Origin of the sequence: Paenibacillus sp. FSL R5-0928 (assembly GCF_037970385.1) — a bacterium.
In the GTDB taxonomy this organism is placed as follows: domain Bacteria; phylum Bacillota; class Bacilli; order Paenibacillales; family Paenibacillaceae; genus Paenibacillus_AQ; species Paenibacillus_AQ odorifer.
Genome location: NZ_CP150225.1, coordinates 576,713 through 634,383 on the forward strand (window position 1 = coordinate 576,713; position 57,671 = coordinate 634,383).

The window sequence follows — 57,671 nt, forward strand, 5'->3', positions numbered from 1 at the left end:
CGGTACTGAGGCGGTGAGAACAACATGGCTGAACGCTCGGGAAGGTTGGGCCTTGCAGGAGGGTGGTAAACTGGTGGCGACTGTCAACGGGGGTGTAAGCTGGAGGATAATTGCTACTTCGCAGCTATTCACAAAGGCAGAGAATATTCAGTTTGTTACGCCGAAAAACGGTTGGCTGGCGGGTCCTGAATTTCTACAGACCACTACAGATGGTGGCGTTACATGGAAGCCTTTGGTTGGCAAGCCTTGAGGCTGAATACAGCGGAATGCCGGATGTAATGATTAGCCGTTGAGGCTTAGGGACCCAGGGGGCGTTATTCACACATTTACCGCCTATCCAGCATGTTTTCGGACTCCAGTGCAGCTATTTCATATAAAAGGGCACAAATCTGGTGTTTTTTATGTCCATAGCGACTTTGGGGTCCGTTATTATGCAAAATGGAGGATTATTCTGTGAATAAGATCGGCTGTGTCCGATAACACCTTGCTTCGGCGGCGAAGGGTATCGATCAAACGGCCTAATCGATTAAAAAGAAGGGGGTGTCCCAGCAGCCATTGTCATGGCTTATGAGACATCCCCTTAATTTTTGAGAAATGTAGAAATATGAAAGCTTAAACCTGCCCGCCGGCAGGGGATTCCCCTTCTGCAAGTTCCAGAATCTCACGGCGCAGGCGCAACATTTTTTGATCCAGTTCATCGGCGGCGCGTGCGGCATCCTTCAATTCCTCAGCAACATGCGAAGGGAGCTGTTTATCGAATTTATAATACAGAATATGTTCCATACTTGCCCAGAAGTCCATGGCTAGGGTTCGCAGCTGTATTTCTGCTTTGACCCAGCGTGTTCCTTCCAGCAGGACGAGCGGAATGGCGACGATAAGATGCAGGCTTTGATACCCATTCGGCTTGGGATGGGCTATATAATCTTTGATCTCCAATACGCGAATGTCTTCGCGTGTGCTGAGGTGATCAACCAGACGGTAAATATCTTTAACAAAAGCACATACAATCCGCATACCTGCAATATCGTGAATGTGCTGCTCCATATTTTCCAAGTTGAACTCGAAACCTTTGCGCTCCATCTTTTGCAGGATGCTCTTGGGTTCTTTAATTCGGCATTTAACATGTTCGATGGGACTGAAGCCGTCACGGACCTGCCATTCCGTTTTGATCACATCGATTTTATTCTCAAGATCATTTAGTGCATGGCGATAGAGTGCTGGCAGAGACTTAAACTCATTGATAAGATTTGTGAAATCCTCGTTATCCTGCCAATGTTGCAGATCCTTAACGTGTACCTGCATCTGTTTTAGCGTAAGCTGTGTGCTGTCATGTTCTTCCACTGAAACTCTCCCAATTTCGTTATTTGTGATTAATTCTATTTTAACCGATGTAGAACCCCTGACGCAAAATAACGTCTGAAATCAGTGAAAATAAGAATTTATAGGAACATTCTCCGCTAAATCGCGTATTAAAGCACATTAATGAATCTGTTCGATACATTTGGTATGATAGAATCACGTATCGCTGGAGAGGGAGGAACTGTAATGAGTTTTATGAAACGAATCAAAGATAGTGCGAGCCGGGTTACTGAAAAAGCACAAAGCTCTGTTGAGATTGGCAAGCTGAACGGGCTTATTTCCGATATTGAACGTGAGATGGAAGTGGAATTCACGAAAATGGGCAGGCTTTTTTATGAAGGGTATCGCACTAAGGATATGTCGGTAGCTGAAGGCAAAATGGTAGAGCTGGCACGGACCTGTTCCAAACTTCAGGAAAAAATCGAAGTCCAACGCGCAAGGATTGCTGAACTGAAAAATGAACGGTTATGTTCTTGCGGCAATGTTGTGGCGCTCGATGCAAACTTTTGTCCAAAGTGTGGAAGTAAGCTGGAGGAGCTAACCACTTCAAGAAAGATTCCTTCACCGCCCGTATTCGTCAAAACTGTGGATGAGGACGAAGAGGATGAGGATCAATACTATGGTGCAGATGAGCTAACGGATGAAGAGAAGGAGATTGCAATGAAGCTCCATCCGCAAAGTATGGTGTATTCTGAGATCCTGCCTTCAGAGGATGATGAGCTGCCATTGGAGGAATATGCGGCGAACGAACATGACATTGAACGGGATCGCAGACATGCTGATCAGCTGGAACGGGAAAGACAAAGACAGCTTGAGCTGGATCGTCGCATCCGCGATTGGAATGCGAATGAACATCAGGAGGAGTCCGCAGTCACCCAGGACAGTGGTGTACGTGATATGATTAAGTGTCAAATCTGTCGGAATGAATTGCCAAAGGGCTCCTTATGGTGCCCGCGTTGTGGATCGGAGCAAATATAGTACAGATATCAGTCAGCTTAGGGCTTAGGGGGACAACAAGATGGAACAGCTGCTGCTGCATCTGCGCAATCTGGGCTTCACGGAGATGGAGTCCAAAATCATGGTCGAGCTTGCGACTAAAGGTCAGGCTTCTGGCTATGAGGTTGCCAAACAGCTCGGAGTTTCAAGATCAAATGTGTATGCGGCGCTTCAGCGCCTAACACAGCAGGGATATGTACGATGTGGTGAAGGAGAGCCTGCGCGGTATAGTGTTCTCAATCCAGAGGAGCTGGCGACGATGATCTCGGGAAGAGTTCAAGCTTCGCTGGCTTATATGGAAAGTGAGATGCCTCGCGGGGGGCCTGTTAGTCCTTCTTTTTATAATGTAGAGGGCGACCGCAATGTAATGGGGGCGCTGATTCGCCAGCTTAACATGGCAGAGCAGGAGATTGTAGTGGATATGTGGCGCGAGGAAGCGTCGCTTCTGCGGAGCGAACTTGAACAGGCCGAACTGCGTGGCGTTAGGCTTTTATGGGCTTTTGACGGTGGCAATGCTGCTGCTGCCTCTTACCCGGTATGGCCGTCATTCGGAAAAGATTCGCAGCGGGCGGATGGACGGAAGTTCTCATTTGTGATCGACCGGAGCTGGTGTATGCTGGGGATGCGTTATGATGATGGATCCGCACAAGCAGTGGTAACAGAGCACCCGGTGTTAGTGGAGCTGCTGTTGAATCATTTTACACAGGAAATGGTCTTATTCGAGCTGGAGCAGGATATGGGCGCAGAATTAGTAGAGCGTTATGGAGAACGTTACAGCAAAATTCATAGCAAATATGTTATGTATGATCAAGGCGATGATGGGGAAGAACAGGCGCAGTAGTTATTATCATAGGGAGGTGAGAAGCATGGAATGTATCGTTCATTTTGAAGTGGTGCACAATGATGGTCCTAAGAAATTGCGTGGACTATTGTTTCTGGATAAGGGAGCATCTCCTGGAGAAGCAGAACTGGTCGAAATGTTTAAGGATATGAATTTTAACGTGAGACTGGAAGACCGCGAGAAATTGATTTTTAAACCGGTAAATCCGGGAGATTTCTTGGAGATTCGAATTACGGGTTATGATAACGGTCAGGAAAAGAGCAAGGATGATCATAATTTAAAATCGATCGTTGGAAATTTATTGCCTCAGAAGCCGACAGGCCTGTAATGTGGGGAGAATGGATTTAATGATGGGAGAAGGAGGAGCACTATGGAGCTGTTGAGACAAAAGGTATTGAAAGAAGGTATTGTACTCGGGCAAGGAGTGCTCAAGGTGGATTCTTTTCTGAATCATCAGATGGACCCCTTCCTGATGCGCGAGGTTGGCCGTGAGTTTATCCGCCGGTTCGCTGGCGAAGAAATTACGAAGGTGCTGACTATAGAATCCTCGGGAATCGCTCCGGGGATTATGACAGCATTAGAGCTGGAGGTTCCATTGATTTTTGCCCGTAAGCAGAAATCGCTGACGCTGACAGAAGACATTTACGTGGAGAAGGTATACTCCTTCACGAAGAAAGAAACGAATGAAATTACCGTTTCGAAGAAATTCATTGCTCCCGGAGAACGGGTGCTGATTGTTGATGATTTCTTGGCGAATGGTGAAGCCGCCTTCGGACTTGCCCGTATTGTTGAGCAGGCGGGCGGAAGTGTGGTTGGAATTGGCATTGTGATCGAAAAAGCGTTCCAGCCAGGGAATCGGCTGCTGCAGGAAGCGGGATATCGCGTAGAATCACTCGTGCGTATCGCTTCGCTGGAGGACGGAAGAGTCACTTTCGTGGAAGACGAGGAAGAGCATCTTGTTTGAGTCTTTTGGAATGAATTCTCAGTCAAAAGCTATAGGATATACAAAACAGCAAGCGAACTGGTTACGAACCAGTCGCTTGCTGTTTTTTGTGTGTATGGTATGCACGGGTCAGGTTACCCGTTGCTGCCGCATGCCGCTGCAGTGTCGACGGGCAGCTGTACGCTGTCCGCCGCCAGCGGCGATAGCACCCGCAGCGCCCCCGGCTCGCAGCGAACGGCCAGCGGCCCTTTGCCCAGGCTCTCGCCGTCGCCGATCGCAGGCCGGGCCTCGGCAAAGCCTACGGCTACGCTACGTCCGCGCAGCATAGACACGAAGGGCAACGCCACATGCTTGCCCTTCAGTACCGTAGGGAACAGCCGCAGCAGCTGCCCGCGGCTGCACCCGTGCACGACGCAGACGTCGAGCTGGCCGTCATCGGCCTTTGCCTGCGGGCAGATCAAAAGCCCGCCGCCGTAGCTGGGCAGGTTGCAGATCGAGACCAGCCATGCCTTCTCGAAGGCATGCTCCGTGCCGTCGCAGACTACGCTTACCCGGCAGGGCTTGAACGTCATCAGCGTATGCAATATGCCGATGATATACGCCAGCTGGCCTGCTCCAATGGCATTGCACAGCCGTTTGTAACGGCTGGCATTCACATTCTCGGCCACCTGAGCATCAAAGCCGTTGGCAACGGCTGTTACGGTCAGTCCGTTTGCTCCTGAAAGCAGGTCTGCTTCGATATACCGCTCACTAAGGGCGGCCTCCAGCGCGGCTTCTATCGAAAGCGGGATGCCGAACCCCCGGGCGGTGTCGTTGCCGGAGCCGGCAGGAATTACGCCCATGGGGATATCTTTACCGCAAAGTGCACCCAAAATGCTATGGAGCGTGCCGTCACCACCGATTACAATCACAGCTTTCCAATCCTCGCGATGCTTTAGTGTATTTAAAACAAGGGCTTCTGCACCCTCTACGCTGTGCGTAAACAAGGACATGAAAGGCAGCGAACGCTCCTTCATGAGCGCCTCTACAGTATGCCAGGTCCGGCCGCCTGCTCCCCCGCCGGAACGCGGGTTTATGATAAATAGATACATATAATTTCCTCCAGCCTGTAGAATTCCATTGATGCCCTTTCTACATTGTAAGGAGTGGATGGGCAAAAGGGAATACTTTTCAGCGATCAGAAGGGGCTGCTTTTTGGGGGATTACAGATGGCGAATCTGACTTTCTGCGATATCACCTGCCCAAGGGAGTTTGTACCACCTGCCACTTAAGGCATGGTAGATCATTAATAGCCACAATCCAAAGCTGCAGAGAGAGACGAGGGCACTCATCAAGGGACCGAGGAAAGGGACCAATCCGGTTAGAACGTGGAGGATCATCAGCACTCCGAAGGTGATCAGTGATTGCAGTGAATGGAACAGCACAAAACGGCTGCGTTTCTCCAATGCGAGAAATACGACGCCGCCGAGAAAAGGGAAAAAGTAACACAACGCGCCCGCTATATTATCGGGCAATCCGGTAGATGATTTAAAAGGGGACAATAGGCTCACTCTCCTTCTGCTTGGAGAAGAAGGGGCTTGATTGTTCGAATCCTTCTTCCTTACAAGCCTATGACTTGTCAGGAAAAAGTATGTTTAGCTCATTGAAGGGAGAACATACTTTTCAAGCAGCTTGCGTGGGTTCTTCCAGTTGTTTGTCTTGCTCTCTGCTGTAAAGACCACGACAGTATCCAGATTGGGGAAGAGCAGAATCTGCTGCCCGCCATGCCCGTGGGCGAGTTTGTAGGGCTGCCCGCTCATCGTACCGATCCAAAACTGATATCCGTAATCACCAAACGCTGGATATCCCTTAGTTTGAGCGGTAAGTGCATCCTGCAACCAATGCTCTGGGATGATTTGCTGCTCTGCAAACACTCCATTATTCAGCAGGCAGATTCCGAATTTAGCCATATCCCGAGAGGTTAAGTGCAAGCCGATATGGCCCATGCTATGTCCTTCGGGACTAGGTAACCAAGCGGTATTAGCCATTCGGAGTGGAGTAAATAAATGCTGTGCTGCATAGGAAAATGCATCAAGACCTGTAGATTCACTAATCATCATCGAGATTAGATGTGAGTCGATGCTTCGATATTGGAACTGGCCGATATGTTCTGGAATAATGTTCAAGCTAAGGCCAAAGGAACCCCAGCGGCGGCTGCGATGGAGGTTCCGGACGAGAGGTTCACCGAGCTTCTTCCCTGTGATCCAGCTAAAGCCGGAAGTCATGGTAAGAAGATGACGGAGTGTGATTTTTGAGAGATGTGGGGAGTGAAGGTATGGAATATGCTTGTGAAGTACCTCAGATACAGAAATATGGAGATCAGGCATCTCGCCACGGTCGATAGCGATTCCCGTAAGGACACTGACAAAACTTTTGGTAGCAGAACGGAGATCATTTAATGCTCCAGCATGATGGTCGTTATAATAACGTTCGAAGATAAGGTTGCCATGGCGCACAATAAGTATGCTATGCATCTTGGGATATTCTTTTAGGATAGCTTGATGGGCTTGTTCAAGACCCTCCCGGCGTGTAGCTGTGTCCTCTGGCGTTGCGGTAGTCATTACGGGAATTACAGGCTGGGCCATAACGATCTCCTTCTCATTTGTTGATAAATGCAGTTTCACTTGCTGTATTGGTTATTGTATTTTAACCAGTTTGGAGACATATGACTTACGAAGAGAGTTGTAAAAAAATAATATTTTCCAAATAGTACATTTTACAAGGAAAGGTGGAAGTTAATCCGGAATATGATACAATATAACGATAAGGCCCGAAAGGAGTGATTCAGTAAGTGGCTCTTCGGGTAATAAAAGTGTCAAGGAGCTATCGTTCATCAGGCGTCCTTACTCTCAGCCCAAATCACGACGAACCTGCTTCACCGGCAAGGCGGTGTTTCAAAGGCTAGACATAGCTTTAGATTCCACGTTTTGACGGATAGTGCAAGCCACGTATGTGTAATGGATACTTCACTTGCATTCGAGGTTACGGCGTACTTTTCATCATGCATTCTCTACAACGGAGCATTCATTTTCAATGTTTTGGGAGGGAACTGATCATGGCAAGTAAAGGTCATAACGAAGTCAAGGAAAGTCTACGGGAAATGACACGCATTTTCCGGCCCAAAGATCCCAAGAAATTCGTAAAGGAGTACGTCCGAAAGTATCGGATTACAGGAGGCTATGAAGAGGAACTGACCATGGTCGTGGAACACGAGTTGGTACGGATGAATTCATCCGTCTCCTAGCTAACAGATACGTTTGTCACTTGCTTAACTTTAGACATCATTTTGAGTAATAACATCCACGAGGATTCTTATAAACCGTGCCCGAGCAACTTTTGTTGCTGGAATCGGTTTTTTTTGTATGCCCATTTACGAATAAGGAAAAGTCTTCCTCATAGAATAGTCAAATGAATTAATAGACACATTTTAAAGTGTATGCGCTTTCTTTATTATTTTTATTTGTTTGCGTTTTCATAAAATGCCATCAAATCCAGATGGGACAAGGGTTTATTGTGTCGAAAATTACAATGTGAACTAGTTGTGAACGATTGACAAAACTTTCCCTTAAACTTATATTAATAGTGATTGTTATAATTGACAGAAAAAAACAGGAATCTACGAAATCGGGAAAAGCGGGGTAGATCAATGATGAAAACGTGGCAGGCTGTAAAGCGACTCCTTCCCATGACCGCTATGTTTGGACTCTTTCTTGCCGGGTGCGGTCGTGAGGACTTGTCAGTACTCAGACCACAGGGACCTGCAGCAGACAGATCTTACGGATTAATGGAGCTGTCGATCAGCATTATGATCGTGGTGCTGCTGATTGTCTTTACGATTGCAGCTTATGTACTGATCCGCTTCCGCAGAAGACCGGGTCAGAATGAAATCCCTGAGCAGGTTGAGGGCAGCATTAAACTTGAGATTCTCTGGACAGTTATTCCGCTTATCCTTGTTGTAGTACTGGCCGTGCCAACGGTGAAAGCAGTGTTTGCCGCTGGAGATGATCATTCCAATGACAAGAATGCGATCAAGGTTAAAGTAACCGGCCACCAATACTGGTGGGAGTTTGAGTATACCGATTATAAGGTAACTACAGCACAGGATCTGATTATTCCGGTGGGCAAAGATATCGCCTTTGAACTGGAAACTAAAGATGTGCTGCACTCCTTCTGGGTCCCTTCTCTTTCCGGTAAAATCGATACCAACCCAGCTGGAACGATTAACCGCTTTAGCTTTAGTGCGCCTAATGAAGGCGTTTACCGTGGGAAATGTGCGGAGCTATGTGGGCCTTCTCATGGATTGATGGAATTTAAGGTGAAATCAGTTAGTGAACAGGAATTTCAGAAGTGGATTGATTCGATGAAAACGCCTGTCGCTGTGCTGCCGGAGGATCCTGCTTTAGCTGAGAAGTTCAAAGCGGCATGTCTGACTTGCCACGCTGTAGGCGATCAAGGGATTAATAATGCGCCGAACTTGACCGGAATTGGTTCTCGGGAGTCGATTGCTGGAATTCTGCTCAACGACGACACAAGGGAAGATGGTGCGCCGATTGAAGAGAATCTCAAAACCTGGCTGCACGACCCGCAATCCGTAAAACCAGGCAATCTGATGCCTAACCCCAAAGATCTGGGCCTGAGTGATGCTGAGATTGATGGCATTGCAGAGTATCTGGCCAACTATAAGCTGGACTAATGCCTTAGCCTAAAGGCGGGCGGAACTTTCGAAAAGGGGGGACGAACTTTGGCTCAAGCAGCGCATACCTTGAATTCATCCAAGCCTCTGGGGCACGGCCACAGTGTGAAGCGCCATACAGGACTTATGGATTGGCTAACAACCGTCGATCACAAAAAAATCGCGATTTTGTACCTATGGGCCGGAGGATTATTTTTTGGCATCGGGGGAATTGAAGCGCTTCTGATTCGCTGGCAGCTCATCAAGCCGATGAATAACTTTTTGGATGCACAAACGTTTAATGAACTCATAACCATGCATGGTACGACGATGATCTTCCTCGGCGTCATGCCAGTCATCTTCGCACTCATGAATGCCGTCATTCCGCTACAGATCGGTGCACGTGACGTAGCCTTTCCTTTTCTAAATGCACTTGGTTTCTGGACCTTCCTGTTCGGCGGGATTCTACTGAATCTTAGCTGGGTTATGGGTGGCGCTCCTGACGCCGGGTGGACCGCCTACACCCCACTATCTACGAGTACATACAGCACTACACACGGTGTAGACTTCTATACGATCGGCTTACAAATTGCCGGATTAGGGACCCTCATCGGGGGGATTAACTTTCTAGCCACGATCATTACGATGCGTGCACCGGGAATGACCTATATGCGGATGCCGATGTTCGCCTGGACCACATTTATCACTTCCGCCATTATTTTGTTTGCTTTTCCAGCAATAACAGTAGGTTTAGTACTGTTGACATTCGACCGGATTCTCGGAGCCAATTTCTTCGAAGTTGGAGCCGGAGGAAGTCCAGTGCTATGGCAGCATATCTTCTGGATATTTGGTCATCCGGAAGTTTACATTCTCATTCTGCCTGCCTTCGGGATTATTTCCGAGGTCATCCCAACCTTTTCGCGTAAAAGACTGTTCGGATATAGCTCCATGGTGTTTGCAACCATCTTGATCGCCTTTTTAGGCTTCATGGTCTGGGCTCACCACATGTTCACAACTGGACTTGGACCTGTAGCTAACGCGTTGTTCTCCGTATCAACGATGTTAATTGCGGTTCCTACCGGGATTAAAATTTTTAACTGGTTGTTCACGATGTGGGGCGGGCAAGTACGTTTCACAACCCCTAACCTGTTCGCTGTTGGATTTATTCCTACCTTCACTATGGGGGGAGTAACTGGAGTGATGCTGGCGTCCGCACCTGCTGACTTTCAGTTCCATGATACGTATTTTGTCGTAGCGCATTTCCACTATGTTATTGTTGGTGGCTTGGTGCTTGGCCTGTTCGCAGGTCTGCACTACTGGTGGCCGAAGATGTTCGGACGGATGCTGAGTGAGAAGCTGGGCAAGTGGACTTTCTGGACGTTTATCATCGGATTCCATCTGACCTTCTTTGTACAGCATTTCCTTGGGCTTATGGGGATGCAGCGCCGCGTATTTACTTATTTACCTAATCAGCAATTTGATTTCCTGAATCTAGTCAGTACCATCGGTGCAGGACTTATGGGTGTCGGTATGATTATTTTCTTGGTGAACATCTTCCTGACTTCCAGAAAACCAGCGGATGCAAGCAATGATCCGTGGGAGGATGGACGTACATTGGAATGGACCATTCCTTCACCGCCGCCAGAATATAACTTCAAGCAAACACCTCTTATTCGGGGGATTGATGCCTTCTGGAAAGAAAAAGTAGCAGGGAATAAAGGCATGACACCAGCAGAGCCGGTGGGCTCAATTCATATGCCGTCGGCAACGATTTTACCGTTTACGATGTCTATCGGAATTTTTATCGCTGGGCTTGGCTTTATGTTTAGCCGTGATGAATTCGGCAATGCTTTTATGAGCTTCCTGTTTAATAATTATATCGTTACAGCCATCGGTCTTATTATTACATTTGGATCCATGCTGATGCGTTCGCTGTATGATGATCACGGATGGCATATTGAACCTGAAGAGCTGGAAGGAAGTGAGCGGACATGACAACGGCACATGCAGAAGCTTCTAAGGATACCTTTCCGCACGAGCCGGAAAAAGCTACGCTCGAAGGACGCAACAAGGTTCTTGCCTTTTGGTTGTTTCTAGGCGGCGAAGCGGTATTGTTCGGCACGTTGTTCGCTACTTTCCTCGCACTGCGTAATCAGACGAATGAGGGGCCTTCGGCGAATGAGCTGTTTCACCTGCCGCTAGTAGCCGCTGCAACATTCATCCTGCTGGTTAGCAGTCTGACAAGTGTATTCGCTATTCAAGCGATGCACAGAAATCGGCCGGCTCTGCTACGAAATTGGCTTTTAGTGACTGTAGTCTTAGGTTTAGGTTTCCTGGTTTTGGAGATCTATGAGTTTACTCAATATGTAAGACACGAAGAATTCGGAATGACCACAAGTGCATTCAGCTCGGCATTCTACACACTGGTAGGATTTCATGGTGCGCACGTAGCCTTCGGGATCGCTTGGATCTCCATCTTGATCGGGCAGCTCGCCCGCAAGGGGTTAACGGTAATTACTGCACCAAAAGTGTATGTGTCAGCCATGTACTGGCATTTTATCGATGTGGTATGGGTCTTCATCTTTACGGTTGTATACCTACTCGGAAAGGTGGGCTAGGCACTATGACGACGGATCAGCATATGCCAGATAGCGGCGGGTATAAGCAACGTCATCGGCATGAAGGACCACAGAAACATATTGTTGTCTTTATTTTCTCCATTGTCTTAACATTGATTGCTTTCGCCGCTGTTGCGGCTGGGGGAGTAAATGCAACCTTTGCGATTATTTTGCTGCTGGTAATGGCTGTTCTTCAGGTGATTGTACAGATGGGCTTCTGGATGCACCTAAAAGATAAAGGGCATCTTCTGCCGATTCTCTTCATGCTGGGCGGCTTCTTTATCGCTGGGACCTGTATTGTTATGTCGCTGTATTGGGTTTGGTGGAACTAACGGACAATAATGAAAGAGGTGGGCTGCGATGCCCCCTCTTTTTGATGTTTAGATATAAGAATTCCTGCGCTAGGAGGTTGGGATTATGCTGGGATTAGAATACTTTAGCTTTGCTGAACTATGGAGTCCGCTTTTTCTAGCGGTAATGCTGCTGCTGACAGCAGGTTATTTTGTGTGGATTGGTCCGATTGCTGGGCGTTATGCCGATTCAGTTACGGTGCCATTTTGGCGTAGAGCGTTATTTGTCTGTGGGATGCTTGCCCTTTATCTGGCACAAGGAGGACCCATTAGCCTTTTAGGGCATATGATGTTTTCCTTCCACATGGTCAGTATGGCCTTGTCTTATCTGGTAGCGGTGCCGCTGATTATGCTTGGAATTCCAGATTTTATCTGGCGCAGGATACTAAAGGTGAATCCGCTTCGGCGGTTATCTTTTTTAGCTCATCCAGTGGTCGCTGCCCTATTGTTTAACGGACTTTTTTCCTTGTACCATATTCCTGTTATTCATGATTATGTGATGTTGCATTTTACTGTTCATCGTATTTATTACATTATTTTGTTCCTGACCTCTGCTTTAATGTGGTGGACGCTGATTAATCCGCTGCCGGAACATCGTATGGCTAGTGGGCTTGGGAAGATTGGGTTTATTTTTCTGAACATGGTATTGCTGACGCCAGCTTGCGGGCTGATTATATTTGCCGATCATCCGCTCTACGCCACTTACAGTGATCCAGAGACTTGGGCGCGTGCTATGGGCTATTGTATCTCGGGTGACCCCACTGTTTTACTTCAGAATTTTGGAGGTCCTGCATTCTTTGAAGTGATGTCGCCGAAGGTGGATCAACAGGTGGGAGGCATCGCGATGAAGTTCATTCAGGAATTTATTTTTGCCTCTATGCTTGCTTATGTGTTCTATCATTGGTATAAAAAAGAGAACGGACAAGACGACGATGAATTGTCGACGCCATCCTCAACACTTCAGGAGAGCAACTTGAACCGTGCATAACTGGTAGACTGCCGAGGGGGAGAATCATGGATATTTTCACAGTGTTCCCGACTATTAGTACGTCATTCATCGTGCTCAGCGCGGTGCTGGTGGCTATAGGTTGGTGGCTCATTATCAAGGGCAAACGCGAGGCGCATAAGAAAACGATGATTGCTGCCGCTATCGCTGCGCTGCTGTTTTTTATTGTTTACGTATCGAGAACGTTGTTTGTGGGGAATACCTCATGGGGCGGTCCGGATGAACTGAAGACGATTTATCAAGTGTTTCTGATCTTCCATATCGTCCTGGCAACCGTAGCTGCGGTATTCGGACTTACTACGTTAACTCTTGGTTTCAAGGCGAAGTATTCCAAGCACCGTAAGTGGGGCAGAGTGACATCGATAATTTGGTTTATCACAGCGATTACAGGCGTTATGGTGTACGTGCTGTTGTATGTTTTGTATCCAGGTGGACACACCAAGCCGGTGTGGGAAGTTATTTTGGGTGCGTAAAATAAGTGCTTGAATAGAGCACAGAGTTTAGTGCGTTGAGCGAATGAAGAGTATTAGAGAGTAGAACCGTAAATAGTTATGAAATAAGCCTATATATCTGTCTGTTCCTGAGTAGGGATTGCGGGTAATGGGCTTATTTTCATTTGTGGAGTTTCGGGGATCTGTCCTGAAATTGAACGAAGCTAGCTCGAAAAAGACGCAATCAGGGAAAACCTCCCTGAAAATGAACGAAATTAGCTAAAAAAGGCCATAATTAGGGAAATCCTCCCTAAAATTGAATGGAATTAACCCAATAACAGAGTAATAGCTGAATTTTTAGGGAGGAATTCCCTAAAAGCTCGTAATCTAAGCTCTATTTGGCTGATTTTAGGGAGTTTTTCCCTAATGTTTCTATTCCGTCCGGCAGTCGCCCATATCCCACACCTGAAACTGCACTAGCAGCCGAAACGGTATCCCACACCTGAAACCTGAACCAGTCAGCAGCCGAATCAGCACCCCGCATCTGAAATTGCACCGGCATCCGAACCAGCACCCCACCCTCGAAACCGGACCATCCGCCGCGCCCGCATCATACCCCCGAACTAGCATCCCACATCCGAAACCCCACCCTCACTCGAACCCGAACCTGAACCACTATCCGCCCCGATACTCACCACCCGCCTCCTTCAACACACATCACACCAACACGTTGCATAGAAGCAGAGAGTGAGCTCTTACTAATTCATTCCACTGAATGAATTATCTAATAAACTCAATTATCCCAGTTACATTCGCCCCGTAGAATTCCCCCTCAATTCCCCCTCAATTCTCCCTCATTGTAGTTAATCTCAATAAATAAGCGGTACCTAACGTCTGAGAGTATCTCCATAAACTTGAAGTATGAGGTTGCCCAAACCTCCTATTTCTTTTGAATAATTTCCAGTTACAGGATTGACAATGTAAAATTAAGGTCATATACTGTGTATATAGATATATACAGTAAGCACAGGGATATGAACACCTGCTTCTGCTAGACGCTGAAGACATTGTAAAGCGAGGTTAGCATTGATGAAAACATTAAAAGATTCATGGTTTATGTTGCGCTCTGATTTTCGCGGAGACAAATTAAAAATATTAGGGACCCTCGTAATAACAGTTGTTTTTATGAGTTATCTTGGTGGACTGACTAGCCTGATAGCAAATGATGTACTAGGTGAGCAGGATCGGACGATGCTAGCGGATTTCTTATTTCTCTCCTTTATCCCCTTATTGGGATTAACATTCTCTCGCCGCTCCATGAAATATTGGAGTGAAGACTCTTACACAAAAATGTTGGTTTACTTACGGACTTTACCGATTCCAGCTGCAGTAATATTATCGCGGAGGAAACTTCAGGGTGTGGGCTCCTTTACACTAAATGGTACGTTATTCTTCGGTATTATTTACTTGTTAGGAGAGAATTTCCGGACAGAACTGGCGGTTCCTTCGTATATAGCTTTTGCGATTACTTGGCTCGGCTTCGGATTCATGGTCTCGGGTCTATATATTTTTATTGAATATCTTTTTAGCGGCAAAGCTTATCTATGGCTAACATTGCTTATCGTAGTTTTATCGTGGGCAACATCGTTCCTAGTTACACTGGGCGGAGGCAGTTTGTTCTTATACAGTATCTCCTATTCCAAGGAGTGGGGGTTGTTATCTCCGATCATGTGGGGGTCACTTCTGCTGGGGACAATATCTGTGCAATTATTCTCTAAATGGACTATACATCGGCTGAAAAGTCGCAATCTCGTATAAAAAATCGGAAATGGCAAGGACTGCGCTCTAGCACGCTAGAGTGGAAGGCGAGGTGTAAATAATGTGGATACCGGTACAAATCAACGAAAATAGTGCAGAGCCCCTCTATCATCAAATAGAGACTCAGCTTAGATCATTAATCATTAGCGGAGTCATTACAGAAGGTACGCTGCTGCCCTCAATTCGTGAGTTCGCAGGAGATCTGAAATGCAGTGTAATTACCGTGCGGCGGGTATATCAGGATCTGGAGAACGAAGGTTTGCTGCGAACGCGACAAGGAACAGGTACCTTTGTATCCCATGTAGGTGACGGAGCAATGGAAGAATATAAACGGGAAACGGTTGGCAAAGCACTTGAAAGTGCAGTGGATATCGGCCGATCGGTACATTGCAGCAAGGATGAACTTGAACAGATTTTTATGGAGATTGTAGAACGCAAGTATAGAGAAAAGGATTGAGAGGGGGGCGCTTACTCATATGGTACAGATGGCTATAGAATTGCGGAATGTACTTAAACGGCGGCGAAACAAGACGATAGGGCCGCTGACCCTGAATATGCCTAAAGGATATATTACAGCTTTGGTAGGTCAGAATGGTTCCGGCAAAAGCACACTGCTGAATCTGCTGATGCAGCTGACTAATCCAGAGGAAGGCGAGATATATTGGTTTGAGAACAGGTATGATAGCGGGTTGTCTCTGGAGCTTCGCCAGACCATTGCCTATGTTCCTGAAACGTCAATTACTGAGGAGAACCACTGGAATGCAGAGGAGGCAGCTCGATTTCGGAAGTATTGGTATCCAAATTGGGACGATCAATATTTTCAGGAGCTGATGGATCGCTTGGAGGTTCCGTATCATATGAGACTTTCGAAGATGTCTAAAGGGGAGCGCCGGAAATTCGAAATTGCTGCAGCACTTGCGGCGCGGCCAAGTCTGCTGCTATTGGATGAACCTTCATCAGGTCTTGATCCTTTTGCCTGGAAGATTATGATCGAGACACTTCGTAAATATATGGATGAGAACAACGCAACGATCATCATCTCCACACACATTGTGGATGAGGTGCGGCGGCTGGCGGATTATATCGTCCTTATGCATCGGGGAGAACTGCTGGGCATGGCTGAAAAAGACAGTCTGTTCGGTGCTTGGACCGAGGTTTGGGTGAATGCTGCGGATGAAGAGGAGCTTGCGGAGTTATCGGCTGAGTTGCCAGGAGGCTTGCACTTTACAATGGATACACCGGGTGTAGCTTCTTTTATCATAGAACAATTTTCTGAAAACGAGAAACGCATTCATAACTTGGGCGTAAAGGTTATCAAGAGCCGCAGTTTGGAACTGGACGAAATATTAAGTTTATGGACACAGGGTCATCGTCCTATTCTAATTGACCACAAGAGAGGGGACTAGAGAAATGGAAGCCTTAAAGCTAGAAAGTGTAGTTAAGCAATATGGAGAAAAAACCGCAGTAAACGGAATTAACCTAACTGTAGGTAAAGGGGAAATTTACGGATTACTGGGGGCGAACGGCGCGGGAAAAACAACCACGATGCGTATGGTACTCGGCCTAATCTACCCTGATGAGGGCAAAATTTTGTATAACGGGAAGCCTTTCAACAGTGAACTGCAGCAACTTATGGGTTATCTGCCCGAAGAACGCGGACTATATCCTAAGGTGAAGATCAGCGATCAAATCGTTTACTTAGCCCGCCTGCGTGGAATGTCAGCTAGTGATGCAGATAAGAGCTTGCGCTATTGGCTGGATCGATTTGAGGTTCCGGATTATTACAATAAAAAGATAGAAGAGCTTTCCAAAGGAAATCAGCAAAAAATGGGCTTTATCGCCGCTGTCGTTCATAAACCGCAGATTCTGATTCTAGATGAAGCTTTCAGCGGGCTGGACCCAGTAAACGTGGAGCTGCTGAAAGATACGGTCAAAGAATTGCGTGATTCGGGAACAAGTATCCTTTTCTCTACGCACCGGATGGAGCATGTAGAAGAGCTATGCCGTAACATTACGATTCTCGATCGTTCCAATACGGTCGTTCAAGGGGATATCCGCACGATCAAGAATGGCTACCCGCGGGAAGAAGTATTGCTGCGTACAGCTAATGAGGTAAAAGGTCTGGAGTCCATCGCAGGCGTTACAGCAGTGAAACGGCTGGAGCGTGGGTATCTGTTATCGATCAGTGAGATCGGTGCAGCACAGCGTATTTTACAGCAGGCGATAGCACAGGGTGAAGTGGAGCATTTTGAAATCAAGGAACCTACGTTAAACCAAATCTTTATCAGAGCGGTGGGTGAATCTAATGAATAAGATGGGGACAATTATCGGCTTTACCTTTAAAAATAAAGTTAGAACGAAATCATTTATGATTACTACTTTGATTCTAGTATTATTGCTCAGCATAGGGATGAATCTTCCCTATATCATCGATCAGTTTAAGGGTGATTCGGCCAAAAGTGAAGTTACTCAAATTGCTGTGATTGCTGAAGAGGGAAATCAGGTTGCAGAATTGTTGAAGGCTTATACTGCCCCAGAGGGCATGCCACAGGCTAAGATAGTACAATATGCTTCTGCGGATGATGCCGAGTTAAAGAAAGCATTAGATGAAGAGACAGTAGAAGGTTATGTTACTTTTGCAGAACCTACTGGTGAAGGGCTTCCACCCGTTACTTATCACAGTAATGATGGAGAACTAAACGGAGATGTTCAAGTTTATCTTCAAAATGCACTTCAGCAAGCAAACACACAATTCATCGTTGGCGACAAGCTGACCTCTGAACAGATTGCTGCAATGTCAACACCAGTGCAGATTACTACACAACAGCTTAACGCAGGCGGTGGCAGTGAAAGCTCTCAGGAGGACACTCCGGCCATTAACTACATTATCGTATATGCCATGCTTATGTTGTTCTTTATGTCCATTATGATGACAGGCAACATGATTGCCGCTGAGATAACCTCTGAGAAAAGCTCGCGGATTATGGAGATTCTCATTACAAGTGCCTCACCTTTAGCGCAAATGTTCGGTAAAGTTATCGGTGTTTTCCTAGTAGGAATATTGCAAATTGGGATCTTTGTCGCAGCGATCGTCGTCAATTTGACGCTCCCGCATAACGCAACCGTATTGGCTGACTTTGATCTCGATTTAGGCCAGCTCAATATTAACTTGCTGCTCTATGGATTTGTCTTGTATGTATTAGGTTACTTCCTCTATGCCTTGATGTATGCGGCTGTAGGTTCGATTGTCAGCCGTACGGAGGATCTCGGCCAGGCGGTAATGCCAATCATGATGTTAGGCTTCGTGGCGTTCTATGTTCCACTGTTCAGTATCTCCAATGCGGATACTCTAGTGGTTAAGATAGCGAGTTATGTACCTTTCACTTCACCATTGACGATGCTGCTCCGAATTGGTGTCGGTGAGGTGGCGATCTGGCAAGTCATTGTATCGCTGCTGATCCTGCTTGTGACTACCTTCATCTTCGGATGGCTGGCAGCCAAGATCTATCGTACCGGCGTACTGATGTACGGCAAACGCCCAAGTATTAAAGAAATCAGAAAAGCAATGAAAGCATACAAGATCTAAGAAGGCCTCATATAACTTTTAAGGAGTGCTAATGATGTCTACAAGCGAACAATATACCATTATGCTTTTAATGAGTTCGGTATCACTGGCTTCGGTTAGTAGAATGCTTCCGGATGGCTCCACTTTTATGAATTTCGTTCAAGGCGTATTGACCGGTGTTGCTATAGTGGGGATGTTGGCAGGATTGTGGATGTACAGTAAGGCGCGTAAGAGTAAGGCGCGTAAGAGTAAGGCACAATAGTAGGTACTGAATTTTCGGGGGGATCCTAACAGCCATTTATGGTTGCTGGGATATCCCCGTTTTTGCGTTGGCAATCTCTTTGTATACGAGCTGATATAGCTAACGGACCCAGCAACACTTAAATGCAACAATCATCGAGATTTGGCAAGATATCGGACACAATAGTCGCTATTGGCATGAAAAACAGTGAATTAGTAGCTCTTTTAACCAAATAGTTGCACTGGAGTCCGATACTATGCTCAAAAGGCGATAAACGTGCAAATAACGATATCTGGGTCCGTAAGCCTTGCCTTGGTGGAAGATGATTAGGGCCTGCTTTAAGACGATCCGAGACGCTCATCGCTCGGGATTTCTACTGGAGTCCGAACGCCGGCCAAATTTGAGGAAAAGCTTCAATTAAAGGCTCCTGAGTCCGTTAGATGCTTCATGCGCTTAAAGATCGTCTGAATTCTAGTCAGTGACTAAATTATAGAAAGATTTGCGCTCGTTCGTATATCCGCTTGGTCGGTCATCTGCTCCCGTACAGCTCTAAGCTGTGCTTTCAGTGCAGGAACACTTTTTTGCAGAATAATGCTTATTTGAGAAAGAGGCAGCTTTAAGCCGTACCACAATACCTTCACAAGCTGTTCCTCCCAAGGTAATCCCTTAGCCGATAGAAGAGAGCGCCGGGCAAAAGAATCAGCACACTGGCGAATACAAGTGCGGTAAGCGTGGATAGAGAATAACTGAGGGTCGAAGTTATCCTGACGATATATTTTATGAAGCTCTGTGAAGGTGCGGATAGTAACCTTGTCTGCCTCATTAGATTGTTCTAATAACATGGAACTGAGTACGTAGACTTCATTAGTATACTTTTGAACACACTCTGCAAATTTAGCACTGTAGGTGGACACGGGAGGTAAGGGGTCAGGCATGGTGAACACGATCCTTTCAGAATGAGAGATTTGCTTGAATCTATAATATAGAAAAGTAAGAGATGGATTTATTGATAAGATCGGCGGTGTCTGGTTCCGGGCAACTGTGTTTCTGCTGGGAGGCAGTGGATAAAGCTTTGGAAGGTTTGTAGTAGAGCCGTTCACTTCTGGAATTGCTCCCCCCAGCTGCAACACTGTACAGACGCCCTTGCTGAATATGCCCAGCCAAGGATTTACCCTGGAGCTTGGCCTTTAAATCCTGCAAAGCACCCTGAACTAGCTCAAGCTTAACCTGCTCCCAATCTGAACCTTCGCGGCGGACCTTATCCAGCGCTTCCTCAAGACGGCAATGACAGATAGCCCGTAAAAAAGAACTCCATTTAATGAGATCGAAATTTTTGGTGTTGGCAGAGATTAGACAAGCCCCCCAACTGCAACCTCCCTTACAGGTGAGCTTCAGAATACCATAACGGCAGCCTTCAGCCCCTTCCATTCCATAGTGAATAGGCTCGGGTTCATCCAATACAAATACTTCAATGCGGGATAGTCTGCGCTGGTCCATAGTAGGGTTCCTCCTTAGATTTCCAAAAGCTTTAAGTCTACATGATGAGTGACACTAGCCTTTTCTACACAAGCGAGCATTTCCATTTTATTCTCACAGACTGCGGTATGCTCTAGCCATAGTCGGAACTTCTCTTTCCGTATAACAGATAGATGTAAGGGAAAGGTGCTGCGGGATCTCAAGACATACCAACCGGCGCTTACATCTTTCCAAGGCTCCTTGAAGGCTGTAAACCACGGGAGTTTTTGATGCGATGACCAATCCTGCTGCTGTTGTTGTTCTCGAATTTTTTTATATATTTCATATACAATCTTAGAGTCTAAACAGTCTTTACAAGAAGAAGGTGTACTGAATTGGCGAAGGGCTTGGATCTGGTTCTGGCCAAATGCATAACCTACAATGTACCTGTGATTATTTTCTTCGAACCACAAGGCCCCGAAACAAACGTAATTTAGACTTATCGGCTCAAGCAGCCCTTGATGTATCCCTAAATAATAGTGCTTCAAAACATTCACCCCATCCAGCGTGCTATCACCTAATAGGCTCAGGTAACGCAAAAACCGCAGCAAGAGGAGGACCTCTGCTGCGGTTTTGGATTACAGGCAGATATACCTGGGCCAAAGCGTGGCGGATCAAGGGTCTCTCTCTTTACGCTTACGAGGTTAGCTGTCGGATTCGGACGGTGAGAGTCGCCCTACCTATTGAGACTTACGCAGTCTCCTTTGGATTCACCCCAAGTAGGCCAGGTGGCCTGATGGTTCCCCCGTTCCCTGCGAATGCAGGAACTCAGCGTTGATTGTTTTTCATGAATTAGATTCAACCCGAATCATACTCTTTTCAAGATTTTCTGTAAAAAACGGAAAATGTTCTTTTAGAGCGATTTTAACCATATCCTGCCGACTACGACTGAAAAACGAGGTAAATAGGTATTTATGGCGTGTTATCGCGCCTCTTTCTCGCTCAACCTCAGCTTCTTGCGTTTCAACCTATAAAGGGAATTTGCAGTATTTTCACCCTAAAAAGGTGAATAAAATCACATGGGTTATAGATAGCGATTAAACGCTCGAAACTCGAGTAAACAAGAGATATAGAGAGATTAGATATCAAGTAAGCGCTATCTAATGGGAAAATAGTTTTTAATTTGCATTATTTTGGCATCATTCAGGTTTTACAAGTCTTCGTGCATAAGAGTATGATTACTCCTGTTTCAACGACAATCGAATATTTGATCCGCTTAATTTCCGATAAGGAAAGCGGGGGAACCAACAATCGGCAGCCGATGTGAGAGTCGGAAGCTGATTATGGGGTGAATCCTGTAGAGGGTGCGAGTGAGCTCGCATCTATACAGGTAGGGCGACTCTCACCGCCCGAATCCGACAGCTAACCTCGTAAGCGTATGGAGAGAGGATGAGTGCAATGTGACCGCTAGCGAGCCACAGAGGAGATCCTTTGTGGCTTTTTGCTGTGCTCTTAGAAGCAAAGCATTTATGGAGGCCTCCCCCAAGAGGTCGCTAAATTCATCATTAGCGGTATTTGTAAGGCAGCGTCTAATGACGTGACACAACCGAGCTTTAGGTTGTGCCCGAAAATGACGATAGGTCAACATCCTTTCGGAGATTTTCGTTGCCTCCTTGTTGTAAATGAGCAGGAGGAGAAAAAAGAGATGACGGATCAGAATGAATATGTGCTTGTATGTGCGCCTACAAAGGCGGGAGAACATTTCATTAAACTTCTGAAGTTCAGGGGTATTAAGATGGCGGGATTAACCAACAATCTGGCTGAGAAAGCTTTACTAGAGGAGCTCGGAATCGAGCGGGTTATTCTAGTGGATACCCGCCATCAGAGCACTTGGTTTCGCCCATCGTTCCCGGTAGGCAGGGTATATCTGTTTGAGAGCAGCTTTCCGCTTTGCTGCCGCTATATTCAGATGTGCCGTACCTGGACGACACAGCCAATTTTTGTGATTACAAGTTCTATAAATCCTAGATTGGTCTATAAAAGACTTGGTGCGAGCTATGTAATCTATTCCCATAGTGGTGATGCTGATTTTCTAATCGATAGATCACCTCATCAAGGATAATGGAAGGAGTGCGGAAGATATGATGGATCTGTATATGGTGGCTTCGTTAGCTGTAATTTACGGGTTATTTTATGGCTTTATGCGCTGGTGCGCAGGTGTAGTTGAGGATACGGGGAGGGATAAGCTGTGATTCTAGTAATCGCTGTTACCCTACTGTTGTTTATATATCTGGTTTACGCGTTGATTCATCCTGAGAAATTTTAAGGAGGGGCATTCATGGGCATTTTGCAAATAGTCGTCGTAATTGTAATTCTCATCTTGTTGGTCAAGCCGATGGGGACGTATTTATATCATGTATTTTCTAACGAACCGAATCGTACGGATCGCTGGTTTGCAGGCACAGAGAAAGGTATTTATAAGCTGATCGGCCTGAAAAAACGGGACGGAATGTCCTGGAAGAAGTATGCACTCAGCTTTGTTTTAACTAATATCGTACTGGTTGCTTTCAGTTATATTTTTCTAAGATTACAGCGGGGATTGCCGCTGAACCCGAATGGAATTGCCGATATGGAACAGACGCTTTCATTTAATACGGTGATCAGCTTTATGACCAATACGAACCTGCAGCATTATAGCGGGGAGACGGGACTATCGTATTTTTCACAAATGGCAGTCATCACGATGATGATGTTCACGTCTGCAGCGAGCGGATTTTCTGTTGCGGTTGCTTTTGTCAGAGGGATTACAGGACAGAAATCAGTCGGGAATTTTTTTGAGGACTTCGTAAAAGCACATATTCGTGTATTCATTCCATTAGCTCTGCTAGTTTCATTGGTGCTGGTAGGATTGCATGTGCCACAAACGCTCAAGCCATCGCTTGAGGTCACTACACTCGAAGGGCAGACGCAACAAATCGCTATCGGTCCAGTCGCTTCTTTGGAGTCAATTAAACACTTAGGTACGAATGGTGGCGGCTTCTTCGGAGCCAATTCAGCGCATCCTTTTGAGAACCCTAATCCACTTACGAACGTTCTGGAGATTCTCTCTATGTGGATGTTGCCAGCCTCTTTGCCATATATGTACGGGTTGTTCGCTAAGAACAAACGTCAGGGCTGGGTGATTTTCACAGCAATGATGACCTTGTTCGTTCTGCTGCTGGGGCTGAATTATTATGCGGAAACTAAAGGGAATCCCGCTATTAATGCGCTGGGGATCGAGTCTTCGCAAGGCAGCATGGAAGGTAAAGAGGTACGTTTTGGGATCCCGCAATCTTCTCTGTTCACTTCGGTAACAACGGCAGCTACGACAGGTAGTGTTAACAATATGCATGATACGCTGACACCGCTGGGTGGCATTACCCCTCTGGCCCTAATGATGCTCAATAACGTCTTCGGGGGAAAAGGTGTAGGACTAATCAATATGCTGATGTATGCCATCATGGGCGTCTTCTTATGTGGACTAATGGTTGGCAGAACACCAGAGTTTCTCGGGCGAAAGATAGAAGCCAAGGAGATGAAGCTGATTGCGATTGCTATCCTTGTGCATCCGTTCATTATCCTTGTACCAACAGCAGGTGCGTTCTTAACGGGCTTGGGCAACGGTTCCATCACGAATCCCGGATTCCATGGACTTAGCCAAGTGTTATATGAATATGTCTCTTCTGCCGCGAACAATGGTTCAGGATTTGAAGGGCTTGCGGACAATACCACCTTTTGGAATGTTACAACCGGGATCGTAATGCTGCTTGGCCGTTATGTCTCTATAATCGCAATGCTGGCAGTTGCAGGTTCACTGATCCAGAAGAAGCCGGTTCCTGAGACGATTGGCACATTCCGCACAGACAATGGTCTGTTCACCGGAATTCTGATTGGTACGGTAGTGATTATCGGTGCGCTGACGTTTCTGCCGGTCATTGTGCTCGGCCCGATTGCAGAATATTTGACCTTACGGTAGGAAGAGGGAGAACAAGATGAGTACTGTAAAAAGAAAAAAGCTGCTGACGGGACCCATACTCCTAAGCGCTGTAAAGGATAGCTTTATTAAGCTTAACCCGGTGACGTTAATCAAAAATCCGGTCATGTTCGTAGTCGAAATCGGCACGATTATTGTATTGCTTATGGTACTGGCCCCCGGATATTTTAATGCAGAGAAATCGGTAGGCTTCAATATCACGGTGTTGTTCATTCTGTTATTCACAGTGCTGTTTGCCAACTTCGCTGAAGCGCTGGCTGAAGGCCGCGGGAAGGCCCAGGCGGATTCGCTTAAGAAAACGAAACAGGATATCACAGCTAATAAGCTCGTTGGAGGGTCTGTGAAGACCGTTTCTTCCTCCGAGCTGCGGAAAGGAGATATCGTGATCGTCAGTCAGGGAGAACTTATCCCTGGCGATGGTGAAGTGATTGAAGGGCTGGCCTCCGTAGATGAATCGGCAATTACAGGTGAATCTGCACCTGTTATTAAGGAAGCCGGCGGAGATTTCGGCTCAGTCACAGGCGGCACCCGGGTAGTTAGTGATGAGATTAAAGTCAAAATTACCAGTGATCCCGGTGAGTCATTCTTGGATCGGATGATCTCCCTCGTTGAAGGGGCGAAACGTCAGAAGACACCCAATGAAATTGCACTAAATACACTCTTGATCAGTCTGACGTTGATTTTCCTGATTGTAGTAGTGACCTTGCGGCCAATTGCGACTTATCTGGGCGTTGATCTAGATATTCCTGTTATGATCGCCTTGCTGGTCTGTCTGATCCCGACCACAATCGGGGGACTGCTCTCTGCTATCGGGATAGCAGGGATGGACCGCGTCACACAGTTTAATGTCCTTGCTATGTCAGGGAAGGCCGTTGAAGCTGCCGGCGACATTAATACAATGATTCTAGATAAGACCGGTACGATTACTTTCGGAAACCGGATGGCGAGTGATTTTGTGCCAGTTGGAGATGAAACGGAAGCTGAGCTTACGGCTTGGGCAGCTATTAGTTCGCTAAAGGATGAGACTCCGGAAGGACGTTCTGTTATTGAGCTGGCTAAGAAGCTGGAACGCAGCTATGACAGCAAACTTGCTGAAGGCGGAGAGTTCGTAGAGTTTAAGGCTGAGACCCGGATGAGTGGTATAGATCTGTGTGATGGACGATCTGTTCGTAAAGGGGCAGTCGATTCCGTGAAGAAATGGGTACAGTCGAAGGGCGGAGTCATTCCCGCGAACCTCGACAGTAATTCTGATGCTATCGCTCGTATGGGGGGGACCCCGCTTGCTGTTGCGGTAGACAACCGGATTTATGGACTTATTTACTTAAAGGATACAGTTAAGCCAGGCATGAAAGAGCGGTTCGATGAGCTGCGAAAAATGGGAATCAAGACTATCATGTGTACAGGGGACAATCCGCTGACCGCAGCTACTATTGCCCGTGAAGCAGGGGTAGATGATTTTATTGCAGAGAGTACACCTGAGGATAAAATAGCGGTTATCCGCCGCGAGCAGAACGAAGGCAAGCTGGTGGCAATGACTGGTGATGGAACGAATGACGCACCTGCCCTTGCCCAAGCTGATGTGGGCTTAGCGATGAACAGTGGGACTACAGCCGCTAAGGAAGCAGCAAACATGGTTGATCTGGACTCCGATCCCTCGAAGATCATTGAGGTTGTAGCTATTGGTAAACAGCTACTGATGACGCGGGGCGCGTTGACAACGTTCAGTATTGCGAATGATATCGCTAAATATTTTGCAATTATTCCGGCAATGTTCATGCTCGCCATTCCTGAAATGGAAGCTCTGAATGTCATGGGATTGAGTTCACCTAGCTCGGCAATTATATCTGCATTAATATTTAATGCGATTATTATTCCGCTGCTGATCCCATTGGCGATGAAAGGTGTCTCGTATAAAGCGATGAGTTCTACGAAGCTGCTGGGACGTAATATTTTTATCTATGGTCTAGGTGGGGTAGTCGTTCCTTTTGCGGGCATCAAACTTATTGATTTGCTCGTAAGTGTATGGATATAACAACGGATTAACTAATCATTGAAAGGGTGAGAGCATCGTGAATAACAGAAAATCGATTGCGGACGCTGAAGAACAGTTGTCATCATCGAAGGGTGCTAATTTCTTTATTATATTACGGCTATGTCTAGTGTTTGTTGTTCTCTGCGGAGTGATTTATCCTCTGACTACTACAGCGATTGCTCAAGTTCTGATGCCATCGCAAGCGAACGGCAGTCAGCTGAAGAATGACGCTGGAGTAGTAGTGGGTTCAGAACTCATCGGGCAGAGCTTTACGGACCCGGCATTATTCCATGGCCGTGTATCCAGCATTGATTATAAAGCGGAAGCTTCAGGCTCCAACAACTATGGCCCATCCAACCCCGATATGCTGCAGCGGACGAAGGATTCCATCACACAGTGGCAGCTGGATAATCCGGATGTGCCTGTAAACAAGCTGCCGGTTGATTTAGTAACCAACTCAGGTTCAGGTCTTGATCCGCATATCACTCCTGCATCGGCAATTGTGCAGATTCCCCGGATCAGTAATTTGACCGGGATTCCAGCCACGCAGCTGGAAGAGCTAGTGAATAAGCAGACCGAAGGTCGTGATCTAGGGCTGTTTGGTGAAGAACGGGTAAATGTTCTGAAGCTGAACATGGAGCTCCAGAAATTAACGAACAAATAAATATAGCTAATATCCCTGCCCGATTGTTCAAACTGGGTCAGGGATATCTTGCTTTCTGGCATAGAAGAGTGAATGGATGAACGGGTTATTAAGGAGTGGTCTTGATGGGAACATATCGGAGGAAGACGCCGGAGGAACTGCTGCTCTCTATCTATGAGCTGCATCGTGGACGCCTGAAGATCTATATAGGCCCGGTCAGTGGATCAGGCAAGACCTATCAGATGCTGCGTGAGGGGCAGGCGCTGAAAGCACAGGGCATCGATGTTGTAATCTGTGCGGTTTCAACCAACCAGAGTCCAGAAACAAGGGATCAGCTGGGTGACTTGGAACGGATTCCAAGTATTCATTGGTTTCAGAGGGAGATCGAGAAGAAGGATCTGGACGTGGAGGCCATTGTGGCGCGTAATCCAGAGGTTGTACTAACCGATGGATTGGCTCATCATAATCGCGAGGGTGCGGAGAGATCAACTAGGCTGGAGGATATCAAATATTTATTGGGCTGTGGAATTAGTGTCATCACAACTGTAAACGTATACGAGCTGGAGGGCGCAGCAGATCTAGCGCGAAAGTGGACGGGGATTGAGGTGGAGTATTCCTTGCCTGCGGAAGTGCTCACCCTTGCAGATGATATCGTTCTAATTGATGTGACTCCGGAAAAGATACTTCAACGTTTGTCCGAAGGACATTTGGGCAAGAAGCAGCGGACTTCGCTTTTTAACAAAGGGAATCTAAGCAAGCTGCGGGAGCTGGCGCTGAGAATGGTTGCGGAGGATGTTAATGGCTCGCTGGAGAAGCATCGGGAGGAGCAAGGATTGCTGGGGGCTTCGGGGATTGCCGAAAAAGTGTTGGTGTCCGCACAGTATTATTGGAATGGCTCGATTCATATCCGCCGTGGACAGCAAATCGCTAAACGGTTAAACGGAGATCTGGCGGTGGTATCCTTCTGGAAGCAGGGCCTGACGCCCTCTAAGGAAGCAGCAACCTTCAAGCGATCCCTATGGAAGCTGACTGAGAAGATTGGGGCCTCGATGGAGGAGATTTCTTTTCGCTCGAAGAGGGAGATTCCGGGACTTCTAGTGAAATACGCCATCCAGCATAATATTACCCGTATCGTTATGGGACACTCCAAGCAAACGGCGTGGCAGGAGCTGTGGAAGGGTTCGATTGCTAACTCATTGTTAAAGCAAATCCGCGGAGTAGATGTGTTTTTCGTGGCTGATCGTGCTGAGCGTGAGGGAGAACGCGTTCTTCCTACCCGGCAGAGCCGAAATGAGCGGAAAGCCGATGCCTATCACAGATTAAGCAGTCAGGAAGTAAAGGATAAAATCGATGCCATTCGTGGGGGCACATTTAAAGTGTACATTGGTGCTGCTCCCGGAGTGGGCAAGACTTATAAGATGCTGCGAGAAGGAAATGATCTCCTAAAGAGAGGGATCGATGTTGTTATTGGACTACTAGAAACGCATGGACGTAAAGAAACCCTTGAACAGATCGGTGATCTGGAGATCCTTCCGCGACTGAGTATTGACTATCGGGGGACTGTCCTTGAGGAAATGGATACGGCAGCTATCATTAAGCGTAATCCGGAGGTCGTACTGGTAGATGAACTGGCACATACCAATATGCCGGGCAGCAAACATAAGAAGCGGTATATGGATGTTATGGAGCTATTGGATGCAGGGATCTCTGTAATCTCCACAGTGAATGTTCAGCACTTAGAAAGCTTGAATGATGCTGTAGAACAAATTACCGGAGTTAGAGTTAGAGAGACTTTCCCAGACAGCATTCTGCAACGGGCCGACGAGGTTGAACTTATCGATGTATCTCCTAAAACACTGCAAGAGCGGATGAAGGATGGGAAAATATATGCGATGACCAAAGTGGATCAGGCGCTGGGGGCTTTTTTCAAAATCGGCAATCTAATCGCCCTCCGTGAACTGGCGCTGCGGGAAATTGCTGATGATGTGGATGAACGTCTGGAGGCCTGGGAACGTGTCGGGTCGCTGCGGGGACCTTGGCGGCGGCAGGAAGTGATCTATGTGTGCATCACCTTAGGAGATCATGCGGAACGTCTGATTCGGCGAGGTTTTCGGATTGCCTATCGTCTAAAAGCTTGCTGGTATGTTACGTACGTACAGGAATATAAGCAGAGCGGGCCTTCTTACGATAAACGAATTAATGATTTGAAAGAATTGACGGAACGACTGGGTGGAACGTTTAAGATGATTCCTAACGTGCTCCCGGCACGAGTGTCTTCCTTGCTGCTTGAAAGGTCTCAAGCCTTACAGAGCACACAGATTATTATCGGCCAATCTCAACGCTCCTGGGTACGTAAATGGCTGCGTGGGGATGTCACTAAGCAGATTCTGCGTTCGGCCAGAAATGTAGATGTACTGGTCGTGGCAAATCTTATGCGTGAGGAACCTTAAGCTTTAGAACAATGAAAAAAGGGGATTCCTAGCCAAGTGGCTGTTGGAATACCCTTTTTTGGTATGCATATATCAAGTGCTAAATAATTAACCGGATGAATTACTGGGCCGCTTCGATGAGTGCTTTCAGCTCGGGAAGATTGAATCCCTTGGTGGCATGATCCCCTGCTACAGTAACAGGAACACCCATGAAACCAAGCTTTTCGACTTCCTCTTGATAGACTGTGCTAGTCATAACATCTCTTACTTCAAAAGGGATACCTTGCTCCGTAAGATATTGTTTGACCAGATTACAATCGCTGCAGCCTGCTGTTGAATAAACAATCACTTGCTGGCTCATTGGTTCACAGCCTCTTTGATAGCATCTCTTGTGATCTTCCAGTGGGAAGTGTTCCAGCGAACCTCATTATCCTCAAGCAGGAAGAGCTGTGGAGATTCATGCTTAATCCGAAAATCCTCGGCAATTTGATTGGAAACTGGACGATCCTCGATGACTAGAACTACTGCTGCTGCAGTATCCGCATCCTTTAGATAAGCCTGGAATTCTTCATTAGCTTTGGCGCTAATCGGGCAGGTAGTGCTGTGTTTGAACAGCAGTTTTTTGCCAGGTTTAGCCACATACTGCTTAAGATCTTCCAATGTATGAAGTTGTTGAATAGACATAGATATCACCCTCCTGGGATCGTTATTTTACTAACCATTGTGTTGTTAACAACCTGTAATCATGATTGTAACATATATTAAATTTAAAACAAAAAGGATTCTGGAGCAGCTAATCCAAGGATGACCAACCCTCATTTTAGCGCGTTGAAAAAAAGGGGACGGCATGCTAAGGTGAAAGCAAGACAACTTGCTTCAATAATCCTTACTAGGTAGGAGTGTTGATAAGAATGAACAGAGTCGCATGTGTGACTGGAGCTGATCGGGGTCTTGGATTGTCTCTTGTACACTCTCTTTTAGAGAAACAGTTCTTAGTATTTGCTGGACAATACATGAGAGACGCAGATGAATTGAAAGCGCTTCAAGAAGAGTATCCGGAACAGCTGGAACCTATTCCACTCGATATTGGTAGTAAGGATAGTGTAAAGCAGGCAGCAAGGGCTATCGCCAGCAGAACTGGGCATGTTGATATTCTTATTAATAATGCCGGAATTATTCATTCCGCAGATGATGCTACGATGCTGGTGGATATGGATGATGAGGGCATGGCAGAGATTTATAATGTGAATACGCTAGGCGCGTTGAGAGTCAGCAATGCACTTATGGGCCTATTATTGCAAAGTAAGGATAAATTAATTGTTAATATTTCTTCGGAAGCGGGCAGCATTGGCAGAAATAAGCGTATTAATATGTACGGCTACTGCATGTCTAAAGCGGCACTGAATATGCAGTCCTCCCTGATGCACAATCATCTAAAGACGCTTGGGGGTCAAGTGATGGTGTTTCACCCCGGCTGGATGAAGACTTATATGCATGGCGAAAAAAATGAGCAAGCGGATATTTCACCTGATGTGTCCGCAGATCAGATTATAAGTCAGGTTATGGAGTATAAAAAATATCTAGGGGATGCGCCGGCCTATCTTGATGTGGATGGCAATACATGGCCTTGGTAGAGGGGTTTCCCGTAATCAAAAAAAGTACACGAAGAAAGGCGATGATAGGATGTCTACACTAAAAGCACTGGCACTCGGAAGTTATTCGGAGGTTAAATATCACCCATTTGCGGGAGTAGACCGGGAGATTGAGCAGATATTTGCCAATGACCTGCAGGTATTCTCCTCGGAGGATTACGGGCTGCTTAATAAAGAAACATTATCTGACTACAAGCTGGTGATCTCCTATACCGAATTCTCCGATGATAAAATACCGGCGGAACAAAGCAGCGCATTGCTCTCCTATGTGGCTAATGGTGGCGGATTACTAGTGGTACATAACGGAATCTCCTTACAGCGTAATCAGGAGCTAGGCGCCATGCTGGGAGCTCATTTCACTCATCATCCAGAATTCACTTCGCTCCAGATGTCCATACCGGCAGGGGAGCATCCCATTATGCAGGGAATAGAAGAATTTGTGATCGATGATGAGCCTTATTATTTTGAGCAGCATCCCTATTTCGAAACAACTGTGCTTATGGAATATCCTCATGATGGGGCAATGAGGCAGGCGGCTTGGTGCCATGAGTTTGGTCTAGGCCGGGTTGTTTATTTAATGCCTGGTCATCATTTGCCGTCATTTTCCGTAGAGCCTTTTCGCCAGATGATTCGTAGAGGTGGACTTTGGGCGGCGGGATTATTGTAGGATATAAGCGGATATACCTGTTGTAACATAAAACACGAGTCCAACTGCGGGTTAACTGCGGTTGGATTTTTTTTGTTGACTCTAACATTGGTGTCAGGGTTTATACTGGTGTAGAACAATTCTCATGAACCCCGGGGAGAATGCTATGAAAATAGGTGAGCTTGCTAAACTGACGGGCGTAAGCGTCCGTTCACTTCGTTACTATGAGAGTCAGGGATTAATCTCGCCGATCCGTCAGGCCAACGGATATCGGGAGTACTCTTTACTTGCTGTAGAGACGGTAGAAACGATTAAACTATATTTGAACCTGGGTCTGTCGACAGAGCAGATCGCGGGCTTTCTACATTGTGTGTTGAAGAACAAAGAAGCCTTCTGCGCAGAAGTGATGCCACTATACCGCAGTAAACTGGAGGATATTGAACGTCAGCTTGTAGAGCTAAATCAGATCAAGAGGAATTTGGAAGAACGAATGGCATCTATCTTGCAGGAGCAGGATGAGAGCAAGTTGGGCGCGTGTACACTGGAGAACTTGGAATAGGTACTGCTGGTGCTGGAAAATATGAGGAGGAATGGCAAATGTCAATTATAAATGCCGATAGCGCGGATTGGGTGCGGGAAGAAATACGTGGTGGAGGAACCGTGCTGGTGGATTATGGTGCGCCATGGTGCCCCCCTTGTAAGGTGCTGTTGCCTCTTCTGGAAGATCTTCACCAGGAATATGGAGACGATGTTTCTATTGTAAAGGTGAATTGTGATGAACTTCCGGATCTTGCTGGGGAAGCTGGTGTTATGGGGATGCCTACTGTCATTGTATATAAAGAGGGACAGCCTATAGAAAAGCTGGTCGGTCTGCGTCCGAAAGCAGCCTACCAAGGCATACTGAACAAGGTTCTCCAAGCATAAGGCAATAAATATAAAGATGAAATTAGGGAGACTCCATATTGTGGGGTCTTCTTTTTGTGCATGAATTAACCATCTTCGGTAAAAAATACGAACACAGCTATAAAGGAGGTGATGAGGGTGTGGGGTAGTATTTTAGAGCTAATTCCTAAATGGAGCGTAATTTTCCAAGGTTTTATGATCTTTTTCGTTCCGTTTATTCTAATTCGTACGACGAGTTGGGCTAGGGCAAAGGAAGATACGATAAGTACTAGAGCAAAAAAAGCTGCCGGCAGCATAGGCGGGGGTGTTCCTTACGGAGAAACATCTATAGGGACTAACGGCACGAAAAAGGTTGCTAAGCCAGATGGATCGGCTGATCTAAGTGAAGGTCCTACAGGAGCAAGCTATAGCGGTCAATTTCGGGAGGATTTGCAACGATTTAAAGAGATGAGCACAGATATGCATGATGTGAGTTTTCGGGAGTTGCGTATCGGAGGTATAAAGCTGCAAGCGGCCCTTATATTTGTAGATGGATTGACGGATAAAGATAAAATGGATCGGAATATTCTGAAGCCTTTAATGGATGCTTATCAGGTCTTTAAGGATCCCCATACGATACCGGAAGCAAAGGATCTAAAAGATATTCTCATTCATGAAATTGTGCTTATTTCGGAAGTTGAGTTTACGGATAATGTGAAGCTCTCGCTTCAAAAGGTGTTGTTCGGCTCTGTAGTGCTGCTAGTGGAAGGGATACCGGAGGCTATTGTGCTCAGCACCCCGAAGGGGAACACAAGAGGGATAGAGGAGCCTGAATCAGAGGCAGTCTTGCGGGGATCACGAAGCGGATTTAATGAGACGTTAAGTGACAACACAGCATTACTGCGCAGGCACGGGCAAAGCACAGAGCTAGCGATGATTTCGTTTACTGTAGGAAAGAGAATGAAGAAGGATTTGGTTCTAACTTATATCAAAGATATCGCGAATGATGAACTTGTCGAAGAAGTCAAACGAAGAATTAGGACGATTGATATAGATGATGTGCAAGAATCTGGTTATGTGGAGCAATTAATCGAAGATAATAGCTTCACGCCATTCCAGCAGATTCAGAATACGGAAAGACCTGACCGCGTAATGGCAGCGCTACTGGAAGGGAGAGTAGCTATTTTACTGGATGGCACTCCCTTTGCCCTGATTATGCCAGTTTCCTTCGGGATGCTGCTGCAATCACCTGAGGATTATTACGATCGGTGGATGGTGGGTTCGTTGGTGCGCTTACTGCGTTTTCTCGCGGCATTGATATCAATGTTTGCACCGGCACTATATATTTCCTTCCTCTCCTTTCAGCCAGGATTGATTCCGACAAAGTTGGCTATTTCAATCATCAGCTCCCGCCAAGGTGTACCTTTTTCGGTATTAATCGAAGCATTGATTATGGAGACCTCAATCGAAATATTACGGGAGGCTGGACTCCGGCTGCCTAAACCTATCGGTCCTGCAATGGGGATTGTTGGCGGTCTAATCATCGGTCAAGCCGCGGTAGAAGCCGGAATTGTGAGTCCAATTCTAGTCATCGTTGTTTCAGTTACAGCAATTTCTTCCTTCACCATCCCTATGTATAGTGCTGGAATGACACTTCGCACGCTCCGTTTTGTAGCTATGTTTTCTGCAGCAGTCTTTGGATTATATGGAGTTGTGTTATTTTTCCTTTTCCTGAGTGCCCATTTAATCAAGCTAAGAAGCTTTGGCATGCCCTATCTTGGCATGTTCATACCGTATAAGATTAAGGATTGGAAAGATTTTATATTCCGTATGCCACTGCAATTTCTAACAGGCCGCCCTACGCTGTTGAAGCCGAAGGACCCCCGACGCAAAGGGTGAGGGGTCTAGGTAAAGGAGGAAGAAATTATGAGTACCGAGGTTAAGGACCGAATTACTGCTGTTCAAGCAACGATCATATTAGCCAATTATACTATTGCGGCAGGGATACTTACACTTCCTCGGACGATTGTAGAGGCTAGTGAGACTCCAGACGTATGGATCTCCGTTTTTTTAGGGGGAGTGATTACCTTTTTTACAGGTTTAATTATAGTGAAGCTTAGTCAACGGTTTCCAGGTCAAACCATCTTTCAATTTAGCGGGAAAATCATTGGCAAGCCACTTGGAGTGATTCTCTCTATATTAGTGATTGTTTATTTTCTGTGCATAGCCAGTTTTGAAGCACGTTCCGTGCAGGAAGTGACCTCTTTTTTTCTGCTGGAGGGAACCCCTCCTTGGGCTATTGTTGCCGTGTTTATTTGGATAGCCTTCTATTTGTGCAGAGGAGGGCTTAATGCCATAACTAGCATGTGTAGGTTGATTGTTCCGATTGCATGGACAGTTTTTTGTTGGGGTATGTTTGCTTAGTGTTGAAGTTTTTGATATCGATAATCTGCGGCCTTTTCTTGGAGATGGGTTAGGACCGGTATGGAAGGGCATCAGGCCAACCATTCTGACTTTTACTGCTGGTGAAGCGATGCTGTTCATTGTTGCTTTTATGGATAAGCCACAAAAAGCAGTAAAGGTAATTATTGCTGGATCATGTATATCAACGTTCTTTTATCTTTTAGCCGTTGTAATGACTATTGGTGCGTTTTCTATAGATGGAGTGGTCACAAGAACTTGGCCATTTCTTGATCTAGTGAGAAGCTTTGAGGTGAATTATCTTATTTTTGAGAGGTTTGAATCGCTGCTGCTGGTAATCTGGATTATGCAAATTTTCTGCACCTTCTGCATCACTATTTATGCTGCTGCTTTGGGAGTTTCTCAAATATTTCATAAACGATTTAATAGCTGCTTATTGGCTATACTTCCAGTAGCCTATGTAGTTTCCAGAACGCCTCCAAATGTGAATGCTCTGTTTGCATTAGGGACAGTTGTGGGGAATTGGATGATCGTTTTATTTGGATTAATTCCATTGCCGCTGTTAATCATCGCACATTTCCGGAGGGCGGCTTCATGAAAAAGTGGAGAGTGTCGATTACATTTCTTATATTATGTATTCTGTTGACCGGTTGCTGGAGCAGTACACCTGTTGAGGAGTTGAGTATGGAGATTGGTGTTGCCCTGGACAGTGCGGAGGAGACAGGGGATGAGGAGGCAACTCAGCAAGGAGGTGGGGGGAATCCCATGCCTGCCCAAATAATGAGTACCTATCAGTTTACGATTCCTCAAGGCTCAGGAGGGTCAGGTATGAAGTCTGGGGCTTCCCCATCCTCAACCAGAAATTACTATAACATGAGTGAAGTAAGTGATTCGATGTTTGAAGCATTACGGGCACTTTCACTGCGTACTAGACGTACTCCGATCGGACATCACCTTAAGGTCATTGTGATCGGTGAGAAGCTTGCACGCTCTACTAAGTTTTCTGAGTTAATTGATTTCTTTAGCAGGGATAACGATATTCGTCCCAGTGTTCTACTATATGTCAGCAAGGGAAAAGCCAGAGATGTATTGGAAAATGCGCTGCCGGGCCAAACCCCTTCATTTGTATTAGAGGGGATTTTTGTGAATAGAAGTCGGAGCACGAGGATATGGGAGCCAGTTTCAATAGCTAAAGTAGCGGGTCCTTTGCATGGTAAAAGAAGTTTCATGTTGCAGAATGTAATATCTTTAGAAAAAGAGAAGGAGACAAAGCTGGATGGAGCAGGCGTAATTAAAGGGAAAACGGGAAAACTCGTTGGTTTTTTTGATGCATCGGAGCTGGAAGGAATGGTCTGGCTGACTGGAAAGGGAGAGGGGGGTGCTCTCAAAGCATACGACCCGTCTAACAATAAGCTCATTACCTATGAAATCAAATCCCTGGGTAGCAAGTATAAGGCTATTGTGAAGGATGGGAAGATCTCCTTTCATGTGAAAATAGAATCTACGGGGAGATATGGTGAGGCTTTTGCTAAGAGTGCGAAGAAGTTACATGACGGCATTGTAAAGGAGGATAAAGCAGTGCTAGAGAAGCATGTCGTAGACATGCTTCAGGTCACTGTGAAAAAAATGCAGAAGGAGCTGCATACAGAGGTTGCAGGTTTCGGCAACGCTTTGCGTATTCAACATCCAGCCGTATGGCGGAGCGTAGAGGATAACTGGGATGAAACCTTTAGCGAGATTCCGATTACCTATGAAGTGAAACTGAATATTGAAGAGTATGGTGCATCAGATACATCGGCTGAATAGAAAGGGCTATTTGCAATGTTGTATGGAGCTACTTCGTTTGTGTCTGGATAGGAATGACATCATTCTGATGCAGTGCATCGAGCACTTCATCCTTTAATTGAGATGTGAAGGCATTCCATGTTTTTTTACCGATGTCCAGTTCTTCACGTCCAATAGCATTCAGTGTTTCTAGCCACAGACGTTTGTCGTTAATCAGCCCAAGTTGATCTTGAATCTCCTTATAGATCTCCTCATGCGCATGAAATTTCTGATTTAACGCAAAATCGGCTGCACTCGCGGTATAGCGCAGTTCCTTAGCGGCAATTCTTAGCTGGTGCAAAGCGTCGAAGGCTTCTTTAGATTCGGCATTGTCTTCATGAAAAATAGCTTTACAGGTTTTTTTCTTCTGCTCATAAGCGATCTCAAGCTCACGCATAACAACGTTAACATTCTTTTTTGCGACTAGGGCTTCAAGCTGCTCGCTTAGGAAGGTCTTCCACTTTTCCTCGAGGCCTTCATTGATTAGTTCAGGCAGCTCATTAGTGAGCTTCTTGCGGTAAGTTTTGCGCTTGTCCTTTTGGTAAGCAATCACTGCCTTTAACAGGTCTGCAGTTTTAGAATCTCCGTTCTCCTTCGCTTGCTTGCGCTTGTTCTTAAAAGATTCTATTAGAACATCTGCATCTCTCACTTTACCTAATCTCTTTTGCGCTTTTTTGAAAATAGGGTACAGGCCTGAAGTGTGCCGCGGATCAAGAATGGATAATAGACTTAGCAGCTTACGGCAGTTCACTCTTGCCTGGTGGATATCTTCATCAGCGAATTTATTTAATGCGTCATGGCTGTAATCCCAAAAGTTGATATAAAGGTGGTTAAGGGCTTGTTCCCATTGCTTTGTTTTGGTTAGCTGTCGTTCTTTGGTCAGCTTGTCTCCTGTCATGCAGCATCACTCCTTAACGTTTGGGATAGCATGAATTTAGGGCTTCCCCTATTATGCTCTGGGGCAAGTCCATTTACTATAAGAATAGCGTTATCATAACCTCATTTCAATTCTCTACTCACAGCATAGAGACAGATCGGTTACAATATTACTATCATTATTTATACGGATAGGCTTGGATCTTTAGCTGGTAGAGAATAGCAGGTCTCGTGGCTCATATTCGGGAAAGAGGGGCTTTGGTGGATACTCGTGAGTATGATTCAATAGTTAGTAAACTTCCTTCAGAAATGGGGCTCTTTCAACATCTGAGTGCAAAGGATGAGAGCAAAGATACAGAAGCAGGGAGCCTAGAAGATATGTTGGTTCCATTCGCTTTTGAGGAAACCTTATGCAGGGATGTTGGAGCGGGCATTATACCTCCTAGCTTACATCTGTGGAGTCATTCTGGTGGTGTGGCGCTTGGACTTCGGGACAGTAAGCTACCGTGTGCAGCTCAGGCGATGCTTATGCTTGAGGAGCAAGGGATTAGAACGGCGGTTAGGCATTCAGGCGGGGCTGCGGTGCCTCTGGATTCAGGGATCGTTAATGTTTCTCTAGTTCTGCCCAAAGGACGTGGAAAGCTGGACTTTCATGATGACTTTAAGCTCTTGGCTGCTTTGATCACGGAAGCGGTTGCTATAAGTCATCCACAGGCTGCGGCGCAAATTGAGGCTGGTGAGATTGTTGGTTCTTACTGCCCGGGTGATTTCGATCTGGCCATTAATGGTCGGAAGTTTTGTGGGATCGCTCAGCGTAGGCAGAATAATGCTTATTTTGTACATGCATTTGTTGTAGTTTCTGGCTCGGGACAAGAACGCGGTGAACAAATCCGCGATTTCTATGCGCAAGCCTCCGGAGGAGACTCCTCATTAGCTTATCCACGGGTTCGTCCAGAGACGATTGCTGGACTTGGTGAACTCGGTGGACCTGAAGTGGCGACAGTGTTTGTGGAGGGAATTATTCAGGCTTTAATTCACCGGGGAGTGTCTCTTAGACCATCCGGCATTTTGCAGCAAGAGACAGGATACAGCTTGGACTATGATGATCCACGTGTGCTCGATGCAACGCGGGTGCTTCGCGAGCGGTATTCCTGAGGGCTAAGCATGGGTTGGAGTCTGTTAAAAAAGGACGTAATGGAAAGCTGGCTAGAGCCAGCCTACGAAACGTCTTTTTTTAATATTCAATCACGCTCTTTTAATTATACAACTCAGGACGTCTGTCCGAAAAAATCGGAATTTGTTTCCTAATCTCACGCACCTGATGTAAATCGATATCTCCAGTTAGAATTTCTTCCTCTTCAGAAGCTTCACACACAATATCTCCCCAAGGATCAATAATCATAGAATGCCCAGCAAAGATATTGGCTGGATCGCTGCCTGCACGGTTGCAGGCTACAACATAACATTGATTCTCGATGGCCCGGCTGATCAACAGCGCCCGCCAGTGGGACAACCTGGGCAGTGGCCATTCAGCGCAGACGAACAGGATTTCCGCCCCTTGTGCGGTATGGGCGCGAACCCACTCCGGAAAACGGATATCGTAACAGATTAGCCCTGCACATAAGATGCCGTCCAATGTGAAGAGTCCTTTAGTTTCTCCCGGTTGGAGATACAAATGCTCCTCCATCAGCTGGAACAAATGCAGCTTGCTGTATTGTCCAACAAGCTCACCTGATCGATTAAATACATACATACGATTGGTGACCCCAGCATCATTACGGCTAGCCACTGAACCGGCGATGATATTGATGCTGTATTGTTTAGCCAAGCTGGAGATGAATTCCTTGGTAATTTCTCCTTCTAGATCGCCAATATCTTCTAAGCGAGTCAGATCATAGCCAGTGGTCCATAGCTCAGGGAGAATCAGACAATCAGGGGCTGCGGAAGCAGCTTCATTTATTTTCTGGGCAACAGCAGCATAATTCATAGCGGGATTGCCAAATGCTATATCCAGCTGAATCAGGGATATTCTCATAGGTATCCTCCTCTTTTGTTCAAGCGTATAGCACCGGATAAGGATAAGCAATGTTGATTTTTTAAAAATGATTTGATATATTAGTTGACGGGTCAATGATTATGCGTTAGTATAATTTTGTACAAAACAATTGCATGCAATTAAATTTAGAAAGGAGGCATATTTTGACGGAGCACTGTCCTGAGGAAGAGCATATATTTGAACTGCTGCAGGCTTTAAACAAAGGAATCTCTCCAAAATTCGAACGTTGTGCCGGGATTAGTCCCACACGGCTTCGCCTCCTGCACGAACTGTTTCGGGTAGACGAAGTCAGCCAAATCAGTCTGCAAAAGGAAATGGAGATTGATGGGGCAGCCGTCACACGTCATCTGAAGGGATTGGAAGAGAGTGGCATGATCGCCCGCCGCAATAACCCAGCCGATAACAGGGTCACATTGGTCTCATTAACCGATCAAGGTCGGGAAAGAATGGTTAAATATAGCGAAGAGAAAAGGCGGTTTATCGCTACTTTGCTAACAGGTTTTAACGATCAGGAGCGAGCAGTGCTCATTGATATGCTTAATCGTCTGCAATCTAATATCATTCTGTTGTAACTTACAAATCACACACTCAAAGGAGAATTACACATATGAACGCTACACAAACAAATGACTTTCAAGAAATTATTACAGGACGCCGCTCTATCCGCAAATATGATCCATCCGTTAAAATCAGCAAAGAAGAAATGACACAGATCCTTACCGAAGCTACACTTGCTCCATCTTCAGTGAACATGCAGCCTTGGCGTTTTCTGGTCATTGAAAGTGACGAAGCTAAAGCTACTTTAGCGCCTCTCGCTCGTTTTAATAACGTACAAGTAGAGACTTCTGCGGCTATGATTGCCATCTTTGGTGATCTGAACAACTTCGATTATGCTGAAGAAATTTACGGTACTGCTGTTGAACGTGGACTTATGCCTGCTGAAGTAAAAGAAAATCAATTAACCAGATTATCCGCTCATTTCGCTAACCTGCCACGGGAAATTAACAGAGACACCGTGCTTATCGATGGCGCACTTGTTGCTATGCAGCTGATGCTGGTTGCTCGTGCACATGGTTACGATACAAACCCAATTGGTGGATTTGAAAAAGACCAAATCGCTGAAGCGTTTGGTATGGAAAAAGATCGTTATGTTCCTGTAATGCTACTCTCCATTGGTAAAGCTGTTGATGCAGGTTACCCATCTGTTCGTCTGCCTATCGATAAAGTTGCTGAGTGGAAATAATTATAAAGTTAGTAAGCCAACGCGCTACCATAAACACTAATCTTAGGAGGAATATACAATGATCATTATTCATGCTGTACTTAAAGTTAATCCAGAGCGTCGTGAACAGTTTTTGACGGAGTCTAAAGCATTACTGGCTGCTACTCATGCTGAAGAGGGTAACCTTTCTTATGAGCTATATGAGAATGCTGGAGAAGCCAACTCATTTATCATGATTGAGCAATGGCGTGATGCTGAAGCAGTATCCAGCCACAATACGAGCGCTCATTTCACTGCTTTCTCAGCTAAAGCTGGCGAATTCTTGGCTGCTCCTCTAGATGTTAAAGTATTTAGCGCAGAACAGGTAAAATAAGCTGTCTCCATTCTTAGGAATTCTGTTTAAACCTAAACAGGGATGATCCATAGCCATAAAGGCTGTGGGGCATCCCTGTTTTGCATTACACCCCGTTTATAAAAAGGAGATCTAGGGTATCTATCCTTACCTTGATTCAAAGGCATGCAATATAAACGATGGGGGACTTTACATATGAAGACACAGAGAAATATGATTGATTTCTTGAATTATTATCTATCCGGTGGATCGCTTGCCCGTATTATGGGTGTAGCAGGAGAAGAGGTGGAGCGTAAGCTTGAGGGGATAGACCTAGAGGCTGCCAGAGCCTATCGTCAGACGCTTGGCGGAGTCATTACGACAAGTCAGCAGCTATTCCAGCTTCCTGGATTTAGCCCAAGCTTACTGGAACAACTTACTGAAGTATTGGGCAGACTAGACTCAGGCAAGCTAAAGGTTCTGGCTCCACAGACTACTTGGAATAATCAAGTAACACCTTACGTGAATGGTCCAGAGTGTCTAGGAATGATATTAGAGGAGATTAGAAAAACGCAGCATTATATCCACCTGTCTGTCATGCTTTTCTTTAATGATCGTTCGGGCAATCTGGTTGCAGATGAGCTATTTTATGCTCTTAAGCGTGGCGTTAAGGTAAGGGTTATGGTCAATTACACATTGACGGCATTGGGGTACGGTAATAATCTGGAGTACGGCCAGTTCTCCAAGATTGCTGATCGGCTTGAGAATGCAGGCGCCAAGCTGCTGAATACCTTCAATTCGTATTATACAGCCGTGGAATGGCGGGTGAAACGAAAGGCGCTGGAGCAAGAGGGAGTGCCGGAAAGTATTCTGTTTCTGCAGGATAAAGTGCAAGAGGATGTTGAGGTCACAGGACTGAATGTCATCGACCATCGGAAGTTTATGGTCATAGATGGGGTAACCTCGATTATAGGCAGTGTAAACATTGGTGACCAATATACGTATGAGACCCCAGTTCAGGCGTCCTCTGCAATGAGTATAGACGGACATCCACAGGGGATTCCTAGTAAAGAGGCTGAGTGGCATGATGGCTGCTTCCGGATTCGCGGCGCTGCAGCGCAGCCTTTGAATGCGATGTTCTATTCTCGCTGGCTGCTACTAGGCGGAGATCATTTTGACGTGAATGATGTCTTTTATTATCCTGATGTAGATTATCATTTTGGTGAGGAAGAATGTACGCTGTTAGCAAGCTTTCCAGGTAACCCGGTTAACCTGATTCAACAATATTATCTGGATTTAATTACTTACGCGGCTGAAGAGACTATCATCGTGAATCCTTATTTGATTGATCAGGATTTTTGGGATCGGCTCGGGCTGCTTGGTCCGGAATGCTCGTGTAATTTGAACATTTGCAACCCGCTGGAGGTCAATGATCATCCTACAAATCGCGCGGCGGTAAGAGGCAATATGTATATGCCGTTTATTAACGGTGTTTCCTTCTATGACTACAGTGCCACCGGTCGATTTTCCCATTGGAAAATTACCTATGATCATAGATCACAAGCCGTTTTTCATGGTTCATATAATATCAACGAAAGAAGTGCCTGCCACGATTTTGAGCTGGGAATGCTGGTAAAAGGGGAGGCCTTTGCAGAGCAGATAAAGTCTATGATCGATTATGACCTGAGTGTCTCGCGGAAGATTACCAGTAAAAGTGAGTTCTTTAAGCATCCTTGGCTACACCCTAGTACTTATCTGAATAAGGTAACCCAGAATTATACTTGATAAATTGGGCTAATTCTCATGATATAATGATCGTTATAAATCATTAGGGTGGAGTATTGGCTATGCAAATCAAAATTACAAAAAGTGGTTTGAAAAAGGACGAGGTATTCTTTCTCACAGAATTTGGGGAGGGCCGGGGAATCTGGTGTGGTGCTCCTGTGAATCCAGGGGCAGAAATGGATGTGGAATTCGAGCTTTCGGAGCTGCTTATGAGGTGGGTGGATATCCATCCTGTACCTGCAGGTGAGTTCAATATCAGGCTCGAGCAGGATAGGGTTATTTTTACGGGCGTGTTGGAGAATATTGAAGAAGATGGCACAGGATACTTACGAATAGGTGAAGGGTTAGTGATGTTCGAGTGTCTCGGTGAACCTATGGCACTGGGTGTGTTCGTAGAATTGCAGGTCCGTGATGTGCGAATCTATCCCTTCAGTATTTGACGCTTCTTAGGGACTAAGATAACATACAAAGATAACATTAGATTCAGAAAGTTAAGCAAGAGGAGTAGAAAGCTATGAACACCGAAATTCAGCAATTTAAGACCGAATTCTTCAAGGCGCTGGCTCATCCGATGCGTATTCGTATTCTGGAGCTGCTCAGCGAAGGTGAGAAGAATGTGAATGAACTGCAGGCTATTCTCGGCTCGGAAGGTTCTGCTGTATCCCAGCAGCTAGCTGTTTTACGCGCCAAAAATGTAGTAACCAGTGTGAAAGAAGGCACCACAGTCATTTATGCCTTACGTGATCCTCTGATCAAGGACCTTCTGGTAGTGGCCAAACAAATATTTGATAACCATCTCGTGAATACCATTTCATTGCTGGAAGGCATGCGCGGCGAGTGAAAATGGCATAGATTAACGTTATTTTGGCGTTGACAACAGTCGCGTCCTAGAGTAATGTTCTTCTTATATTCAAATAATCAGATATTTAAAGAAAAGAAGGTTTGAACATGACAGGGCGGGGTCGTTATAAAGGCTACAACATGAACGCTTTTCGCAAGGATTTGATATCGGGGACAATCGTCGGAGTTATTGCCATTCCTTTAGGGATGGCATTTGCTATTGCTTCTGGTGTAAAGCCGGAATATGGCATTTATACGACAATCGTTGCCGGCATATGTATTTCATTGTTCGGGGGATCGAAATTTCAGATTGGTGGACCGACAGGTGCATTTATTCCTATCTTGTTCGCCATTGGGATGCAGTATGGTTATGAGAACCTGCTGTTAGCAGGGATGATGGCGGGGGTTATTTTAGTCCTCATGGGATTGTTAAGGCTGGGTGTACTGATTAAATTTATTCCGAAGCCGGTCACGATTGGTTTCACAGCAGGAATAGCGGTTATTATCTTCACCGGACAGATTGCTAATTTCCTTGGGTTAAGGAATATTGAACGGCACGAGAGCTTTGTAGATAACATGAAAGAAATTGGACTTCATCTATCGACGATCAATGGATATAGTATCCTGACCGCCGCGATTTGTCTGGCCGTTGTTATCCTAGCGATTCGCTTCGCTCCGAAGGTGCCGGGCTCATTGGTTGGCCTTCTTTGTGCGACTGTCATAGCAGCGTTATTTTTTAGCGGTAAGGTGACTACGATTGGTTTGGCCTATGGGAATATCCCTAATACACTGCCAAGCTTCCGTTTTCCGACCATTACCTGGGAGCGGATTACAATGCTGATTCGTCCGGCCTTTATCATCGCGATGTTGGGTGCTATTGAATCCTTATTGTCAGCTGTCGTAGCTGATGGGATGACAGGCAGCCGCCATAACAGCAACCGTGAACTGATTGGTCAGGGAATCGCCAATATTGCAGCTCCATTGTTTGGAGGAATTCCAGCTACAGGTGCCATTGCCAGAACCGCCACAAATATCAAAAGCGGTGCAGTTTCTCCGATCTCAGGGATCGTTCATGGGGTAGTGGTATTCCTAATTCTTTTGTTGTTTGCACCCTATGCTTCTAGTATTCCGTTGGCAGCGATGGCTCCTATCTTGATGGTAGTAGCTTGGAATATGAGTGAACGCAAACAATTTCTTCATTTGCTTAAAATCAAAACAGGTGATTCTTTGGTATTATTCATCACCTTCTTGTTGACGATATTTGCAGATTTAACGCTGGCCGTAGAGGTGGGATTAATTCTTGCGGTGATTTTGTTTGTGAAACGGATGGGAGAGGTTCATCTGGTATCCAAAGTATTGCCTGATCCTAATTCCGTCAAGGTAGGGGCACATATGGTAACGGAGAGTCATGATTGTCCGCAGATTGGGATTTATACCGTGGAAGGGCCGCTGTTTTTTGGCGCTGCGTATAGATTTGATGACACCATGCCGGGTTATGGCTCCGATCAGCCGAAAATTATATTAATGCGGATGGGAAAAGTGCCATTCATGGATACTACGGGCGAATCCAATCTGGCGGAGCTGGTGCGGCATTTACATGCTGTTGGAGGGAAACTAATGATCTCTGGTGTTCAGCCACAGCCGCTTGAGCTACTTAAGAGAACCGGGCTATATGACAAAATAGGAGAAGCACAGTTTTATCATCATACCGGTGAAGCGATCAATGAAGCTCTTAGCAGTATTAATCACAACAAATGTATCGGATGCAGTCATGCGGCGTTTAGGGAGTGTACGGCATTATCCTGTCAGGAGGATGCAGGTGGACTACGGGGTCTGACAGGACGCAAGAAGCCAGCATTGCCTCTGAACTAATCAGCGGTACTTGAGCTTAATAAATAAAGTCGGCCTGGGCGCTATTCTTGCGTCTGGGCTTTTGTATTAAAATTGGACTTCGGAATTCTGAATTTGTACAATTGGGTATAAGTTTAATGTAATCAATATCGATAAGGAGAATATAAGCTCATGAAGGAATTGAATTATCCGAAGGTGTTTATGCTCTTGGCGGGATTGTCTGTCGCTACATTGGCGGTATATCGTGTAGTGTCACTTCAGACGGATTCGTTTTACGCTTTTTTAATTTGGAATTTGTTCTTAGCTTGGATTCCGTTTTTATTCTCCATGGCTGCTTATGAGCTAGACAAAAGGAAGATAGGCGGTTTATTACTTCTTCCTTTGGGTGTCGCGTGGCTGCTGTTCTTTCCAAACGCGCCTTATCTCATGACTGACCTGGTGCATTTAACGGTAAGAAAAAGTAGATATATCGTGGAGGGAGCCATTCAGAATCGCTACTGGTATGACTTGGTCACTCTTTTATTGTTCACCTGGAGTGGATGGTTGACCGGGTTCTTCTCATTGTATCAGTTCCAGACGGTCATTTATCGTAAAAGCAACCTGCTGTGGTCATGGGTATTTGTGCTTGCGGCATGTATGCTCGGGGGATATGGTGTACTGCTTGGCCGAGTCTACAGACTCAATAGCTGGGACGTCCTGACGGACAGGCATCAGTTGTATCAACTTGTTCTGGATAGCCTGAATCTCCAGTCCGTATTTTTCAGCTTGTTCATTGCCTTTGTCCTGCTGGTCATTTACGCGACGATGTATTGTCTACTCAATGCTCTTGGCACCGGAGAAAGACGAAGAGTTACCAGAGGGTACTAATCGGTACACTCCGGCTCAAACTGGAATTGCTTCAGATCTACCACACCTTTTTCATTAAAACTAACTCCCTCTCCCTGTAGATAGAGCCTCTGGAGGGAGTTAGACTCATCCTCAGTTAGTGCGATCATTCCCTTAGCATTAATGACCCGATGCCAGGGCAGCTTATATTTTTTGCTCATGGAGTGAAGGATGCGAACGACCTGCCTCGCTCCTCTTGGGCTACCTGCCGCGCGGGCAACTCCTCCGTAAGTCATCACTTTACCTTCTGGTATAGACTGTATGATATGAATAACTCTCTCAGTAAATGGTGTCATAGCAAGCTCAAGCTCCTATATCTTATTTTTATCCATTGCTCAACAGATAAATCAATTCTAAACGAAACGGGGGACGAACAGGAGGATTTTTTGAGGATAGCAAAAAAAGGGTTGCAAAGCAATAAATACGCGTGGTATATTCTAACTGTAAAAATAATCTAAACGTTTAACAATGTGATTGAAAGAGTTCCATAATAAGATAGGAGAAGGTGTAATGAGGAAAACCAGCATTAAAGACATAGCCGCAAAGGCTAATGTTTCGATTGCTACAGTCTCCTATGTGCTTAATGGTACCCGCAATGTACGTTCTGATACAAGGGAACGAGTTGTTGCCGCCATTGAGGAGTTGAATTATAAGCCGAATGCTATTGCGAAGAGTCTCAAACTCAACCGTACGAATACAATAGGTGTTATTGCAGAAGATGTGACGGTATTTAACACCCCCGATATTATCGATGGAATTAATGATTTTGGAGATCGAAACGATTTGCATATTTTACTGGTGAATCTTCGTTTAGACAAGCGTATCGGCCGTAACTTCTCGAATACGGAAGACTACCGAAAGTATGCCGCTAATGCGGTTGCCGAACTGCTCAGCAATCAAGTGGATGGGATTATTTATATCGGTGTTCATCCCCGTGATTTAACGGGTCTAATCGATACGGAGGGTAAGCCGATTGTGTATACCTACTCTTACACACAGGACGATATCTCTATCCAGTATAATGATGAGCAAGCTGCTTACCAAGCCATGTCCTACTTGGTTAACCAAGGACATAGCAGAATTGCTGTAATCAGTGGTTTGATGGATTCTATCCCTTCCAGATTAAGACTGAACGGTTATTACAAGGCAGTTACTGAATATCAATTACCGTTCGATCCACTGTTAATTAAGATGGGAGACTGGGAGAGGGAATCAGGGTATCGCCTTACCTCCGAGTTGCTCGCTTTGCCGGAGCCCCCAACCGCGATTCTTTCCATGAATGATGTAATGGTTGTAGGTATTTTGCAGGCGGCAGAGGAAAAAGGGGTTAAAATACCGGATGATCTGTCGGTTGTCGGTTTTGATAATCGTGAATTCAGTGATTACTTACGCCCGCGTATAACAACAATGGGACTTCCGCTACATGAGATGGGCTATCAAGCTATTGAGGTTTTGTTCAATTTAATCAAGGGGACGAAGATGGATTCACTGACCATGCCGGAGTGCCGGTTGATCGAACGTGATTCCGTGGCTACGTTAAAAAATGCTGTGAAACAAAAATAAGTTTCACAGCTCCTTTTTCCTCATAAATCTAAACGTTTAACTTAAAATATCGAAGAGGTGCTAGGCAATGACGATTCTAGGCAATGAAAACTTCACGATGGAGCTAAGCGACCGCGGAGCACTTCAGTCTCTGATATTACAGGGCGACCCTAGTGAAATGAATTGGGTAGTTGATCCGTCTTATTTGAAAGAGGCAGGTTATGCGGATACAGATAAGCTATTCGGAGAATGGACAATAGAGCTGGACGGGAATATCATAAAAAGCACTGATCTGTTGCCCAAAATTACGCCAGAAGGAAAACACCGTGTAATTGTGGATTTTGAAGGCGCACCGATTGCAATCAGACTTACATATTCTCTGGAAGATGAGCGACTAAGATGGACTATTGAAGCTACAAACCGCTCACCACAATCTGTAAGAATTAATGGACTTCATGTGTGGCTTTCGCTCGCGTATATCATGTACAGAGATGAAAATGTGCAGCGCAATATGAGCCAGTCCTGTGCAGTGTTCCCCCATCTTGGTGGGGATTTCGCTAAAATCGCTGCTATTCGACGGAGCAACAAAGCACCACATCTGGGTGTTTATGGGGTTCAGGGCAGAACAGTAAGCGTAGGTACTTATTGTAGTTATAAGAATCGTTTTCTTGAGCAGGTCTCCCCTTCTTTGGATGGTCTGCTGTATCATCGGCTATCGTTGGTGGAGGACGGATCATCTATGACCGAATCTGCAGCTGCCGACTGGATATATGGTGGCGCTTACAGTCCGCTGGATCTTGGCGCTGGGGAGACCTACAGCTGGGAATACATATTCCATCCCTGTCAGAATCGAGATGATTTCTATAGGCAGGGCATGGCCTATGGACATCCGCGCTGGAGCTATACGCCTGTATTAACCCGAGGAGGAAGGTTCGAAGCTGTTGTTGATCTGCCGCAGGGCCAGGTTCTACGTGAGCTGCGTTTGTATAGCACTTTACCGGGGACGGAGCTGATCCGCCAGGAGAATATTACGAACGAAGCTGTACGGTTGGAATCAGGCAGTAGCTATGCTATATCTTTACAGCGTTTGGAGCCGGGAGAACATAAGCTGGAGCTGGTGCTAGAAGATGGACGGAGCGATATCCTGGTCTGGAATGTACTGGAGTCGATTGACCGGATTCTGGAAAAGAGAGCCGAGTGGTTGGTAAATAATAACTTTGGAGGGACAGGGGAGGTCGAAAGGCCATATGCCTTCCGTCCGCTATCGAATCAGGGAGAATCGCTGGGTAAGGTTGCTTTTCTACTGATGAAGAATAGCATGGCCAAGGCTGTCCCAGAACAAGTAGCTAAGGCCGAGATTGCAGCAGTATTGGATGTGAAGGAGCATTGGTTTGAAGGCGGGGATTTTAATCATCCGCGTCCCTTGTACGGAGAATTCTACCGCATTTATGATCTGGATTATATTGGGCATGTCTTTTATCTATTGTCACGAATGGATGGTTCATTACTTAAAATTCATTCTCCTAGAGAATATCTACAATGGGCTGCCGAAATCATGTGTCTTCGCCTAGACCCTGATCGGCACAGTGGCCAGCGTGAGAAGGATGAGAGCCGTCTAAATGGGATATTTGTGCTCTATATTCTTGATTTATTAGAAGCACTGAAGCAGTGCGGTCTTTCAGAAGAGTATAAACGTCTACTTACCTTATGGGAGCGCTTTGGTAGAAATCTGGAGACAGGGATACAGCAGTATGAGGGAGCTATAACGGAGCATTTTTACGATAATGCAGGATTTGGCCCTACCTGTGAAACGTTGTGTCACCTTGGAAATAAAGAGGAGGCCCAGCGTTATGGACAACTAATTCTGGCAAATATCGGATTCAGCAATGATTACAGAGTGCAGAATCCGGATCGCTGGTGGGAAGCTTTGTCTTATATGATTCATTCCCTTTGGGGTGGATTGGTAGCAGGAGCATCCCGGGTTGCCTATGAATTCCTTGGAGACCCTGAATATTTGGAAGCCGCTTACCGTTCTACGATGGCAGTATTCAATTGTTACGATTGGAATGTACGCTCTACTCCACGCCGTTTGTTGCCTGGAGAGGCAGCTTCTACATATAGTGTGGCAGCTCCTAACCTGAATATGCCAGAATTGTCGCGAAACCGTTTTGGGCAATCCGTATTTGTGGGGGCAAGTGATTCCTTGTTTGCTTCGCTGTTCTCGGGTGTGACAGGAGATGATTGGGATATGGGGGAGGAGCTAGTGGCCTATCTAATGGGCTTCGGGACAACCACATATTTGTACAGGGATCCACGCGGAAAGATGCGCTGTATTAACGGTTATATTGAAGAAGACTCGGAGGGCTGGATCGTAACAAGTTACGCTGCATATCCGTCAAGATATGTGCTGCTTGAGGACAAGCTCGAATATCGCACAACTGAGGGGATGCTAGAGCCTCACGTAAGACTGGCAGGCGGAATGTTCAGCCCTTGTCTGTAATCGCTAAGAATGACAAACCATGATGATTTTAGGCTAAAGCTTTAAATGCTTGGCTTGAAATAAATAGATATGAAAAAAGGGAGGCAACAAACATGAAGTTTGGAAAACGTACTCTAGTTCTATCTTTAGCATCAATGATGGTTTTTTCCGCACTGGCAGGTTGTTCGGGCAATTCCAACAATGCGGCTCCAAAGGCATCTGAAGGGTCTGGAGCAGCCAACAAAGAAACTACGCCTGATAAAGATGTAACCTTGGAATTATTGTATTGGGGTGATGATGTACAGAAAAAGCTGGTAGAAGCGGCAGCAGAAAAATATACAGCCGACACCGGAGTAAAAATCAATGCACAAGTGCTTCCAGCGGATGGCTCCTTTGATACATTTATTCAGACCCGGCTCGAATCCGGCGAACTTCCAGATATCAGTTATATGGGCGAAGGCGATATCCAAAAGTACAATGAAATGGGAATTATCGAAGATATCAGCGATTTATTAGCGGACGGAAGTATTCCTGAAAAACTATCAGCGATAACAATCCATTCACCTGAGCAAAAAGTGATCGGAGTCGGTCTATCCAACCAGCTGGAGCTGCTTTACTATAGCAAGTCCAAATTTGATGCAGCAGGTCTTGAATATCCACCCTCCAAAGTTGAAAATGCGTGGGATTGGGATACATTCGTAACAAACGCGAAAAAGTTAACGACAGATACTAAAGGAAAAACAGCGGCAGATGAAGGCTTTGATGCTGCTCTGACCGAGAACTACGGGCTTGGTATGACAGCGGGACGGGAGTTCCACCATTTCTGGGCAGCTTATGCCAACGGTGGCGGGATTGTTTCCCCGGATGGAAAGGAGTTTCAATGGGATTCTCCCAAAACGGTTGATGCCATCCAGAAGCTAGCTGATCTCGTTAACAAAGATAAGGTTGCATCCGCTTTCAATTACACTTGGAATTCCGGAATTGGTTCTGCGGTAGACGCTTTGAGTGGTGGTTATGCCATGGCGATCAGCGGCTCTTGGGATCTAGCTAATATCAAAGGAAATGAAGATATCGGCGTTGGGGTTCTGCCTAAGATGGAAAAGGCAGTAACGGTGAACTGTGGTGCTCCGCTTGTTGTGTACAATACATCGAAGCACATTGAGGAAGCCAAGAAATTCTATGCCTACATGGTCAACCCTGAGAACAGTCTGGAGCTGCTGAAGAGTGGTGCGTGGTTGCCAAACCAGGCAGATTGGTATACCGATCCTACCTTGGTTGAAAAGTGGACCTCCGATCTTCCTGAAAGCGCAAAAGAAACTATCCTTAGTTATTCGACAACGAAAGATTCTATCGCACAATGGCCTGCATATTACGTTCCTGCCTACCTCAAGATGAATACTGAATATGAGAAATCTATTGATCAGGCATTGGCAGGTAAGAAAAGTGTTAAAGAAGTCTATGACGCGATCATGCCAGCGATCAAGCAGTTGTTCGAGAGCGGCAAGGTTTCCTAATTAGAGCTTATATTTGAAAAGAGGGCTATTGCTTATGAACCCAGAGAGCAAAACCGAAACGGCTGCGGTCTATGTTAAAAAGCATGCCAAAGGTGTCACCAAAGAGGCGGTGGCTGGATATATGTTTGCAGCACCGGCCATTATTGGATTTTTGGTATTGACGCTTTATCCGATGCTGGCCAGTTTGTTTTACAGCTTTCATAAAATAACGATTATGAGCGGAAGCCAAGTTATGGAATGGATTGGGCTGGATAATTTCCGGTACATATTCACCAATACCAGCTCCGAATTCAAGAAATCCATAACGGTGACCTTGATTTATGCCTTCATTAACGTGGCGCTTGTAATCACCTTTTGTCTGATTGTTGCACTCTTATTGAACCGTAAATTTATCGGCAGAAACTTGATGCGGGCTATATTCTTTCTGCCGTCTGTAGTTCCGATGCTGGCGACAACGATTGTGTGGCAGATGCTTCTACAGAACCAAGCCAAGGGTGGACTGCTTAACTGGATTTTATTGCAGATAGGAATAGCCCCTGTTGATTTCCTGACTGATCCCATCCGTATTTTTGAGACATTGTTTATCATGAGCTTGTGGACCTGTGGTGGGACGATTGTTGTGTTCATCGCTACGCTGCAGGATGTTCCGGGAGAATTGCTGGAAGCCATCGAGATGGACGGGGGAAATGCTTGGCACAAGTTCCTCAAAGTAACCTATCCGACGATCAAGCCTGTCCTCTTTTTCCAATTGATTATGTGCATGATGACCTCTATCCAGATTTATACGCAAAGTGTGGTGTTGTCCAGAAATGGTGCACCCGATCGGATGACTTATTTTATCAACGTTATGATCTATGACCATTCATTTGTTCAGGTAGGGATGCGCGGTTTGGCGTCTGCTGAGGCATGGGTCGTCTTCCTAATCACTATGGCCATTACTGGTGTGCTGTTCTACTTCCAGGGCGCATTTAAAAGGGACGATTCGATGGGCAAAAGAAAGAAGGTGAGATAATGGCGGCAACCGCAATTATGAATTATACAAGTATCCAGAAAAAAAAGAAAAGAGCTAAAGCCATCAATACCGGGCTGATTCTGTTCTCCTGTCTGCTCGCAGTGGTGTTTGCTTTTCCGCTCTATTGGCTGCTGCGAGGTGCCTTCGTGAGCCACACAGAAATACTGGCGCGGCCGCCTGTGTTTTTCCCCGAGTCACTAAATGTCGATAATTTTCGGCTTGGATTGGAACGTATTCAGTTCCTGCGGCAGCTCTGGAATTCAGTTTCGATTGTAGTTCCTTATGTGATTGGGACGGTGCTGACGACAAGCTTTGCCGGGTATGCCTTTGCTAAGCTGAACTTTCCGCTGCGCGGGATGTGGTTCGTGCTGGTCATCAGTACGATGATGCTGCCTAGTGCCGTAACCCTGCTGCCACAATATTCCCTGTACACTTCGCTGGGACTAGCTGGCAAACCTGCTCTTATTATTCCGGCCTTTTTCTGTGCAGGCGGCAACGCGTATTTTGTCTTTTTGCTCCGGCAATTTTTTATGACGATTCCGCTAGAACTCAGTGAAGCTGCCAAGATTGACGGCGCGGGTTACTTCCGTATCTACTCCCGCATCATGCTGCCGCTTATACGTCCCGCAATGATTGTTGTGGCGTTGTTCAGCTTTATTAACTGTTGGAATGAATTTTTCTATACCATGATTTATTTGAAGACTGAAGCAGATTATACGCTGCCTATGGGCTTGTATATTGTGAACGGGATGCGCATTCCGAACTATGAACAGGTCATGGCACTGGCGCTCGTCGTTACAGCTCCTTGTCTAGTATTTTTCTTGATCGGCAACAAATATTTTGTTGAGGGCATTACATTAACGGGAATCAAGGGATAAAAAGGAGGAATTCATCCAAATGACAAGTCATAAATGGCCCAGAAGAGCTTCTGTGGCGGCATTATGTGCGGCTGTTGTATTAAATGCAGGGATTGTTCCCGTATCGGCTAACTACACGACTGATTTCTATCATGAAGGCGTAGGCACCGATTACGGGCAGGCGAAGTGGAAGGATAATTCTATTGTTAAGGAAGGCGTTAATTTCAGCGATGTCACCGTCGGAGAAATGATGCAGGCGATTGAAGCTTTTGATTTTGAGGCTTTTGCAAAAGATAATTCCGATTTGCCTTGGCTTGATGCCTTGCTTGTTAACGAAGGTGTCATTCCGGATGATGTCAACGATGAAGTTAGCGCCAATACTCTGTTCAGCCGGGGAAGCGCTTTGTACATGAAGACTCAGGATAATACCAAGCTGGGTTTTGTGGGAACGGTGCATTACGCGGATACTTTGAACAAGGACACGATGTATAACATCACCCTTTCTACAGGAGACTTGGCGGAACAGAAAAATGTGCGGAAGAACTACCCGAGTCATGAGAATCAGACCTACACAAGCGGAGGCCTGGAGATTAACCAGCGGAAATTTATTTCCAGCTATAACAGTGCTGTAACGCTGCTTCAATTGAAGAATCCTACGGCCAGTGATATAACGTTGACGATGAAGGTTAAATCACCTTTCGTCTCAGCGGCTGAGGGTGATGAGCTGGTGGGTTACAGAGTGGCTGCTCCGCTAATGATAGGCAAAGCCGGGCAAAAGGTAGTTGAAGCGATGTCCTACGTGGATGTTCATCTGAGCGGAAACGGCATGAGTCCTTCCGGAAATGAACTGGTTAGAGAGATTACAGTGCCCGCCGGTGGCTCCGTTGACCAAAAGGTAGTCATGGGTTGGCTCGCGGATGAAATACCGGGCTCAAAGCTGCATTATGAGAGCTTTAAGGCTGCTGACAGCAATGACACGGCCTTCTCTGCACAGGTGCGGGAGTACAACGAGTGGTGGGCAGAGAACATTCCATATATCGATGTTCCCGATGAGAATGTGAAGAAGGTACTTTATTATCGTTGGTGGTGTAACCGCTTTAATTTGCTGGATGCCAACATTCCGGGCAATGACTGGCAGTTCCCAATGAACATGGAGGGCGTTCTCGGCTACAACAACGGGATTACGGTCAGTGTACCTTGGGCGATGCAGGATCTGAAATGGCTGCGTGATCCTTCCTACTTGTATGGAACCTGGCTGGCTCAAGGGGAATATTCCGAGAATAAGAATTATAAAAATAATCCCGGACGTCCTAACATCTGGACCTGGGATATGATGCAGAACACGTCGCAAGTAGGCTGGGACGCTTACAAGATTTACGGTGGTGGTCAGGAAATATTGAAGAAGTTCGCTGATTTTTCTGCGACTGATGTTACCGGCACACTTGAACATTTTAAAGGCACTAATCCAAATCTTGTTTATTATAACCATGGTCCGATTACAGGTAATGACGGAGATACCGTATCCATGCACTGGAATGGCAGTGGTAACTATGCCCGCCTGGATGGTTCTTCTACTACCTACGCCAATGCAGTGGCAACAGCGAAGATGTACGAGCAGCTTGGAGATACTGCGGGTGCAGCTAAAATGAACACTGTTGCGCAGAATATTAAGAATTCAATTCTGAATGAGATGTGGTACGACAAGGCTGACTTTGATGGTGACGGTGTGGCAGATACGAATGGTACAGGCAGCTTTTTGCATAAAAAAGTTGTGGGCGGTACCGATGTATTCAACCCTTGGCGGGATAATAACATGTTTGTCTTTAACTTTGGTGTAGTACCAACTGAAGGTGAAGAAGGATATGAGGCGAAATATTTATCTCAGTTGTCTGATTACGCAGATCCGAATTATTATCCGATCTTTCCTTTCTTTACAGCGGATCAGAACAGCATTATGAAGCGGGTAGAAGATTTCAAGAATGGCAAGACGGATGCCTTCGGTACAGACCAGTTCGCATGGTGTAACTTCGGCAACTATATTAATACCGTTCGTGCCTCTCTGCGCTATTATCCTATAGATAATATCAACAGTGACGTTTACAAAACACTGTTTGATTGGGGCGCTTGGTTGCATACAGTGGAACCGGGCAATACGGACCACCTGGACTCTAATGAATTTTTCTGGCTGGAGGATTACTTCTTCGGCACACCATGGACAAAAGACAATCCTCCTAACCCTAGTGGAGATATGGTACGGGCATGGATTCACCACGATACGCTTGGCATGATGAATTACACTGTGGTTGAAGATATGGCGGGTATTCAGCCACGGACAGATGACAAAATCGAGCTATGGCCGATTAATGTCGATTATGACTATTTTGCTGTAGATAACGTGCGTTACCATGATGCTAACTTATCTATCGTATGGCAGGATCCTGCTAAGTATAGTGACAATCCTCATTATCAAGGTATTCCAGCAGGTTATTCGCTCTTCATTAATGATGAACTCGTAATGACAACTAACGAAATGTCCCATCTGATTTATGATACAGCTACTGGCAAGGTGGAAAAACCTTCAGGGGATGTAACTGGGGCCGTTGGCGACAACTCGAAGACACAGGTGTTATATGAAAAAGGCAGTGCTACGACGCTTGCTGCGGCAGATCAAACATCCTTAGCCAGCAATGAGAAGACTGTCGACATGTTTAATAAAGCAGGCGTTGATATTGTTAATAACGGTACGAATCTGGCTGTTGCTTCAGGCACTACTGTTGAATCGACTTATATCAAGAGCGGTTCGAATATCCGCAACCTGGCGGACAATTCGACAATCGCATCAATTAATCATACGTCAAACACAGCTTTATTCGGCGGTTCGCCGAATTCTGTCGATACGGTTACGTTCAAATTTGATGGAGTCCAGGCTGTGGACAATGTAAAAGTCTATTTCTATAATGACCGGCTTCTGAACGGTTATGGTACACCACAGACATTTGGTGTCGAATATCAGGATGCTGATGGAAGCTGGAAACCAGTGGAGGGACAATTCCGCTATCCGGAATATATTGCTTCCAACTATAACAATGTGGAGTTCCAAAAGGTTAATACTGCAGCGATTCGCATTCATGTGACGCATCCGCTGGAACTTGCGACCGCCATCAAGGAGATTCAGATCTACAATAATAATCTGGAGGTTAAGGCGGCTGCCAATCAAGCACCAAAGGTTTATCTAGAAACACCATTGAAGGTTGAGCAAAATGTTCCTCTGACGATTATGCCGCAGATCGTTGATGATGGGTTGCCAAGTGGCAAGCTGACTTATACCTGGGAGAAGATTTCAGGTGAAGGAGAAGTAGAGGAGACAGGGCTTGATAAAGCCATGCTGCAAGCTACCTTTAAGACGACTGGTGAATACGAATACCGCCTGACTGTCAGCGATGGAGAACTGGAAACTGTCGTGAAGGTTCCAGTCACCGTATTTGTAGCTACTGCGGAACTGACAGAGATGATCGCGAAGTTTGC

57 protein-coding genes, 1 pseudogene and 2 riboswitches (2 of these 60 running past the window's edge) are annotated in these 57,671 nt (G+C 45.9%); of the genes and pseudogenes, 45 read left to right on the top strand and 13 right to left on the bottom strand.

The features are described 5' to 3' along the window. A protein-coding gene (locus MKZ16_RS02535; RefSeq protein WP_038568519.1) for a YCF48-related protein crosses the window boundary here: on the top strand, positions 1–250 show its 3' end. 902 nt of this gene lie to the left of the window's left edge; the window shows 250 of its 1,152 coding nt (coding positions 903–1,152); the start codon falls outside the window, past its left edge; the stop codon is at positions 248–250. Between the two features lie 362 nt (positions 251–612). On the opposite strand, the gene MKZ16_RS02540 is transcribed toward MKZ16_RS02535, so the two are convergent. After that, positions 613–1,341, bottom strand: coding sequence for a GTP pyrophosphokinase family protein (locus MKZ16_RS02540; RefSeq protein ID WP_076218890.1), 729 nt, complete (start codon positions 1,339–1,341; stop codon positions 613–615). A 204-nt stretch (positions 1,342–1,545) separates the two neighbouring features. Here MKZ16_RS02540 and MKZ16_RS02545 point away from each other — a divergent pair, with 204 nt between their 5' ends. From MKZ16_RS02545 to MKZ16_RS02560, 4 genes are read left to right on the top strand one after another with little or no spacing between them, the layout of a single operon-like run. Further along, positions 1,546–2,337 (top strand): zinc ribbon domain-containing protein, encoded by a 792-nt coding sequence (locus MKZ16_RS02545; RefSeq protein WP_036682517.1) that lies wholly within the window; start codon positions 1,546–1,548, stop codon positions 2,335–2,337. 40 nt (positions 2,338–2,377) lie between these two features. Beyond that, a complete protein-coding gene (locus MKZ16_RS02550; protein WP_036682516.1) occupies positions 2,378–3,196 on the top strand; it encodes a TrmB family transcriptional regulator in 819 nt (272 codons plus the stop codon). 25 nt (positions 3,197–3,221) lie between these two features. Continuing rightward, positions 3,222–3,524, top strand: a complete 303-nt coding sequence (locus MKZ16_RS02555) for a hypothetical protein (RefSeq protein WP_038568522.1) — start codon at positions 3,222–3,224, stop codon at positions 3,522–3,524. A gap of 42 nt (positions 3,525–3,566) precedes the next feature. Next, a complete protein-coding gene (locus tag MKZ16_RS02560; protein ID WP_036682513.1) occupies positions 3,567–4,160 on the top strand; it encodes a xanthine phosphoribosyltransferase in 594 nt (197 codons plus the stop codon). 113 nt (positions 4,161–4,273) lie between these two features. Here MKZ16_RS02560 and MKZ16_RS02565 read toward each other — a convergent pair whose 3' ends face one another. The 3 genes from MKZ16_RS02565 to MKZ16_RS02575 form a co-directional block, all read right to left on the bottom strand. Then, positions 4,274–5,230: a diacylglycerol kinase family protein gene (locus MKZ16_RS02565; RefSeq protein ID WP_052096739.1), complete on the bottom strand. Its 957-nt coding sequence runs from the start codon at positions 5,228–5,230 to the stop codon at positions 4,274–4,276. Positions 5,231–5,341: 111 nt separating this feature from the next. After that, positions 5,342–5,680 (bottom strand): hypothetical protein, encoded by a 339-nt coding sequence (locus tag MKZ16_RS02570; protein ID WP_076103881.1) that lies wholly within the window; start codon positions 5,678–5,680, stop codon positions 5,342–5,344. 93 nt (positions 5,681–5,773) lie between these two features. Next, entirely contained in the window at positions 5,774–6,802 is a 1,029-nt protein-coding gene (locus MKZ16_RS02575; protein WP_339815310.1) for a serine hydrolase, read from the bottom strand. Between the two features lie 431 nt (positions 6,803–7,233). On the opposite strand from MKZ16_RS02575, the gene MKZ16_RS02580 reads away from it, so the two are divergent. The 7 genes from MKZ16_RS02580 (at position 7,234) to MKZ16_RS02610 (ending at position 13,297) form a co-directional block, all read left to right on the top strand. Continuing rightward, the gene (locus MKZ16_RS02580) at positions 7,234–7,422 is read left to right on the top strand and encodes a hypothetical protein (RefSeq protein ID WP_019913840.1); all 189 of its coding nucleotides are present in this window, start codon (positions 7,234–7,236) and stop codon (positions 7,420–7,422) included. Between the two features lie 402 nt (positions 7,423–7,824). Further along, positions 7,825–8,871, top strand: coding sequence for a cytochrome c oxidase subunit II (gene coxB, locus MKZ16_RS02585; protein ID WP_038568530.1), 1,047 nt, complete (start codon positions 7,825–7,827; stop codon positions 8,869–8,871). Positions 8,872–8,997: 126 nt separating this feature from the next. After that, on the top strand, positions 8,998–10,845 hold the full coding sequence (ctaD, locus tag MKZ16_RS02590) for a cytochrome c oxidase subunit I (RefSeq protein ID WP_051491246.1): 1,848 nt from the start codon (positions 8,998–9,000) through the stop codon (positions 10,843–10,845). Further along, complete coding sequence (locus MKZ16_RS02595; RefSeq protein WP_036682507.1) at positions 10,842–11,468, top strand: cytochrome (ubi)quinol oxidase subunit III; 627 nt, start codon at positions 10,842–10,844, stop codon at positions 11,466–11,468. Before ctaD ends, MKZ16_RS02595 begins: the two co-directional genes overlap by 4 nt. Before the next feature lie 5 nt (positions 11,469–11,473). Further along, positions 11,474–11,800 carry a cytochrome C oxidase subunit IV family protein gene (locus tag MKZ16_RS02600; RefSeq protein WP_036682505.1) on the top strand — a complete coding sequence of 109 codons (327 nt, stop codon included), beginning with the start codon at positions 11,474–11,476 and terminating at the stop codon, positions 11,798–11,800. An 85-nt stretch (positions 11,801–11,885) separates the two neighbouring features. After that, a complete protein-coding gene (gene ctaG / locus MKZ16_RS02605) occupies positions 11,886–12,806 on the top strand; it encodes a cytochrome c oxidase assembly factor CtaG (protein WP_076101359.1) in 921 nt (306 codons plus the stop codon). A gap of 26 nt (positions 12,807–12,832) precedes the next feature. Then, on the top strand, positions 12,833–13,297 hold the full coding sequence (locus MKZ16_RS02610; RefSeq protein WP_036682502.1) for a DUF420 domain-containing protein: 465 nt from the start codon (positions 12,833–12,835) through the stop codon (positions 13,295–13,297). 352 nt (positions 13,298–13,649) lie between these two features. Here MKZ16_RS02610 and MKZ16_RS02615 read toward each other — a convergent pair whose 3' ends face one another. Next, complete coding sequence (locus tag MKZ16_RS02615; protein WP_179089971.1) at positions 13,650–13,817, bottom strand: hypothetical protein; 168 nt, start codon at positions 13,815–13,817, stop codon at positions 13,650–13,652. A gap of 527 nt (positions 13,818–14,344) precedes the next feature. Between MKZ16_RS02615 and MKZ16_RS02620 the strand changes: the two genes are divergently transcribed. From MKZ16_RS02620 to MKZ16_RS02645, 6 genes are all read left to right on the top strand, one after another. Continuing rightward, the gene (locus MKZ16_RS02620) at positions 14,345–15,073 is read left to right on the top strand and encodes a hypothetical protein (protein ID WP_052096740.1); all 729 of its coding nucleotides are present in this window, start codon (positions 14,345–14,347) and stop codon (positions 15,071–15,073) included. Positions 15,074–15,134: 61 nt separating this feature from the next. Next, the gene (locus MKZ16_RS02625; RefSeq protein ID WP_036676688.1) at positions 15,135–15,530 is read left to right on the top strand and encodes a GntR family transcriptional regulator; all 396 of its coding nucleotides are present in this window, start codon (positions 15,135–15,137) and stop codon (positions 15,528–15,530) included. 19 nt (positions 15,531–15,549) lie between these two features. Continuing rightward, positions 15,550–16,479: an ABC transporter ATP-binding protein gene (locus MKZ16_RS02630; protein WP_036676691.1), complete on the top strand. Its 930-nt coding sequence runs from the start codon at positions 15,550–15,552 to the stop codon at positions 16,477–16,479. 4 nt (positions 16,480–16,483) lie between these two features. Then, entirely contained in the window at positions 16,484–17,386 is a 903-nt protein-coding gene (locus tag MKZ16_RS02635; protein ID WP_036676693.1) for an ATP-binding cassette domain-containing protein, read from the top strand. Further along, complete coding sequence (locus MKZ16_RS02640; protein ID WP_076101360.1) at positions 17,379–18,659, top strand: ABC transporter permease; 1,281 nt, start codon at positions 17,379–17,381, stop codon at positions 18,657–18,659. The genes MKZ16_RS02635 and MKZ16_RS02640 overlap by 8 nt, the downstream gene beginning before the upstream one ends. 31 nt (positions 18,660–18,690) lie before the next feature. Then, positions 18,691–18,900, top strand: coding sequence for a hypothetical protein (locus MKZ16_RS02645; protein ID WP_179089972.1), 210 nt, complete (start codon positions 18,691–18,693; stop codon positions 18,898–18,900). Between the two features lie 461 nt (positions 18,901–19,361). Here the strand turns inward: MKZ16_RS02645 and MKZ16_RS02650 are convergent, their stop codons facing one another. The 3 genes from MKZ16_RS02650 to MKZ16_RS02660 all read right to left on the bottom strand — a co-directional run bounded on the left by MKZ16_RS02650 (position 19,362) and on the right by MKZ16_RS02660 (position 20,945). Further along, positions 19,362–19,793 carry a hypothetical protein gene (locus MKZ16_RS02650; RefSeq protein ID WP_143760485.1) on the bottom strand — a complete coding sequence of 144 codons (432 nt, stop codon included), beginning with the start codon at positions 19,791–19,793 and terminating at the stop codon, positions 19,362–19,364. Positions 19,794–19,854: 61 nt separating this feature from the next. Continuing rightward, on the bottom strand, positions 19,855–20,376 hold the full coding sequence (locus MKZ16_RS02655) for a hypothetical protein (RefSeq protein ID WP_051490930.1): 522 nt from the start codon (positions 20,374–20,376) through the stop codon (positions 19,855–19,857). Between the two features lie 14 nt (positions 20,377–20,390). Further along, positions 20,391–20,945, bottom strand: coding sequence for a hypothetical protein (locus tag MKZ16_RS02660; protein ID WP_036676704.1), 555 nt, complete (start codon positions 20,943–20,945; stop codon positions 20,391–20,393). Positions 20,946–21,013: 68 nt separating this feature from the next. Then, positions 21,014–21,178, bottom strand: a riboswitch (cyclic di-AMP (ydaO/yuaA leader). Positions 21,179–21,597: 419 nt separating this feature from the next. Then, positions 21,598–21,787, top strand: a riboswitch (cyclic di-AMP (ydaO/yuaA leader). Between the two features lie 252 nt (positions 21,788–22,039). Between MKZ16_RS02660 and MKZ16_RS02665 the strand changes: the two genes are divergently transcribed. From MKZ16_RS02665 to MKZ16_RS02685, 5 genes are all read left to right on the top strand, one after another. Next, positions 22,040–22,456, top strand: a complete 417-nt coding sequence (locus tag MKZ16_RS02665; RefSeq protein ID WP_076103887.1) for a hypothetical protein — start codon at positions 22,040–22,042, stop codon at positions 22,454–22,456. A 216-nt stretch (positions 22,457–22,672) separates the two neighbouring features. Continuing rightward, positions 22,673–24,349 carry a potassium-transporting ATPase subunit KdpA gene (kdpA, locus tag MKZ16_RS02670; RefSeq protein ID WP_036676707.1) on the top strand — a complete coding sequence of 559 codons (1,677 nt, stop codon included), beginning with the start codon at positions 22,673–22,675 and terminating at the stop codon, positions 24,347–24,349. A gap of 16 nt (positions 24,350–24,365) precedes the next feature. Further along, entirely contained in the window at positions 24,366–26,399 is a 2,034-nt protein-coding gene (gene kdpB, locus MKZ16_RS02675; RefSeq protein ID WP_076103889.1) for a potassium-transporting ATPase subunit KdpB, read from the top strand. Positions 26,400–26,454: 55 nt separating this feature from the next. Then, positions 26,455–27,063, top strand: coding sequence for a potassium-transporting ATPase subunit KdpC (gene kdpC, locus MKZ16_RS02680; protein ID WP_051490939.1), 609 nt, complete (start codon positions 26,455–26,457; stop codon positions 27,061–27,063). 104 nt (positions 27,064–27,167) lie between these two features. Continuing rightward, positions 27,168–29,492 carry a histidine kinase gene (locus MKZ16_RS02685; protein ID WP_076103890.1) on the top strand — a complete coding sequence of 775 codons (2,325 nt, stop codon included), beginning with the start codon at positions 27,168–27,170 and terminating at the stop codon, positions 29,490–29,492. Between the two features lie 100 nt (positions 29,493–29,592). Here MKZ16_RS02685 and MKZ16_RS02690 read toward each other — a convergent pair whose 3' ends face one another. Next, complete coding sequence (locus MKZ16_RS02690; RefSeq protein WP_036676715.1) at positions 29,593–29,832, bottom strand: glutaredoxin family protein; 240 nt, start codon at positions 29,830–29,832, stop codon at positions 29,593–29,595. Continuing rightward, entirely contained in the window at positions 29,829–30,155 is a 327-nt protein-coding gene (gene ytxJ, locus MKZ16_RS02695) for a bacillithiol system redox-active protein YtxJ (RefSeq protein WP_076103892.1), read from the bottom strand. The genes MKZ16_RS02690 and ytxJ overlap by 4 nt, the downstream gene beginning before the upstream one ends. Positions 30,156–30,382: 227 nt before the next feature. Between ytxJ and MKZ16_RS02700 the strand changes: the two genes are divergently transcribed. The 7 genes and pseudogenes from MKZ16_RS02700 (at position 30,383) to MKZ16_RS02730 (ending at position 36,878) form a co-directional block, all read left to right on the top strand. Further along, complete coding sequence (locus MKZ16_RS02700) at positions 30,383–31,105, top strand: SDR family NAD(P)-dependent oxidoreductase (protein ID WP_076103894.1); 723 nt, start codon at positions 30,383–30,385, stop codon at positions 31,103–31,105. Positions 31,106–31,154: 49 nt separating this feature from the next. Continuing rightward, positions 31,155–31,790, top strand: coding sequence for a ThuA domain-containing protein (locus MKZ16_RS02705; RefSeq protein ID WP_076103895.1), 636 nt, complete (start codon positions 31,155–31,157; stop codon positions 31,788–31,790). A 145-nt stretch (positions 31,791–31,935) separates the two neighbouring features. After that, positions 31,936–32,328: a MerR family transcriptional regulator gene (locus MKZ16_RS02710; RefSeq protein ID WP_036676727.1), complete on the top strand. Its 393-nt coding sequence runs from the start codon at positions 31,936–31,938 to the stop codon at positions 32,326–32,328. Between the two features lie 38 nt (positions 32,329–32,366). Further along, positions 32,367–32,693, top strand: a complete 327-nt coding sequence (locus tag MKZ16_RS02715; protein WP_038568555.1) for a thioredoxin domain-containing protein — start codon at positions 32,367–32,369, stop codon at positions 32,691–32,693. Between the two features lie 111 nt (positions 32,694–32,804). Next, the gene (locus MKZ16_RS02720) at positions 32,805–34,550 is read left to right on the top strand and encodes a spore germination protein (RefSeq protein ID WP_076103897.1); all 1,746 of its coding nucleotides are present in this window, start codon (positions 32,805–32,807) and stop codon (positions 34,548–34,550) included. A gap of 27 nt (positions 34,551–34,577) precedes the next feature. Further along, a pseudogene (locus tag MKZ16_RS02725) lies at positions 34,578–35,670 on the top strand (GerAB/ArcD/ProY family transporter). Continuing rightward, positions 35,667–36,878: a Ger(x)C family spore germination protein gene (locus tag MKZ16_RS02730; protein WP_036676729.1), complete on the top strand. Its 1,212-nt coding sequence runs from the start codon at positions 35,667–35,669 to the stop codon at positions 36,876–36,878. Before MKZ16_RS02725 ends, MKZ16_RS02730 begins: the two are co-directional and overlap by 4 nt. A 28-nt stretch (positions 36,879–36,906) precedes the next feature. Here the strand turns inward: MKZ16_RS02730 and MKZ16_RS02735 are convergent, their stop codons facing one another. After that, entirely contained in the window at positions 36,907–37,794 is an 888-nt protein-coding gene (locus MKZ16_RS02735) for a CHAD domain-containing protein (RefSeq protein ID WP_036676731.1), read from the bottom strand. Between the two features lie 239 nt (positions 37,795–38,033). Here MKZ16_RS02735 and MKZ16_RS02740 point away from each other — a divergent pair, with 239 nt between their 5' ends. Beyond that, a complete protein-coding gene (locus MKZ16_RS02740; RefSeq protein ID WP_081384020.1) occupies positions 38,034–38,927 on the top strand; it encodes a hypothetical protein in 894 nt (297 codons plus the stop codon). A 100-nt stretch (positions 38,928–39,027) separates the two neighbouring features. Here the strand turns inward: MKZ16_RS02740 and MKZ16_RS02745 are convergent, their stop codons facing one another. Then, on the bottom strand, positions 39,028–39,813 hold the full coding sequence (locus tag MKZ16_RS02745) for a carbon-nitrogen family hydrolase (protein WP_036676852.1): 786 nt from the start codon (positions 39,811–39,813) through the stop codon (positions 39,028–39,030). Between the two features lie 158 nt (positions 39,814–39,971). Here MKZ16_RS02745 and MKZ16_RS02750 point away from each other — a divergent pair, with 158 nt between their 5' ends. The 8 genes from MKZ16_RS02750 to MKZ16_RS02785 all read left to right on the top strand — a co-directional run bounded on the left by MKZ16_RS02750 (position 39,972) and on the right by MKZ16_RS02785 (position 46,724). Further along, a complete protein-coding gene (locus MKZ16_RS02750; protein ID WP_036676732.1) occupies positions 39,972–40,400 on the top strand; it encodes a MarR family winged helix-turn-helix transcriptional regulator in 429 nt (142 codons plus the stop codon). A 35-nt stretch (positions 40,401–40,435) separates the two neighbouring features. Continuing rightward, the gene (locus tag MKZ16_RS02755) at positions 40,436–41,071 is read left to right on the top strand and encodes a nitroreductase family protein (RefSeq protein ID WP_076101373.1); all 636 of its coding nucleotides are present in this window, start codon (positions 40,436–40,438) and stop codon (positions 41,069–41,071) included. A 58-nt stretch (positions 41,072–41,129) separates the two neighbouring features. Next, positions 41,130–41,423 (top strand): putative quinol monooxygenase, encoded by a 294-nt coding sequence (locus tag MKZ16_RS02760; protein ID WP_036676736.1) that lies wholly within the window; start codon positions 41,130–41,132, stop codon positions 41,421–41,423. Positions 41,424–41,597: 174 nt separating this feature from the next. Beyond that, positions 41,598–43,166 (top strand): phospholipase D-like domain-containing protein, encoded by a 1,569-nt coding sequence (locus tag MKZ16_RS02765; RefSeq protein ID WP_076103900.1) that lies wholly within the window; start codon positions 41,598–41,600, stop codon positions 43,164–43,166. 62 nt (positions 43,167–43,228) lie between these two features. After that, on the top strand, positions 43,229–43,606 hold the full coding sequence (locus MKZ16_RS02770; RefSeq protein WP_076103903.1) for a hypothetical protein: 378 nt from the start codon (positions 43,229–43,231) through the stop codon (positions 43,604–43,606). Positions 43,607–43,680: 74 nt separating this feature from the next. After that, positions 43,681–44,007 carry a metalloregulator ArsR/SmtB family transcription factor gene (locus MKZ16_RS02775; protein WP_036676741.1) on the top strand — a complete coding sequence of 109 codons (327 nt, stop codon included), beginning with the start codon at positions 43,681–43,683 and terminating at the stop codon, positions 44,005–44,007. Positions 44,008–44,114: 107 nt separating this feature from the next. Beyond that, positions 44,115–45,878, top strand: coding sequence for a sulfate permease (gene sulP / locus MKZ16_RS02780; protein WP_076103906.1), 1,764 nt, complete (start codon positions 44,115–44,117; stop codon positions 45,876–45,878). 150 nt (positions 45,879–46,028) lie between these two features. Then, the gene (locus MKZ16_RS02785; RefSeq protein WP_076103907.1) at positions 46,029–46,724 is read left to right on the top strand and encodes a DUF1361 domain-containing protein; all 696 of its coding nucleotides are present in this window, start codon (positions 46,029–46,031) and stop codon (positions 46,722–46,724) included. On the opposite strand, the gene MKZ16_RS02790 is transcribed toward MKZ16_RS02785, so the two are convergent. After that, a complete protein-coding gene (locus tag MKZ16_RS02790) occupies positions 46,721–47,038 on the bottom strand; it encodes an MGMT family protein (RefSeq protein WP_036676747.1) in 318 nt (105 codons plus the stop codon). The two genes, MKZ16_RS02785 and MKZ16_RS02790, sit on opposite strands and share 4 nt — an antisense overlap. A gap of 214 nt (positions 47,039–47,252) precedes the next feature. Between MKZ16_RS02790 and MKZ16_RS02795 the strand changes: the two genes are divergently transcribed. From MKZ16_RS02795 to MKZ16_RS02820, 6 genes are all read left to right on the top strand, one after another. Next, positions 47,253–48,305, top strand: a complete 1,053-nt coding sequence (locus MKZ16_RS02795) for a LacI family DNA-binding transcriptional regulator (protein ID WP_036676749.1) — start codon at positions 47,253–47,255, stop codon at positions 48,303–48,305. A 67-nt stretch (positions 48,306–48,372) separates the two neighbouring features. Next, positions 48,373–50,784: a hypothetical protein gene (locus tag MKZ16_RS02800; RefSeq protein ID WP_076103909.1), complete on the top strand. Its 2,412-nt coding sequence runs from the start codon at positions 48,373–48,375 to the stop codon at positions 50,782–50,784. Positions 50,785–50,876: 92 nt separating this feature from the next. Further along, positions 50,877–52,277 carry an extracellular solute-binding protein gene (locus MKZ16_RS02805; protein WP_076103911.1) on the top strand — a complete coding sequence of 467 codons (1,401 nt, stop codon included), beginning with the start codon at positions 50,877–50,879 and terminating at the stop codon, positions 52,275–52,277. A gap of 34 nt (positions 52,278–52,311) precedes the next feature. Then, the gene (locus tag MKZ16_RS02810) at positions 52,312–53,289 is read left to right on the top strand and encodes a sugar ABC transporter permease (protein ID WP_081384022.1); all 978 of its coding nucleotides are present in this window, start codon (positions 52,312–52,314) and stop codon (positions 53,287–53,289) included. Beyond that, a complete protein-coding gene (locus MKZ16_RS02815; protein ID WP_081382617.1) occupies positions 53,289–54,167 on the top strand; it encodes a carbohydrate ABC transporter permease in 879 nt (292 codons plus the stop codon). The genes MKZ16_RS02810 and MKZ16_RS02815 overlap by 1 nt, the downstream gene beginning before the upstream one ends. A 19-nt stretch (positions 54,168–54,186) precedes the next feature. Further along, positions 54,187–57,671, top strand: partial view of an S-layer homology domain-containing protein gene (locus MKZ16_RS02820; RefSeq protein WP_076103913.1) — the 5' portion only. 2,893 nt of this gene lie beyond the right edge of the window; 3,485 of the gene's 6,378 nt are visible here — the first part of the coding sequence; its start codon is at positions 54,187–54,189; the stop codon falls past the right edge of the window.

Coding starts and splice junctions, on each gene's coding strand:
- MKZ16_RS02545 (WP_036682517.1), top strand. CDS start 1,546: ATGAGTTTTATGAAACGAATCAAAGATAGTGCGAGCCGGGTTACTGAA.
- MKZ16_RS02550 (WP_036682516.1), top strand. CDS start 2,378: ATGGAACAGCTGCTGCTGCATCTGCGCAATCTGGGCTTCACGGAGATG.
- MKZ16_RS02555 (WP_038568522.1), top strand. CDS start 3,222: ATGGAATGTATCGTTCATTTTGAAGTGGTGCACAATGATGGTCCTAAG.
- MKZ16_RS02560 (WP_036682513.1), top strand. CDS start 3,567: ATGGAGCTGTTGAGACAAAAGGTATTGAAAGAAGGTATTGTACTCGGG.
- MKZ16_RS02565 (WP_052096739.1), bottom strand. CDS start 5,230: ATGTATCTATTTATCATAAACCCGCGTTCCGGCGGGGGAGCAGGCGGC.
- MKZ16_RS02580 (WP_019913840.1), top strand. CDS start 7,234: ATGGCAAGTAAAGGTCATAACGAAGTCAAGGAAAGTCTACGGGAAATG.
- coxB (WP_038568530.1), top strand. CDS start 7,825: ATGATGAAAACGTGGCAGGCTGTAAAGCGACTCCTTCCCATGACCGCT.
- ctaD (WP_051491246.1), top strand. CDS start 8,998: ATGGATTGGCTAACAACCGTCGATCACAAAAAAATCGCGATTTTGTAC.
- MKZ16_RS02595 (WP_036682507.1), top strand. CDS start 10,842: ATGACAACGGCACATGCAGAAGCTTCTAAGGATACCTTTCCGCACGAG.
- MKZ16_RS02600 (WP_036682505.1), top strand. CDS start 11,474: ATGACGACGGATCAGCATATGCCAGATAGCGGCGGGTATAAGCAACGT.
- ctaG (WP_076101359.1), top strand. CDS start 11,886: ATGCTGGGATTAGAATACTTTAGCTTTGCTGAACTATGGAGTCCGCTT.
- MKZ16_RS02610 (WP_036682502.1), top strand. CDS start 12,833: ATGGATATTTTCACAGTGTTCCCGACTATTAGTACGTCATTCATCGTG.
- MKZ16_RS02615 (WP_179089971.1), bottom strand. CDS start 13,817: ATGCCGGTGCAATTTCAGATGCGGGGTGCTGATTCGGCTGCTGACTGG.
- MKZ16_RS02620 (WP_052096740.1), top strand. CDS start 14,345: ATGAAAACATTAAAAGATTCATGGTTTATGTTGCGCTCTGATTTTCGC.
- MKZ16_RS02625 (WP_036676688.1), top strand. CDS start 15,135: ATGTGGATACCGGTACAAATCAACGAAAATAGTGCAGAGCCCCTCTAT.
- MKZ16_RS02630 (WP_036676691.1), top strand. CDS start 15,550: ATGGTACAGATGGCTATAGAATTGCGGAATGTACTTAAACGGCGGCGA.
- MKZ16_RS02635 (WP_036676693.1), top strand. CDS start 16,484: ATGGAAGCCTTAAAGCTAGAAAGTGTAGTTAAGCAATATGGAGAAAAA.
- MKZ16_RS02640 (WP_076101360.1), top strand. CDS start 17,379: ATGAATAAGATGGGGACAATTATCGGCTTTACCTTTAAAAATAAAGTT.
- MKZ16_RS02645 (WP_179089972.1), top strand. CDS start 18,691: ATGATGTCTACAAGCGAACAATATACCATTATGCTTTTAATGAGTTCG.
- MKZ16_RS02655 (WP_051490930.1), bottom strand. CDS start 20,376: ATGGACCAGCGCAGACTATCCCGCATTGAAGTATTTGTATTGGATGAA.
- MKZ16_RS02665 (WP_076103887.1), top strand. CDS start 22,040: ATGACGGATCAGAATGAATATGTGCTTGTATGTGCGCCTACAAAGGCG.
- kdpA (WP_036676707.1), top strand. CDS start 22,673: ATGGGCATTTTGCAAATAGTCGTCGTAATTGTAATTCTCATCTTGTTG.
- kdpB (WP_076103889.1), top strand. CDS start 24,366: ATGAGTACTGTAAAAAGAAAAAAGCTGCTGACGGGACCCATACTCCTA.
- MKZ16_RS02685 (WP_076103890.1), top strand. CDS start 27,168: ATGGGAACATATCGGAGGAAGACGCCGGAGGAACTGCTGCTCTCTATC.
- MKZ16_RS02690 (WP_036676715.1), bottom strand. CDS start 29,832: ATGAGCCAGCAAGTGATTGTTTATTCAACAGCAGGCTGCAGCGATTGT.
- ytxJ (WP_076103892.1), bottom strand. CDS start 30,155: ATGTCTATTCAACAACTTCATACATTGGAAGATCTTAAGCAGTATGTG.
- MKZ16_RS02700 (WP_076103894.1), top strand. CDS start 30,383: ATGAACAGAGTCGCATGTGTGACTGGAGCTGATCGGGGTCTTGGATTG.
- MKZ16_RS02705 (WP_076103895.1), top strand. CDS start 31,155: ATGTCTACACTAAAAGCACTGGCACTCGGAAGTTATTCGGAGGTTAAA.
- MKZ16_RS02710 (WP_036676727.1), top strand. CDS start 31,936: ATGAAAATAGGTGAGCTTGCTAAACTGACGGGCGTAAGCGTCCGTTCA.
- MKZ16_RS02715 (WP_038568555.1), top strand. CDS start 32,367: ATGTCAATTATAAATGCCGATAGCGCGGATTGGGTGCGGGAAGAAATA.
- MKZ16_RS02720 (WP_076103897.1), top strand. CDS start 32,805: ATGAGGGTGTGGGGTAGTATTTTAGAGCTAATTCCTAAATGGAGCGTA.
- MKZ16_RS02730 (WP_036676729.1), top strand. CDS start 35,667: ATGAAAAAGTGGAGAGTGTCGATTACATTTCTTATATTATGTATTCTG.
- MKZ16_RS02735 (WP_036676731.1), bottom strand. CDS start 37,794: ATGACAGGAGACAAGCTGACCAAAGAACGACAGCTAACCAAAACAAAG.
- MKZ16_RS02755 (WP_076101373.1), top strand. CDS start 40,436: ATGAACGCTACACAAACAAATGACTTTCAAGAAATTATTACAGGACGC.
- MKZ16_RS02760 (WP_036676736.1), top strand. CDS start 41,130: ATGATCATTATTCATGCTGTACTTAAAGTTAATCCAGAGCGTCGTGAA.
- MKZ16_RS02765 (WP_076103900.1), top strand. CDS start 41,598: ATGAAGACACAGAGAAATATGATTGATTTCTTGAATTATTATCTATCC.
- MKZ16_RS02770 (WP_076103903.1), top strand. CDS start 43,229: ATGCAAATCAAAATTACAAAAAGTGGTTTGAAAAAGGACGAGGTATTC.
- MKZ16_RS02775 (WP_036676741.1), top strand. CDS start 43,681: ATGAACACCGAAATTCAGCAATTTAAGACCGAATTCTTCAAGGCGCTG.
- sulP (WP_076103906.1), top strand. CDS start 44,115: ATGACAGGGCGGGGTCGTTATAAAGGCTACAACATGAACGCTTTTCGC.
- MKZ16_RS02785 (WP_076103907.1), top strand. CDS start 46,029: ATGAAGGAATTGAATTATCCGAAGGTGTTTATGCTCTTGGCGGGATTG.
- MKZ16_RS02790 (WP_036676747.1), bottom strand. CDS start 47,038: ATGACACCATTTACTGAGAGAGTTATTCATATCATACAGTCTATACCA.
- MKZ16_RS02795 (WP_036676749.1), top strand. CDS start 47,253: ATGAGGAAAACCAGCATTAAAGACATAGCCGCAAAGGCTAATGTTTCG.
- MKZ16_RS02800 (WP_076103909.1), top strand. CDS start 48,373: ATGACGATTCTAGGCAATGAAAACTTCACGATGGAGCTAAGCGACCGC.
- MKZ16_RS02805 (WP_076103911.1), top strand. CDS start 50,877: ATGAAGTTTGGAAAACGTACTCTAGTTCTATCTTTAGCATCAATGATG.
- MKZ16_RS02810 (WP_081384022.1), top strand. CDS start 52,312: ATGAACCCAGAGAGCAAAACCGAAACGGCTGCGGTCTATGTTAAAAAG.
- MKZ16_RS02815 (WP_081382617.1), top strand. CDS start 53,289: ATGGCGGCAACCGCAATTATGAATTATACAAGTATCCAGAAAAAAAAG.